The 45,517-nt window shown below is 73.2% G+C and carries 38 protein-coding genes and 1 riboswitch (1 of these 39 only partly in view); of the genes, 18 read left to right on the top strand and 20 right to left on the bottom strand.

What is annotated here, in order from left to right:
- Positions 1-399: 399 nt before the first annotated feature.
- Positions 400-897 carry a DUF3017 domain-containing protein gene (locus tag IF28_RS0118580; RefSeq protein ID WP_030221352.1) on the bottom strand — a complete coding sequence of 166 codons (498 nt, stop codon included), beginning with the start codon at positions 895-897 and terminating at the stop codon, positions 400-402.
- Positions 887-1,741, bottom strand: a complete 855-nt coding sequence (locus IF28_RS0118575) for a bifunctional methylenetetrahydrofolate dehydrogenase/methenyltetrahydrofolate cyclohydrolase (RefSeq protein WP_030221349.1) — start codon at positions 1,739-1,741, stop codon at positions 887-889. Before IF28_RS0118575 ends, IF28_RS0118580 begins: the two co-directional genes overlap by 11 nt.
- Before the next feature lie 283 nt (positions 1,742-2,024).
- Here IF28_RS0118575 and IF28_RS0118570 point away from each other — a divergent pair, with 283 nt between their 5' ends.
- Positions 2,025-2,618, top strand: coding sequence for a hypothetical protein (locus tag IF28_RS0118570; RefSeq protein WP_030221346.1), 594 nt, complete (start codon positions 2,025-2,027; stop codon positions 2,616-2,618).
- Between the two features lie 34 nt (positions 2,619-2,652).
- Here the strand turns inward: IF28_RS0118570 and IF28_RS0118565 are convergent, their stop codons facing one another.
- Positions 2,653-3,705: an ArsR family transcriptional regulator gene (locus IF28_RS0118565; RefSeq protein WP_051713786.1), complete on the bottom strand. Its 1,053-nt coding sequence runs from the start codon at positions 3,703-3,705 to the stop codon at positions 2,653-2,655.
- Between the two features lie 207 nt (positions 3,706-3,912).
- Between IF28_RS0118565 and IF28_RS0118560 the strand changes: the two genes are divergently transcribed.
- From IF28_RS0118560 to IF28_RS0118540, 5 genes are all read left to right on the top strand, one after another.
- Positions 3,913-5,385: a helix-turn-helix domain-containing protein gene (locus tag IF28_RS0118560; protein WP_030221341.1), complete on the top strand. Its 1,473-nt coding sequence runs from the start codon at positions 3,913-3,915 to the stop codon at positions 5,383-5,385.
- 177 nt (positions 5,386-5,562) lie between these two features.
- A complete protein-coding gene (locus tag IF28_RS0118555; protein WP_030221338.1) occupies positions 5,563-6,303 on the top strand; it encodes a hypothetical protein in 741 nt (246 codons plus the stop codon).
- Entirely contained in the window at positions 6,300-7,610 is a 1,311-nt protein-coding gene (locus IF28_RS0118550) for a serine/threonine-protein kinase (protein ID WP_030221335.1), read from the top strand. The genes IF28_RS0118555 and IF28_RS0118550 overlap by 4 nt, the downstream gene beginning before the upstream one ends.
- Before the next feature lie 130 nt (positions 7,611-7,740).
- On the top strand, positions 7,741-8,304 hold the full coding sequence (locus IF28_RS0118545) for a peptidoglycan-binding domain-containing protein (RefSeq protein ID WP_051713785.1): 564 nt from the start codon (positions 7,741-7,743) through the stop codon (positions 8,302-8,304).
- A gap of 264 nt (positions 8,305-8,568) precedes the next feature.
- Positions 8,569-9,357 carry an ALF repeat-containing protein gene (locus IF28_RS0118540; protein WP_030221329.1) on the top strand — a complete coding sequence of 263 codons (789 nt, stop codon included), beginning with the start codon at positions 8,569-8,571 and terminating at the stop codon, positions 9,355-9,357.
- A gap of 49 nt (positions 9,358-9,406) precedes the next feature.
- Here IF28_RS0118540 and purH read toward each other — a convergent pair whose 3' ends face one another.
- Both purH and purN read right to left on the bottom strand, forming a co-directional pair.
- Positions 9,407-10,969 (bottom strand): bifunctional phosphoribosylaminoimidazolecarboxamide formyltransferase/IMP cyclohydrolase, encoded by a 1,563-nt coding sequence (gene purH, locus IF28_RS0118535; RefSeq protein ID WP_030221327.1) that lies wholly within the window; start codon positions 10,967-10,969, stop codon positions 9,407-9,409.
- Entirely contained in the window at positions 10,966-11,604 is a 639-nt protein-coding gene (gene purN / locus IF28_RS0118530; RefSeq protein WP_030221323.1) for a phosphoribosylglycinamide formyltransferase, read from the bottom strand. Before purN ends, purH begins: the two co-directional genes overlap by 4 nt.
- Before the next feature lie 375 nt (positions 11,605-11,979).
- Here purN and IF28_RS0118525 point away from each other — a divergent pair, with 375 nt between their 5' ends.
- Positions 11,980-12,744 (top strand): hypothetical protein, encoded by a 765-nt coding sequence (locus IF28_RS0118525; protein ID WP_030221320.1) that lies wholly within the window; start codon positions 11,980-11,982, stop codon positions 12,742-12,744.
- Positions 12,745-12,754: 10 nt separating this feature from the next.
- Here the strand turns inward: IF28_RS0118525 and IF28_RS40380 are convergent, their stop codons facing one another.
- Complete coding sequence (locus IF28_RS40380) at positions 12,755-14,788, bottom strand: DUF6350 family protein (protein WP_420713781.1); 2,034 nt, start codon at positions 14,786-14,788, stop codon at positions 12,755-12,757.
- A gap of 113 nt (positions 14,789-14,901) precedes the next feature.
- On the opposite strand from IF28_RS40380, the gene IF28_RS0118515 reads away from it, so the two are divergent.
- Complete coding sequence (locus IF28_RS0118515; protein WP_030221313.1) at positions 14,902-16,038, top strand: helix-turn-helix domain-containing protein; 1,137 nt, start codon at positions 14,902-14,904, stop codon at positions 16,036-16,038.
- A 110-nt stretch (positions 16,039-16,148) separates the two neighbouring features.
- Here the strand turns inward: IF28_RS0118515 and sucD are convergent, their stop codons facing one another.
- The 6 genes from sucD to IF28_RS0118485 form a co-directional block, all read right to left on the bottom strand.
- The gene (sucD, locus tag IF28_RS0118510; RefSeq protein ID WP_030221310.1) at positions 16,149-17,033 is read right to left on the bottom strand and encodes a succinate--CoA ligase subunit alpha; all 885 of its coding nucleotides are present in this window, start codon (positions 17,031-17,033) and stop codon (positions 16,149-16,151) included.
- A 21-nt stretch (positions 17,034-17,054) separates the two neighbouring features.
- Positions 17,055-18,236 (bottom strand): ADP-forming succinate--CoA ligase subunit beta, encoded by a 1,182-nt coding sequence (gene sucC, locus IF28_RS0118505; protein ID WP_030221307.1) that lies wholly within the window; start codon positions 18,234-18,236, stop codon positions 17,055-17,057.
- A 521-nt stretch (positions 18,237-18,757) separates the two neighbouring features.
- Positions 18,758-19,666, bottom strand: coding sequence for a hypothetical protein (locus tag IF28_RS0118500; protein ID WP_158713698.1), 909 nt, complete (start codon positions 19,664-19,666; stop codon positions 18,758-18,760).
- A 165-nt stretch (positions 19,667-19,831) separates the two neighbouring features.
- A complete protein-coding gene (locus IF28_RS0118495; RefSeq protein ID WP_030221303.1) occupies positions 19,832-21,001 on the bottom strand; it encodes a VWA domain-containing protein in 1,170 nt (389 codons plus the stop codon).
- Positions 20,998-23,325, bottom strand: a complete 2,328-nt coding sequence (locus IF28_RS0118490; RefSeq protein ID WP_051713784.1) for a DUF5682 family protein — start codon at positions 23,323-23,325, stop codon at positions 20,998-21,000. Before IF28_RS0118490 ends, IF28_RS0118495 begins: the two co-directional genes overlap by 4 nt.
- Entirely contained in the window at positions 23,322-24,467 is a 1,146-nt protein-coding gene (locus IF28_RS0118485; RefSeq protein ID WP_030221300.1) for an ATP-binding protein, read from the bottom strand. Before IF28_RS0118485 ends, IF28_RS0118490 begins: the two co-directional genes overlap by 4 nt.
- A 131-nt stretch (positions 24,468-24,598) precedes the next feature.
- Between IF28_RS0118485 and IF28_RS0118480 the strand changes: the two genes are divergently transcribed.
- Together IF28_RS0118480 and IF28_RS0118470 are read left to right on the top strand one after the other, a co-directional pair.
- Positions 24,599-25,930: an SWIM zinc finger family protein gene (locus IF28_RS0118480; RefSeq protein ID WP_030221298.1), complete on the top strand. Its 1,332-nt coding sequence runs from the start codon at positions 24,599-24,601 to the stop codon at positions 25,928-25,930.
- A 121-nt stretch (positions 25,931-26,051) separates the two neighbouring features.
- Positions 26,052-27,671: a DUF5691 domain-containing protein gene (locus IF28_RS0118470; protein ID WP_030221296.1), complete on the top strand. Its 1,620-nt coding sequence runs from the start codon at positions 26,052-26,054 to the stop codon at positions 27,669-27,671.
- 320 nt (positions 27,672-27,991) lie between these two features.
- On the opposite strand, the gene IF28_RS0118465 is transcribed toward IF28_RS0118470, so the two are convergent.
- Positions 27,992-28,408 (bottom strand): cobalamin B12-binding domain-containing protein, encoded by a 417-nt coding sequence (locus IF28_RS0118465; protein WP_030221293.1) that lies wholly within the window; start codon positions 28,406-28,408, stop codon positions 27,992-27,994.
- 379 nt (positions 28,409-28,787) lie between these two features.
- Here IF28_RS0118465 and IF28_RS0118460 point away from each other — a divergent pair, with 379 nt between their 5' ends.
- Positions 28,788-29,654: an esterase/lipase family protein gene (locus IF28_RS0118460; RefSeq protein WP_030221290.1), complete on the top strand. Its 867-nt coding sequence runs from the start codon at positions 28,788-28,790 to the stop codon at positions 29,652-29,654.
- A gap of 358 nt (positions 29,655-30,012) precedes the next feature.
- Entirely contained in the window at positions 30,013-31,500 is a 1,488-nt protein-coding gene (locus tag IF28_RS0118455) for a M23 family metallopeptidase (RefSeq protein WP_030221288.1), read from the top strand.
- 42 nt (positions 31,501-31,542) lie between these two features.
- Here the strand turns inward: IF28_RS0118455 and pcrA are convergent, their stop codons facing one another.
- Positions 31,543-34,026, bottom strand: a complete 2,484-nt coding sequence (gene pcrA, locus IF28_RS0118450) for a DNA helicase PcrA (protein WP_030221285.1) — start codon at positions 34,024-34,026, stop codon at positions 31,543-31,545.
- A gap of 256 nt (positions 34,027-34,282) precedes the next feature.
- Positions 34,283-34,441: riboswitch (cyclic di-AMP (ydaO/yuaA leader) on the top strand.
- Between the two features lie 7 nt (positions 34,442-34,448).
- On the opposite strand from pcrA, the gene IF28_RS0118445 reads away from it, so the two are divergent.
- A complete protein-coding gene (locus tag IF28_RS0118445) occupies positions 34,449-35,630 on the top strand; it encodes a C40 family peptidase (RefSeq protein ID WP_030221283.1) in 1,182 nt (393 codons plus the stop codon).
- 129 nt (positions 35,631-35,759) lie between these two features.
- Entirely contained in the window at positions 35,760-36,767 is a 1,008-nt protein-coding gene (locus IF28_RS0118440) for a tellurite resistance/C4-dicarboxylate transporter family protein (RefSeq protein ID WP_030221281.1), read from the top strand.
- Here the strand turns inward: IF28_RS0118440 and IF28_RS0118435 are convergent.
- Positions 36,745-37,098: a hypothetical protein gene (locus IF28_RS0118435; protein ID WP_030221277.1), complete on the bottom strand. Its 354-nt coding sequence runs from the start codon at positions 37,096-37,098 to the stop codon at positions 36,745-36,747. The two genes, IF28_RS0118440 and IF28_RS0118435, sit on opposite strands and share 23 nt — an antisense overlap.
- A gap of 327 nt (positions 37,099-37,425) precedes the next feature.
- Between IF28_RS0118435 and IF28_RS0118430 the strand changes: the two genes are divergently transcribed.
- A complete protein-coding gene (locus IF28_RS0118430; RefSeq protein ID WP_030221272.1) occupies positions 37,426-38,454 on the top strand; it encodes a C40 family peptidase in 1,029 nt (342 codons plus the stop codon).
- Between the two features lie 11 nt (positions 38,455-38,465).
- Here the strand turns inward: IF28_RS0118430 and IF28_RS0118425 are convergent, their stop codons facing one another.
- Both IF28_RS0118425 and IF28_RS0118420 read right to left on the bottom strand, forming a co-directional pair.
- Positions 38,466-39,179, bottom strand: coding sequence for a LuxR C-terminal-related transcriptional regulator (locus tag IF28_RS0118425; protein ID WP_030221269.1), 714 nt, complete (start codon positions 39,177-39,179; stop codon positions 38,466-38,468).
- Positions 39,176-40,468: an ATP-binding protein gene (locus tag IF28_RS0118420; RefSeq protein WP_030221265.1), complete on the bottom strand. Its 1,293-nt coding sequence runs from the start codon at positions 40,466-40,468 to the stop codon at positions 39,176-39,178. Before IF28_RS0118420 ends, IF28_RS0118425 begins: the two co-directional genes overlap by 4 nt.
- A gap of 179 nt (positions 40,469-40,647) precedes the next feature.
- On the opposite strand from IF28_RS0118420, the gene IF28_RS0118415 reads away from it, so the two are divergent.
- Both IF28_RS0118415 and IF28_RS0118410 read left to right on the top strand, forming a co-directional pair.
- Complete coding sequence (locus IF28_RS0118415) at positions 40,648-42,009, top strand: PspC domain-containing protein (RefSeq protein WP_030221263.1); 1,362 nt, start codon at positions 40,648-40,650, stop codon at positions 42,007-42,009.
- On the top strand, positions 41,996-42,205 hold the full coding sequence (locus IF28_RS0118410; RefSeq protein ID WP_030221258.1) for a hypothetical protein: 210 nt from the start codon (positions 41,996-41,998) through the stop codon (positions 42,203-42,205). The genes IF28_RS0118415 and IF28_RS0118410 overlap by 14 nt, the downstream gene beginning before the upstream one ends.
- A 62-nt stretch (positions 42,206-42,267) precedes the next feature.
- Here IF28_RS0118410 and IF28_RS0118405 read toward each other — a convergent pair whose 3' ends face one another.
- Positions 42,268-42,894 carry a class I SAM-dependent methyltransferase gene (locus tag IF28_RS0118405; protein WP_030221255.1) on the bottom strand — a complete coding sequence of 209 codons (627 nt, stop codon included), beginning with the start codon at positions 42,892-42,894 and terminating at the stop codon, positions 42,268-42,270.
- A gap of 63 nt (positions 42,895-42,957) precedes the next feature.
- On the opposite strand from IF28_RS0118405, the gene IF28_RS0118400 reads away from it, so the two are divergent.
- Positions 42,958-43,620, top strand: a complete 663-nt coding sequence (locus IF28_RS0118400; protein ID WP_030221253.1) for a TetR/AcrR family transcriptional regulator — start codon at positions 42,958-42,960, stop codon at positions 43,618-43,620.
- Between the two features lie 184 nt (positions 43,621-43,804).
- Here IF28_RS0118400 and IF28_RS0118395 read toward each other — a convergent pair whose 3' ends face one another.
- Together IF28_RS0118395 and IF28_RS0118385 are read right to left on the bottom strand one after the other, a co-directional pair.
- The gene (locus IF28_RS0118395) at positions 43,805-44,317 is read right to left on the bottom strand and encodes a DoxX family protein (RefSeq protein ID WP_106982085.1); all 513 of its coding nucleotides are present in this window, start codon (positions 44,315-44,317) and stop codon (positions 43,805-43,807) included.
- Positions 44,318-44,719: 402 nt separating this feature from the next.
- Positions 44,720-45,517, bottom strand: the 3' portion of a protein-coding gene (locus IF28_RS0118385) for a hypothetical protein (RefSeq protein WP_030221243.1). The gene runs 483 nt beyond the window's last position; the window shows 798 of its 1,281 coding nt (coding positions 484-1,281); the start codon falls outside the window, past its right edge; it ends in the stop codon at positions 44,720-44,722.

Genomic DNA, 45,517 nt, shown 5'->3' with positions numbered 1-45,517 from the left:
CCGCAGACCGCAGACCGCAGACCGCAGACCGCGGGCAATCGTGCCGCAGGGCGGCACGGGTCGGCGCGACGGCACCCCGCCCCCGCACTCCGCGGGCAATCGTGCCGCAGGGCGGCACGGGTGGGCGCGACGGCACCCCGCAAGCGCCGGGCCGCGCGGACACCCCCCGGCCCAACCGACGCGCGGCACCTGACCGCCAGCCCCTGCGCCGGCCCACCCAACACATCGCAAACCCGTCCGAGGATTCCGCACCCCGTACCGGAACGGTCACTTCCGTGCCACAGCGCCCAACCCCCCGTTGAACACCCGCTCCACCGTGCAGCAACGTGTTCCCCGGCGGCGGCCCGTCCTCTCACGGGGGTGTGGACGGGCCGCCGCCACCACGAACCAGAACCCCGCTCAGCCGTCCACGGTGAAGTGCAGCGTGTCCTTCAGGAACGGAATCTCCAGCAGCGGATGCGGCTGCACCATCAACGCCAGCAGCACGATCACCGCCCCCAGCCCCCCGTACGTCACGATGTCCGTGAACCGCGACCGCACCGCGAGCATGCCGACATGCGGCATCAGCCACCGCAGCAGCGCCCCCGCCAGCAGCGCCACCCCCACCAGCAGCGTCCCGAGCCGGAACTGATCCAGCGCGGTCAGCAGCAGCCCCAGCCCCACCGTGAGCAGCACACACAGGATCGGCCACTGCCGGGCGGGCGCGGGCGCGTCACCGGGTGCCGCCCGGCCGCCGCCCTCGGGCCGCGCCGTGTCCCTGGTGAACAGCGGGAACCGCCGGGTCGTGCGACGCGGCCGCCCCTCGGCGTCGGGGGCACTGACGGGATCACGCACCGTGATCTCGTCCCCCTGCTCCGGCTCCCCGGAGACGTTCGAGGCACCCCGCTCAGCCGACACTGCGCTCCGCCGCCTCGACCACGTTGACCAGCAGCTGCGCCCGCGTCATCGGACCCACACCACCGGGGTTCGGAGCGACCCACCCGGCCACCTCCGCCACACCCGGATGGACGTCGCCCACGATCTTCCCCTCGGCACTGCGCGAGACACCGACGTCGAGAACGGCGGCCCCTGCCTTGACGTCCTCGGGCCGGATCAGATGCGCGCTGCCCGCCGCGGCCACGATGATGTCCGCGCGCCGCAGATGCGACGACAGATCACGCGTACCCGTGTGGCACTGGGTCACGGTCGCGTTCTCACTGCGCCGCGTCAGCAGCAGGGGCATCGGACGGCCGATGGTCACGCCGCGCCCGACGACCACGACCTCGGCGCCCTTGATCTCCACGCCGTGGCGGCGCAGCAGGGTGATGATGCCGTTCGGCGTGCACGGCAGCGGGGCCCGCTCGTTCAGGACGAGACGGCCGAGGTTCATCGGGTGGAGGCCGTCGGCGTCCTTGTCCGGGTCCATCAGTTCGAGGATGCGGTTCTCGTCGATGCCCTTGGGCAGCGGCAGCTGGACGATGTAGCCGGTGCAGGCGGGGTCCTCGTTCAGCTCGCGGACGACCGCCTCGATCTCCTCCTGGGTGGCGGTGGCGGGCAGTTCGCGCTGGATGGAGGCGATGCCCACCTGGGCGCAGTCGCGGTGCTTGCCGGCGACGTACTTCTGGCTGCCGGGGTCGTCCCCGACGAGGATCGTGCCGAGGCCGGGCGTGACGCCCTTCTCCTTCAGCGCCGCCACACGGGCGGTCAGATCGGACTTGATCTCGGCTGCGGTGGCCTTGCCATCGAGAATCTGGGCGGTCATGGCCCCATCCTCGCGGATGACCGGGCCCCGGTTCCAATCAGCCCGCATGACGGGCGGCCCTGACGGCCCCTGCCCTCGTATCGCCCGTTTCCGGCCAAGATCAGTGATGTTGCACTTGCACAACACATACGGCCTACGCCTGGACAAGGAAAGGAACGGTCAAGAACGATGAGGACACAGTGCCGCGGGCAGAACCGGGGGGACGGACCGCATCTGTAGAACTTCCTCCGCGCCGAGTCTCGCGTCGTCCCCGCACCTGATGCGCAACGGAGGAAGAACCGCCATGAGTTTCGGCGACCCGAACAACCCCTACGGGCAGCCGCCCCAGCAGCCCCCGGCCGGCCCCCCGGGTTACGGCTACCCGCAGCAGCCCGGCGCTCCGCAGCAGGGCTACGGCTACCCCGCCGCCCCGCCGATGTCGCAGCCGTACGGCGGCGGTCCCGTCCTCTCGCGGATGCCCGGCATCACACGTGCCGCGCAGATCATGCTCGGCGTCATCGCCCTGGCCCACGTGATCATCGCGGGGATGTACGGCTACGCGCTGTCCGAGTGGGACGAGACGATGGCCGAGGCCGGCATCACGGGCGACTCCGAGGCCGAGGCGTTCGCCGACCTGGGCAAGGGCGTCGTCGTGTTCTTCCTGGGCCTGGCCGCCGTCTTCGCGGTCCTCGGCCTGGTGCTGTTGCTGCAGTACGCCAAGGGCGGCAACGGCGTCCGCGTCTGCTCCATCGTCTACGGCTCGTTCGCGATCGTGAGCGGCATCTTCACGCTCGCCGCGTACGGTCTCGGCCTGGTCATCATGATCATCTCGATCCTGCTGATCGTCTTCTCCGCGAAGCGCGCCACCGCGGACTGGTTCAGGCGCCCGAGGTACTGAACGGGGCGAACCCCCACCGCCACAGGGCCGTGCCTCACCCCGCCGGGGGAGGCACGGCCCTGGTGCTTGTGCCCCGGCCCGTGTCCTCGCCCGCCGGCCGCAGGGCCGCCCGCAGCACGGCGGCGCCCGTGGGCGTGAGGGTGTGCAGCACGGACGGGCCGTTGCGGACCGTGGTGACGAGGCCCGCGTCGCGCAGCGCGCCGGCGTGCCTGCTGGCGGCGGAGGCGGAGACCCCGGCGGCGCGGGCGATCTCACCGGTCGTGGCCCCGGTCGACGCGGTGTGCAGGGCGATCGCGCGGGCCCGTCCGAGCAGGTTCGTCAGAGGCCGTCCGGGCTCGCCCGCGCCCGGGCGGCGGGCCTCGGGTTCGTGCAGCAGCGAGTACCAGAGCACGGGCGGCAGCCCCGGATCGGCGTAGGCGACCGGTTCGCCCCAGTTGAAGTAGGAGGGGACGAGGGTGATCCCCCGGCCCTTCAGATACAGATCACGGTCCGCCGCCTGCTTGGGATAGCTGACCTCCAGGACGGGAGGACGCCAGCGCATCATCGGCGCGAGGCCGGCGAGCATGCCCTCGACGCCTCCGTCCAGCAGCCCGTGGCGGCGCGCCGCCCGTTCACTCTCGACCCGGGCCAGCATCTGCTCCCTGTGCGGGAGGACGACGGCCTCGTAGTACGTGCGCAGCACCCGTACGAACTCCCTGCGTTCCTTCAGACCGGTCAGCCGCGCGGCCCAGGCGGGCGCTCCGACGGTCCGGTCGAGGAGGGTGATCTCCTCATGGACGCGCCGCGGCGGGGTGGCCAGCAGGGCCTCGGCCCCGGAGTCCCAGTCGCCCACGCCCTGGGCCGGCGTCAGAAAGTCCGGGAAGTACGCGGCCCTCGGGTACAGCGGGAGGAGCACGCCGCGTACGAGGCGCTCCAGCCCCTGCGCCTGCATCCGCTCCCGCGCCGTGCGGTACCACCCGGCATACGCCCAGCGCCCGCGCCGGGCCTGCAACCGGTGGAGGCTCGCCGCGGCCTCCCAGAGGGGGTCCGGAGCCGCGGCGACCTTGGTTCTGGCCAGGTCGACGTCGCTGAAATGGATGCGGAGCATCTCGTTCCTCCCCTGTGGACTGAGCTTTTGCCGTGCGGCGCAATGCCGTGGCCGGGGTTCGTCGGCTGAGCGATCGTAGGAAGCGGGGATCAACGGCCCCTATACGAGGGCTCAACGGGGTGGTCGAGGGGTTTCGGCGGCTTTCGTCGCCGCCATGGATCGACACGCGGGCGAGCGGGGAAGGAATGGGCCCGGGGGGAGAGAGCTGTGCCGACATCTCAGGTGCTCGACGAGTTGCTGCGCCGGCTGAGGCCGCGCGGCGGGCAGGACACCGCGGACGGGACACGGGCGCTGATCCACTGGCTGGGGCGGCAGATCGGCGCGGAGGTCGCCCTGATCGGCCGTACGGGCGAGGTGGAGCTGTGCACCGCCGGGTTCGCACCGGACGTTTTCGCCGCCGTCCGGCCCACGCTGGCGCGGTTGTCCCAGGGACGTCTGGCCGCCGTGGCGTCGCAGGCCGGCGCGGTCCACGTGTGGTGCGAGGCGCTGGGACGGCAGGTGCCGCGTCCGGTGCTGACCGTCGTCAGCCCCTCGCCCCTCGCACCGGAGTCGCTGGCGCTGGCGTCCCATGTCGGCACGCTGACCGAGATGGCCCAGCGTGCACGGCGGGCCGACGATCTCGTGGTCCGGCATCAGCAGGCGGCGGCACGGCTGCGCCTGGCGGTGTTCATGGCCCTGATGACCGGGGAAGCGACGCTGGCCCGCAGGATGACGGCCGGTGCCGTACCGCCGTTGCTCGTCGCGCAGCGCCTGCGCGTCCATCTGCTGCGCTGCCCGCCGCCGGACCGCGGCACGATCATCGACGCCCACCAGGACGCGTCCGGGTATCACGGCCGCGGCCTGATGGTGCGCTGCCCGGTCTACGACGACCATCTCATCTGCCTGCTGTCCACGGACGACGACGGTGACGCCACCGGCCTGGGCGCGTCCTTACGGGAGCTGGTGCGCGGCAACCCCCACTACGCGCTGGGAATCAGCGCGCCCGCGCCCTTGGCGGCCACCGCGCGGGCCTACGACCAGGCCCGCCACGCCCTGGCCGTCGCCCGTCACACACCCGAACGGGTCACCGACCAGCACGGCAGACCGCCGCTCGCCGGTCTGCTTCCCCGCCGGCAGGCCCTGGCCTGGGCCCGCGCCTTCCTGGAGCCGCTCGGGGAGGCCCCCCGGCTCACCGTCGACATCGCCGGCCTCGCCCTGCACTTTCCCCGCGCGGGTGTGGCGCGGCTGCTCGACGTCAGCCGCAACACCGTCGCCGCCCACCTCGAACAGGTCCAGGACATCCTCGGCCTCGATCTCCGCGACCCGCACAGCCGCGCCGATCTCGCCCTCGCCCTGGAGATCACCGGTCTTCCGGAGCCCTTCGGCGACACCGGGGCCGTGCCGTCACCGCCCCCTACGACGGACTGTCTGCTGTCCACCGAAGCGGCCGTCACGTGGGCCCACGCCTTCCTCGAGCCCCTGCGGCCCGGCACCGGCGGCAGCGTGCACCGGACCCTGCGCGCCTGGATCGAGGCCGGCGCGGACGCCCAGAGGACGGCCCGTGACCTCGGCATCAGCCGCACCACCGTCCGCGCCCGGCTGGGCACCGCCGAACAACTGCTGCGCCGCAGCCTGCTGACCCCGGGCCCCGGAACCCACGAACTGGCCCACGCGTTCCGCATCGCGGACCGTGCACCGTGAACAGCGGCACGTCCGCGACTGCGCACCGTGCGCGTTGGCAGCCCCGCACCACACTCCTACCGTCAGAACGGCCTGGGTCCGCCCTCTCCCGGCAGTCGTCCGACAGGACGGACCGAGCCGGAGGGGGCCGGCCACAGGCAGCGTGACCGCAGTGGATCCGACAGGGGGAACGCATCCATGTACAGCATCATCGTCGTGCCGCCCGCAGACGCGAGCTCGGCCGAACAGATCAGGATCGCCACGGGCGAGCAACTCGCCTTCGGCCGGGGCGAGAAGGCCCACGGTCTCACCATCGCGCACGAGGGGGTGCCCCGGATCGCCGGGGAGATCACCGCGCACCGGAACTTCTGGCTGCTGACCAACCGCAGCGAGGACCAGACCTACGTCGTCGAGAACCCGGAGGGCGCCGGCGAGCACATCAAGGTCGCGCCGGGACGTACGGACGCGCCGGTACCGTTCGAGTTCGCCCGTGTCGTCCTGCCCGCGGCGGGAGACCTGCTGACCTTCGACGTCTGGGCGCCGCGGCACACCTTCCGCAGCGTCACCCGGCACGACGTCCCCGGCGCGCTCACCGCTCCGGCGTTCACGCTCGACCGCACCAGGCGGTACTTCGCGGTGCTGGCCGCCCTGTGCGAACCCCGGCTGCGGGGCGAGCCCCATGCCCCGCTGCCGACCGTCGAGCAGCTCGTCGAACGCCTGGCCCCGGTCTGGCCGACGGTCAGCCGCTCCACCGTCTACTGGAACATCGACTACCTCGCGCTCAAGCTGCGGCTGCGGCCGGGCCCCGACACGGCGCAGCCCACCCAGCGTCTGAACGGCAAGAAGGAGTCCCTCGTGTCGCTGGCGCTCCGCTTCGATCTGGTCCACGAGGACGACCTCGTCGTGCTCGCCGCGGCCACGGGCAAGGCACGGGTGTGAGCAGCGGGCGGCCGCACACCGTCACCGTCCCGAGGGGGTACCGGATCGGACGCTGGGAGGTCGGCGAGCCCCTGGGCTCGGGCGCGTTCGCCACCGTCCACGCGGGACGACGCGTCGGGGAGGGACCGGCGGGGCTCCCCCGCCGGGCGGCGTTGAAGGTCCTGCCCACCGGCCCCCGCGCCCGTGGCCGACGGCATCATGTGCGTGAACTGGCGAAACGTGAGGCCGACTTCCTCAGCCGGCTCCACTCGCCGCGGCTGATCCGGATGTACGAGACCCTCACGGTCGACGATCCGGACCACCCGGACCTCGACGGTGCGACCGTGCTCGTACTGGAACGGGCCGAACGGTCACTGGACGCCGTACCGCGTCCGGTGCCGTCGCCTGGTGCCGTGCTCCGGCAGATCTGCGAGGCACTGGCGCACCTGCACCGGGCGGGGTGGGTGCACGGTGATCTGAAACCGGCCAACGTACTGCTGATGCCGGACGGTTCGGTACGGCTCGCCGATTTCCACACGGCCGCCGAACTGGAGGGCACCCATGCCTGGGCCCCGGCGTTCACCACCCCGGACTACACCCCGCCCGAGCTTCTCTGGCCCGAGACGGACGCGCGGGGCACCCGGATCCGCGCCGGCGCCGACGTCTGGGCCTTCGGCGTGCTGGCCCACGTCGTCCTCGCGGGTTCCTTCCCGATGCCGGGCGGCACCGTGGAGGCCCGCGACGACGCGTTGACGCGCTACGCCCGTGGCGCGGAGGAACTACGGCTGTCCCCCGAACTCCCGCAGGAGTGGCGGGACATCGTGAGGGACTGTCTGGTTCCCGCCCACGAGCACCGGGTCGCGGACGCGGCGGCCCTGCTGCGCCGCGTGGAGCGGGCGGCACGCACCCCGCGCCCGCGCGGATGGCTGCGCCCCGTGGCGGTGGCGGCGGTCCTGTCCGCGCTGGAGATCGCGAGCTCCGGCCTCGTGTACACCACCCTGGGGTCCGGGACCCCCGCGGCCTACTCCCCGCCCACCTGCGAACGTCCGGCGGTGTTCGAGGACGCGACGTACGGCCGTGCGTTCACGGCGGGCCAGAACGGCACCTGGGACTTCACCGTCCGGCAGGGCGACGGCGGCGGCCAGGTCCGCGAGGTCCAGTGCCTCCTCGGCCACCTCCACGGCATCTCCGGACCCGGCCACCTCCACGGCACCTTCGACCCCCCGACCCGGGACGCCGTCATCACCTTCCAGAGACGCTCCGGCCTGCCCCCGACCGGCACGGTCGACCCGGCCACCTGGCACGCCCTGCGCAGGGCGAGAGGCTAGGGCCTGTCCGGATGCACGGTTGTTCCGCCCCGCACACCTGAAACTCTGCAGGTACCTCCGATCGCCCGTTCCGCCCAGCATGGTCATGGCAAAACACAGGCACCGCCGGACCACCAGGGAAGGAACCTCCATGAACCTCCGCACGACACGCACGCGCCTGGGCGCCGCCGCCGTCGCCGCGCTCGCCGCCGGCGCTCTGGCCCTGGGCGCCTCGCCCGCCTCCGCCTCGGCCTCCAGCGGATACGTCAGCGGCGCCGACACGTACACCGACGACTTCGGCGACGAGGGTGTCCTGTCCACGTCCTCCTACAGCAGCTCGAACGCCACCTGCCTGTGGCAGATCATTCTTCTGGCGGAGGGCGCCAACGAGTCGGACGGCACCGACTTCGACCTCTCGGACGTGGACGGCCACTTCGGGCCCAACACCCAGCACGCCACCAAGCGGCTGCAGGTGACCTGGGGCCTCGCCGACTCGTTCAACGACGCGGACGGCAAGGTCGGCCCGAACACCTTCGGCTACGCCGACAGCAAGCTGCGCTACCTGTCGGGCAGCACGGCCTCGGGCGGGACCCTGGACCTCCGTTACCAGGGGGCGAAGTACTACTTCGACGTCTACCGGACAGCCGGAAAGTACCGGATCTACCACAACGACACGTGGCACACCACGAGTTACACCTCCAACACCTGCGACTGATCCGGGTGGGCGGCCTCGTGCGGCCCGGCCCGACGGCACCGAGACGTACGCGCACGGCGGGGTCCGGCATCAGCCGCTCAACTGATGCCGGGCCCCGCCGCGTTGGCCGGCGGCGGCGTCACGGTCCGAGGTGTTTCCGGCAATGACGGGACGTCAGGACTGCCTGTGTCCGGCAGTGATCTCCGGCGCGGACGGGTGAAAGGGTGTTCGAGGCGGCAGTCGCCGTCCTCCGTGAAAGCCCTTACCGAACAGGCAGGTTCACGTATGAGACTGACCCGCGGTGTTCTGGCGGTGGCCGCCACTGCGCTCACGCCGGCCCTCCTTCTCACCGGTCCGGCGTTCGCCGCGGACTCGGCACCGGCTCCCGTCGCCGTCACGGCGGCGGCCGCCACGGACGAGCCCGGTACGCCGGTGGACGAGATGTCGGAGGAGGAGCTGCGCGCCGCCATCGCCCGCATCCTTGCCGACCCCGACTCCGGCAGGGGCGTCGAGCGGGAGGCGAACGAGGCCCTCGGCGGCACCGTGGAGGACATGCGCGAGTTCCTCAAGACGGGTTACCGGCTCGCCCGGTTCGAGGACGACCGGGTCGCCATCCTCACCATCCTCGGCAAGCCGGAATCCGGCAGGGGCGTCAGAGACGGGCTACCGGCTCGCGCAGTACGAGGACGACAAGGTCGCCGTCTTCACCATCCTCGGCAAGCCCTACGCCGGAAAGCGCGTCAAGCAGGAGATGAGACGGGCTACCGGCTCGCGCAGTACGAGGACGACAAGGTCGCCGTCTTCACCATCCTCGGCAAGCCCTACGCCGGAAAGCGCGTCAAGCAGGAGATCAACGCCCTCCTCGACGCGCCCACCCCCGAGAAACTCCGCACCTGGCTGGAGACCGGCTACCGGCTCGCGCAGGCCGAGGACGACCGGGTGGCGGTCGCGCGGATGCTGGCCGATCCGGACATCAGCGCCGCCCTGCGCGCGGCCGCGCTGGAGGTCATCGACGGTACGCCGGAGGAGCTGCGGTACTTCCTGGAGACCGGGCAGTACGAGGTGGGCGCGTAGGACGCCTCCGCCCGGCCGCCCCCGCGGGCGGCCGGGCGGACGGCAGCCGTCAGTGGAAGAAGTGGCGCGTGCCCGTGAAGTACATCGTCACGCCCGCCTTCTTCGCGGCCTCGACGACCAGTTCGTCACGGACCGAACCCCCCGGCTGGACCACGGCCTTCACACCGGCCCCGGTGAGGATCTCCAGGCCGTCGGGGAACGGGAAGAACGCGTCCGAGGCGGCGTAGGAACCGGCCGCGCGCTCGGCGCCCGCCCGCTCCACGGCCAGCTTCGCGGAGTCGACGCGGTTGACCTGGCCCATGCCGACGCCGACGGAGGCGCCGTCCTTGGCGAGCAGGATCGCGTTGGACTTCACGGCCCGGCAGGCCTTCCAGGCGAAGGCGAGTTCGGCGAGTCCGGACTCGCTCAGCGCCTCGCCGGTGGCCAGCGTCCAGGTCGCCGGGTCGTCGCCCTCGGCCTGGAGCCGGTCGGTGACCTGGAGCAGCGCGCCGCCGTCGATCGGCTTGACCTCGACCGGGGCGGACGGGGCCCCGGGGGCGCGCAGGACGCGGATGTTCTTCTTCTTGGTGAGCGCTTCGAGGGCGCCCTCCTCGTAGTCCGGCGCGACGATGACCTCGGTGAAGATCTCCGCGACCTGCTCGGCCATCTCCCTGGAGACCGGGCGGTTGACCGCGATCACACCGCCGTACGCGGAGACGGGGTCGCAGGCGTGCGCCTTGCGGTGCGCCTCGGCGACGTCCGCGCCGGTCGCGATGCCGCACGGGTTGGCGTGCTTGATGATCGCGACGGCCGGTCCGGCGTGGTCGTACGCGGCACGGAGCGCGGCGTCCGTGTCCGTGTAGTTGTTGTACGACATCTCCTTGCCGTGCAGCTGCTCGGCCTCGGCGAGACCGCCCGTCCCGGAGACGTACAGGGCCGCGGGCTGATGCGGGTTCTCGCCGTAGCGCAGGGTGTTCTTGCGCTCCCAGGTGGCGCCCAGGAAGTCGGGGAACTGTGAGTCGTCGACCGGCGCGTACTCCGAGGCGAACCAGCTCGCGACGGCGACGTCGTACGCGGCCGTGTGCTGGAAGGCCTCCGCGGCGAGCCGCTTGCGCGCGGTGAGGTCGAAGCCGCCGGTCTCGACCGCGGTGAGGACGTCGCCGTAGCGGGCGGGGCTGGTGACGACGGCGACCGACGGGTGGTTCTTCGCGGCCGCGCGCACCATGGACGGGCCGCCGATGTCGATCTGCTCCACGCACTCGTCGGGCGTCGCACCCGAGGCGACGGTCTCCCGGAACGGGTAGAGGTTGACGACGACGAGGTCGAAGGGCTCCACGCCCAGCTCGGTGAGCTGGTTGCGGTGGTCCTCGAGGCGCAGGTCGGCGAGGATGCCGGCGTGGACCTTGGGGTGCAGGGTCTTGACGCGGCCGTCCAGGCACTCGGGGAAGCCGGTGAGCTCCTCGACCTTGGTGACGGGGACGCCCGCGGCGGCGATCCTCGCGGCGGTGGACCCGGTGGAGACGAGCTCCACGCCGGCGGCGTGCAGGCCGCGCGCGAGGTCCTCGAGGCCGGTCTTGTCGTAGACGGAGACGAGCGCCCGTCGGATGGCCCGCTTGTTGCTCTCGGCGGTCACTGGATAACTACCTTTCGTCCCTCAATGCGGTAGCCGTTGCGGGCGAGGAGCCCCACGACCTCGACGAGCAGCCTTCGCTCGACGTCCTTGATGCGCTCGTGCAGAGCGCTCTCGTCGTCCTCGTCCCGGACCTCCACCACGCCCTGCGCGATGATCGGACCGGTGTCGACGCCGTCGTCGACGAAGTGGACGGTGCAGCCGGTGACCTTGGCGCCGTACGCGAGCGCGTCCCGTACGCCGTGGGCTCCGGGAAAACTGGGCAGCAGGGCGGGATGCGTGTTGACGAGCCGCCCGCCGAAGCGCGCGAGGAACTCCTTCCCCACGATCTTCATGAACCCGGCGGACACCACGAGGTCGGGCTCGTGGGCGGCGACGGCCTCGGCCAGCGCCGTGTCCCACTCCTGACGGGTCGCGTGGTCCCTGACCCTGCATACGAAGGTGGGCAGTCCGGCGCGCTCGGCGCGGGCCAGCCCCTCGATGCCCTCGCGGTCGGCGCCGACGGCCACGATCTCGGCCCCGTACGCCTCGGCTCCGGTCGCGGCGATCTCGTCGAGGAGCGCCTGGAGATTGGTGCCGGATCCGGAGACCAGCACGACGAGACGCCTGGCGCGCTCGGCCACGGGCTTGGCGGCCACGGTGGGGCCCTTTCTCGGGGAGCGTCTGTACGGCCGGCGGCACAGCGCTTTGTACATTCCCACGAATGCTTCGCGTCCCCGGATACGGGGAAGCCTACGAAGCGGCCGACCGTCAGCAACGATACCGGCACACCGGGCGGCCCCCACGGGACGGGGGCGTGGCCGGAAGGTAGCGTCTGGGAAGAGCCGGTCCTGGGACGTCGGGGCGCGCGTGGGAACGCGAACCGCGCACCGGGCGTTCACAGGACGACGGGCCCGGGCCGCGAAGAGCCGACGGGAACGCGCCGGCTCACCAGCCCAGTCGTAGTCGATACGTCGTGCGAGGCGGTCACGCCGGACCACGCCGTGCTTCATTAAGGGGAAGACGCTCACTTGATGCCGGACCGCAGCCTGCGACTTCTCACGTTCCCCCAGCAGTCCGCCCACGGAGGGGACCGGGGCGCCGTGCTGCTGCGGGAGCGTCCCGCCTCGCCGCCGGACGCGCCCCGGGGCGAGGGCGGCGACGAGGGTTCCAGGGAACCCAAGGACGACAATCCGTTCGCGCCACCGCCGGAGGGCACGCCCGACCGGCCCTGGCAGCCGAGGCACCCGTCGGGCTCCGGCGGGGAGGGCGGCGGCCGCTCCCCCTGGGGGCGGAACTGGAGCGACCGGCAGCCCGGCCGCTCCCCCGGCGGCTTCGGCGAGCGCCCGCGCGGCCCCGAGGGACAGGGCGGCGGCGGGCAGCAGGGGCCCGGCACACGCTGGGACCCGAAGGACCCGGCCCAGCGCCGTGCGCGGTACGCGCTGCTGTCCGGTATGTGGGCGTTCTTCTTCGGCCTGTTCAGCTGGCCGTACGTGGCGCTGCTGCTGGGCGCGCTCGCCCTGTACTGGGGCATCAGCGCGCTGCGCGCCAAGCCCGCGGCGCAGGACCCGGACTCCCCGGCGCCCGAGCAGAAGGGCCGCCCGCAGACCACGGCCGCGGTGAGCGGACTGGTCACGGGGTCGCTGGCGCTCGCGCTCGTCGCCGCGTCCTTCGCGGCGCAGCTGGTCTACAGCGACTACTACACCTGCACCCAGGACGCCCTCACCCAGGACGCCCGCCAGGCCTGCGACGACCTCCTCCCGGAGCAGCTGCGGGGCCTGCTGGGCACGAGCGACTGACCCCCGGCGCTCACCCGTCCCCCTCGCCGGGCCGCACGTCCCGGACCCCGAAGGGCATCTCCCAGTCCCAGGCGGAGGCTTCCCGGGAGCCGTGAGGGTACGGCTCGCCGAGGTCGTCGCCCGGAAAGAGGACGTACTCCGCCGAACCCGCGCCCTCGAGGGCGCGGGGGGCGGCGGGTGCGGCACCCGGGTCCGGGGCCGGACCCCGCCCCGGGTTCCGGCCCCGTCCGGTACCGGACCCGGGGGCGCGATCACGTGCCGTACGGAATGCCGGGCGCCGCCACCACGCCGTACCGTGCCCCGGCACTCGGTCCTGTACCGAGCCCGGCCCCGGAGCATGATCCGGCACCGCTCCGGCCCCCGGGCCTCGCCCACCCGCCGAACCGGATCCCAGGCGCCGCCACCACGCCGTACCCGGTCCGGGGCTTCGGTCCGGTGACGTACCGGAGCCCGGGGTCCGATCCCGGGCCGTACCGGATGCCAGGCGCCGCCACCACGCCGTACCCGGTCCGGGGGTTCGGTCCGGTGTCGTACCGGAGCCCGGGGTCCGGTCCCGCGCCGTACCGGATCCCAGGCGCCGCCACCACGACGTACCCGGTCCGGGGCTTCGGTCCGGTGACGTACCGGAGCCCGGGGTCCGGTCCCGCGCCGTACCGGATCGGGTGGTCCGGCTCCTTGCCGTGACCGAATCCGGAGTCCCGTACGGGGCCGGACCGGAGGCCTGGGCTCCGTGCGCCGCGGCGGCTTCGCCTGGGCGGCGGCGCCAGGCTCGCACGGTCAGGGAGGTCGGCACCGCCACCAGGGTGAGCCATGTCAGGGTCGCCGCTCCGGCCTGCCACCACACCGGGCCGAACCTGGAGAGCGACCCGGTGCCCAGGGGGCCGCTCGCGAGGGCGGTGAGCAGGGACAGGGCGGCAGCACACAGGGCGGCCGCCAGGGTCGCCGCGGCGGCGGTCCGGCCGGGCGCCCAGGCAGGACCGGGCGGGGGGCCGCTTCTCGTCGCGCCCCGGCCCACGAACCAGCCCGTCACCAGCCCGGCCGTCACCGGCAGCACCCCCGCCGCCCAGTTGACGGCGGTGCCCGCCCCCGCGTCCGGTACCGCCGCGAGCAGCGGGAACGGCGGCAGCAGCGGGGCGGACTCGGAGGACAGCGGGGTGACCCGGGTGCCGGTGCCGAGGAGGAAGCCGGGGCCGAGGGCGTACGCCGCCGCCCACACCGCGGCGTTCGGCGCCAGGGTGACGCAGAGCAGCAGTACGGCCAGCCAGCCCGACCAGCCCTCCGTCAGCCGCGCGAACGCCTGCCGGGCCTCGCCGCCGTGCCGGGCCAGCGACACCGTCAGCAGCAGCGCCCCTCCCCCGGTCAGCACCAGCGCCCCGGCCGCCGCCGCGCGCGCCACCACCCCCGGGCGGCCGTCCGGTCCGAGGACCAGATGGCGCAGCCGCCGGGGCAGCACCGCGCCCAGTGGCCGTTCCAGCGGTCCGCTCGGACGGCCGTACGCCGTCCACACCCCCGCCCCGGCGGCCAGCCCGGCGACGAGCGGCACGCACAGCCCGGTCCACGGCCAGGCCGGCCGCAGCGCGTCACCGCCGGCGCAGTACAGCGCGGCGGGCGTGCCGACGGCGAGGTAGCCGGCGAGGGTGCCCGCCCACGCCGTACGGCCGGGGACGAGCGGGGCGTCGCCGCCGGCGTTCCCCGCGCCCCCTTCCGCCGCGTCGCGGGCCGCCCGGTGCAGCAGCCACACCGGCAGCGCGAGCAGCAGCAACGGGGAAACGCCCAGGGGCGCGGGGGTGCCGGAGAGGGTGTCGGCGCGGATCAGTTCGGCGCCGTGCGCGAGCAGCCACGTCGCGGCCGCGATGTGCAGGGCGCCGCCCGGTCCGCTGTCGGGGTAGGGGGAGCTGATCCACAGCAGGATCACGAGCACCGTGAGCGCGGCGAGCCCCAGCCCCGCCGCGAGGGCGCCGCCGAGGACGGCGGAGGCGAGCCCGGGCGAGCGGTCGCGCAGCCGGAGGAGCAGGGCGGCCGGTGTGGTGCGGCGGGCGGTCATCTGGGTCACGCCGCCATGCTGCCAACGACACGCGCTTTACCGGCGTAACGAGCGAAGCCCGGCTGTGTCGCTCAATATACGTTTATGTACTTTTCTGTTCGGAGGGGCGCCCAGTGACTCGGAGTCCCGCCACCCCGCTCCCCCCGCCCGAGGAGCGCCGACGGCTGCGCGAGGCAGGCTCGCTGACCCGGGCTCGGCTCGCGGAACGCGTGGGGGTCCGGCCCGGCACCGTGCGCGCGTGGGAGTCCGGACGCGGCACACCGCGCGGCCGGAACCGGGAGACGTACGCGAAACTGCTGGCCGCTCTGGCGCGGGAGGCCGTGGCCGTACGGCAGAAGGAGCACGACATGACGGTGCTGACGGTGCGTCCGGACCCCGCCTCCGCCGCGCCCCCGCCCACCGCCTTCGCGCAGGCGCCCCCGCCGTCCCCCGCCCCCCGCGCGGAGGCCGCCGCCCTGACGCCCGCTCAGGCCTTCGACGCGCTGTACGCCTACTGCGCTCCCGCCCTCGTCCGGCAGACCTATCTGCTCAGCGGGCGCCGGGACCTCGCCCGCGAGTCCGTGGAGCGCGCCTTCCAGCAGGCGTGGGACCGCTGGCCCGAGGTGGCCCGCGACCCCGACCCGGCCGGCTGGGTGCGGGCGGCGGCGTACGAGTGGGCGCTCTCCCCCTGGCACCGGTTCCTGCGCCGCCACCGCCGGCCCGAACCGCCGCCCCCCGGCACGGACGACCGCGCGCTCCTGGAGGTCCTGCTGCGTCTGCCGGCGCCGTACCGCCGCACGCTCCTGCTGTACGACGGCGTCGGCCTCGGCCTGCCCGAGACGGCGGCGGAGACGGAGGCCAGCACCCGGGCGGCGGCCCGCCGGCTGACGCTCGCGCGCGACACCGTCGCCGCCCGGCTCCCCGCGCTGTCGGACCCGCAGGAGCTGCACCGACGGCTGGCCGAGGTGGCGTCCACCGGGCGGCTGAGCGCGACGGAGCCGCCGGTGGTGCGCGGCGGCGGCGAGCGCCGGGCCAGATTCTGGACCCGGGCCGCCATCGCGTTCACCGTCGTCCTGATCGGCACCACGGCGCTCACCCTGCGCACCGCCCCGACCCGCTACGAGCCACCGGTGCCGGCCGGGGAGACGGTCCGGGGCGTTCCGCCACGGGTCGCACCCGGCCCCCTGTCGGAGAAGGAGCGCGAACTGCGCACCCGGCTGCGGGAGGAACTGCCGGGGGGACCGGAGCGGCTGACGCCGCAGGCGTGGTGATCGACGGCCGCCGAACGACCGGCGCGACCGGCGCCGCGGGCGCCTGAGGAACGACGGTGGGCCCGTCCCCCCTGCGGGGAACGGGCCCACTCGTACCGGTGCGCGGTGGCTCAGCCGGCGAGGATCGCGCGCGCCAGCTTCGCCGTCTCGGTCGGCGTCTTGCCGACCTTGACGCCGGCGGCCTCGAGGGCCTCCTTCTTCGCGGCGGCCGTGCCGGAGGAACCGGAGACGATGGCGCCGGCGTGGCCCATGGTCTTGCCCTCGGGCGCGGTGAAGCCCGCGACGTAGCCGACGACCGGCTTCGTCACGTTCTCCGCGATGTAGGCCGCGGCCCGCTCCTCGGCGTCGCCGCCGATCTCACCGATCATCACGATGAGGTCGGTGTCGGGGTCGGCCTCGAACGCGGCGAGCGCGTCGATGTGCGTGGTGCCGATGACCGGGTCGCCGCCGATGCCCACGGCGGAGGAGAAGCCGATGTCACGCAGCTCGTACATCATCTGGTACGTCAGCGTGCCCGACTTCGAGACCAGACCGATACGGCCCGGCTTGGTGATGTCGCCCGGGATGATGCCGGCGTTCGACTGACCGGGGGTGATGAGACCCGGGCAGTTGGGGCCGATGATCCGGGTCTTGTTCCCCTTCTCCACGGCGTACGCGTAGAAGGCGGCGGAGTCGTGCACCGCGATGCCCTCGGTGATGACGACCGCGAGCGGGATCGCGGCGTCGATGGCCTCGACGACGGCGGCCTTGGCGAAGGCCGGCGGCACGAAGAGGACGGACACGTTCGCGCCCGTCTTCTCGATCGCCTCGGCGACCGTGCCGAAGACCGGGATCTCGTTGCCGTCGATGTCGACGGACGTGCCGGCCTTGCGCGGGTTCACGCCGCCGACGATGTTCGTGCCGTCGGCCAGCATGAGCTTGGTGTGCTTCATGCCCGTGGCACCGGTCATGCCCTGGACGATGACCTTGCTGTCCTTGTTGAGGAAGATAGCCATGGCTGTGTAGTCCCTCGTCCCTTACTTCGCAGCAGCCGCGAGCTCGGCGGCCTTGTCGGCCGCGCCGTCCATGGTGTCCACACGCTGCACCAGCGGGTGGTTGGCGTCGGAGAGGATCTTGCGACCCAGCTCGGCGTTGTTGCCGTCGAGGCGGACGACGAGGGGCTTGGTGACGTCCTCGCCCCTGTCCGCGAGCAGCTGCAGCGCCTGCACGATGCCGTTGGCGACCTCGTCGCACGCGGTGATGCCGCCGAAGACGTTGACGAACACGGACTTGACGTCCGGGTCGCCGAGGATGATCTCCAGGCCGTTCGCCATCACGGCGGCGGAGGCGCCGCCACCGATGTCGAGGAAGTTGGCGGGCTTGACGCCGCCGTGCGCCTCACCGGCGTAGGCGACGACGTCCAGGGTGCTCATGACGAGACCCGCGCCGTTGCCGATGATGCCGACCTCGCCGTCGAGCTTGACGTAGTTGAGGTTCTTCTCCTTGGCGGCCGCCTCGAGCGGGTTGGCCGACGCCTTGTCCTGGAGGGCCTCGTGCTCCGGCTGGCGGAACTCGGCGTTCTCGTCCAGGGAGACCTTGCCGTCCAGGGCGATGACGTCACCGCCCGCGACCTTGGCCAGCGGGTTGACCTCGACGAGGAGCGCGTCCTCGGCGACGAAGGTCTTCCACAGGGTGACCAGGACGTCGGCGACCTTGTCGGCGACCTCGGCCGGGAAGTGCGCGGCCTCGACGATCTCGCGGGCCTTGGCGGGGGTCACACCCTCGTTGGCGTCGATCGGCGTCTTGGCGACGGCCTCGGGGCGGGTGGCCGCCACCTCCTCGATCTCCATGCCGCCCTCGACGGACGCGATGGAGAGGAAGGTGCGGTTGGCACGGTCCAGGAGGAAGGAGACGTAGTACTCCTCGACGATCTCCGGGGCCGTCTCGGCGATCATCACCTTGTGGACCGTGTGGCCCTTGATGTCCATGCCGAGGATGTTGGTCGCGTGCTCGACCGCCTCGTCGGCGGTGGCGGCGAGCTTGACGCCGCCGGCCTTGCCTCGCCCGCCGACCTTCACCTGGGCCTTGACGACGGACTTGCCACCGAGACGCTCAGTGGCTGCGCGGGCCGCCTCAGGCGTGTCGATGACTTCACCGGCCAGCACCGGTACATCGTGCTTGGCGAAGAGGTCCCTCGCCTGGTACTCGAACAGGTCCACGCGCTTCCGTCCCTATCAGTGATCTCGCGGTCGTTGGGTGCGTGGGCGTGCCGCGAAGGGCAACGTGACGTCCGCTGTGTCACAAGGGAGGCGCACACGGTGTCCGAGGGCGCGGCATGTCCATCTCGCAGGCTATCGCCGCATGGGTGACCTCTCTAAATCGCGGGTCACACGTGAGCGGTGATACCTGTCACATGATGCCGTCTTCACTGGCACGGCGTGCCGGAAGTGCGGGGCCTCACCGGGCTGGGGTTGACCCGGTGAGGCCCTTTCGAACAGCCCGGAGGGGTGATGAACACCCTGTTCTCCGGGATGCGGGGTGGCCGGCCCCCACCCCAATGGGGACCGGCCGCCCCTCCACGAGGTGCCGGCCGGACAGACCGACGGCTTTCGGCTGTCCGGGTCCGGATGCCCCGGGGAGTCCTTGTCACCCGTGAGTCGGACACGGGTGGTGCGGGGAGGGGGAGCGGGCGGACCGCCGCGCTCTCGCGCATGGCCCGCGGTGGGGTGAGGAGCTGTGCCTAGGCGGGTGAGACCGGAACGGCCCGGTACGGGCCCCGCTCGCCGGTCGCCCCGGCGCGCTCGACGGCGCCGGGTACGGGCCGCAGCGGCGGCCGGGGGCACGCGGCGACGGTGCGGGTGTCACCGCCGGGGCGCTCAGTGCCGTGGTCCACGGCCGCGCGGCCGCCGGTGACACCGTCCGGCCGGCCGGCGGGAGCGCCGGGGGCTCGCGGGGCGGGTTCGGCGTCCTGGGCGGGCCGGTGCGCCGGGTGGGCGTCGGTCACCGGGACGGTGTCACGGGTGGGCTCCGGGCCGTGGAGGAAGGGGCCGGTGAGCGGTCCCGGGGTCCTGGCCTGTCCGTCCGGCGCCTTCGGCCCGTCCTGGGTGTCCCGGTGGGGTGCGTGGGACGGGGCCTGCGTCGCGGTGCCCGGCCGTGGGCCGGGGGCGGCGGACTCCGGAGAGGTCCGCTCCGGTACGCCGGCCGGTCCCGGCGGTGGCGCCGGCCGCGTGAGGCCGGGCAGCGGCACGGGGTGCGCGAGGCCGGGCAGCCCGCTGTGCGTGGTCTCGTCCAGCCGGCCGGTCACCGCTTCGGCCAGTTCCGCGACCGGCCGCGCCACCCGCTCGTCCACGGTGCGTACGACGGTCCCGGTCAGCCGGCCGATGGGGCCGGCCGTGTCCGGGGACGGCACGGTGAGGGCGTCGACGAGCGACGCGGGGCTGTTCGGTCCGGGAGGCGCGTCCGCGACCGGCGCGCCGAGGCCGGTCTCCGGCACCGGACCGCCGTCCGCCGCCTGCGCCCGCTCCCCGCCGCACAGCACGCCGAGCACGAACACCGCGCCCACCAGCAGCGCCAGCCGGACCGCACGCCGCCCGGCCGCCGTGCGCATCGCGCGCAGAGCGGCACCGGGCACGGCTGCTGGCCAGGTCAAGGGGGGTGGGTCCTCACGGACGGCGGGACGGCTGGGGACACATGGCGTGTCCCTGATCGAACGGCGTCGATACTCGCACGGGAGTCCCGAGGTTGCGCAAGCCCCGTGTTACCGATGGGTACTCATGTCCGTTTCGCTCCTCCCCCTGAACAGGGCGCGCGACCCTCACTCCGCGTCCGGTATCGGCAACGGCCGCCTCTCGATCGCCGCCGCCATCACCTCCGGGAACAGCTCGGGTGTGCAGGCGAACGCCGGGGCGCCCAGCGAGGCGAGCGCCGCCGCGTGCTCCCGGTCGTAGGCGGGCGCTCCCTCGTCGGACAGCGCGAGCAGCGTCACGAACCGCACCCCGGACGCCTGCATCGCCGCGACCCGCTTCAGCATCTCGTCGCGGATCCCCCCTTCGTAGAGGTCGCTGATCAGCACGACCACCGTCTCCGCGGGCCGGGTGATCCGCGACTGGCAGTACGCGAGCGCCCGGTTGATGTCCGTACCGCCGCCGAGCCGGGTGCCGAAGAGCACGTCGACGGGGTCGTCGAGCCGGTCGGTGAGGTCGGCGACCGCCGTGTCGAAGACGACGAGCCGGGTGTCGACCGACCGCATGGAGGCGAGCACGGCCCCGAACACGGACGCGTAGACGACGGACGACGCCATGGACCCGGACTGGTCGACGCAGAGGACGACCTCCTTCCGCACCGACCGGGAGGCGCGCCCGTACCCGATGAGCCGCTCGGGCACGACCGTTCGGTGCTCCGGGAGGTAGTGCTTGAGGTTGGCGGCGACGGTGCGGTTCCAGTCGATGTCCTGGTGGCGGGGCCGGCTGACGCGGGCGCTGCGGTCGAGGGCGCCGGTGAGGGCGGCCCGGGTGCGGGGGGCGAGCCGTTTCTCCAGGTCCTCGACGACTTTGCGCACGACCGCGCGTGCCGTCTCCTTCGTCGTCTCCGGCATCGCCTGGTTGAGGGAGAGCAGGGTGCCGACGAGGTGGACGTCGGCCTCGACCGCCTCCAGCATCTCCGGTTCCAGCAGCAGTGAGGCGAGGCCGAGCCGGTCGATGGCGTCGCGCTGCATGACCTGGACGACGGAGGAGGGGAAGTAGGTCCGGATGTCCCCGAGCCAGCGGGCCACCGACGGCGCCGACGCGCCGAGCCCCGCCGTACGGTCCCGGTCCGGCTGCGGCCGGTCCCCCTTGCCGTAGAGCGCGGTGAGTGCCCCGTCCATCGCGGCGTCCCGCCCGGACAGCGCGTGTCCGGTGCCGTCGGCCCGGCCCTCGCCGAGCACGAGCCGCCAGCGCCGCAGCCGCTCCGACGCCGGGTCCGGCACTCCCTGTTCCTCCGTCATCCCGTCACCCCCGTGTGAGCACCGCGCGCTCCCTCGTCGTCCCCGTCCGGTCCCAGCAGCAGCCGGACGACCGGCAGCACGGCGTCCGCGCGGGCGGTGTCGGGTCCGGGGTCGAAACCGGGGGCGCCGGCCGCCGTGCCGCCGTGGGCCCCCGGCCCGCGCCGGACCAGTTCGCCGAGGGTGCGCCGCACACCTGTCCCGTACTCCGAGAACGTCCGCCGCAGCAGCGGCAGTACGTCCGTGAACGCCTCCGCCGGTACGCCGGTCAGCCATGCGTCGACCAGGCCGAGCAGCCGCTCGTCGTGGACCAGGAGGAGTCCGCCGCCCGAGCTGCCGCCGACGAAGCCCTCGATCCAGGCGGCCGCGTCCGCCGGCGGTGTGCCCGGCGACAGCACGAGCCCCATGAGCCGCGCCGCCGCGTCCCGCGTCAGCTCCCCGTCGTCCAGCAGCAGCCGCACGGACCGCCCGCGGATGACGCCGGGGACGGTGTCCCGGGCGGACAGGGTGCGCAGCACCGACTGCCAGCGTGCGCGCAGCCGCCCGTGGCCGGGGGCGTCGCCGAGACCGGGGGCGGGTGCGTCGCCGAGAAGGGCCACCGCGCCGTGCACCGCGTCGACATGGCCGCGCATCTCCTCGGCGGCGTCCGCGTCCAGAGCGGCGCAGGCCGGGGGCAGTCCGACGAAGATCCGTGCGGCGAGTCCCGCGGCGACCTCGGCCAGTGCGGCGGTGTCGGTACCGCGCACATCGCCGTAGCGCAGGGAGCGGACCAGGGCGGGCAGCGCCTGGGCGAGATGGCCGACGTCGGTGTCGAGGGCCGCGCGGTCGGCGAGTATCCGCATCACCGTGGGCAGCGCGTCGGGCAGTCCGGCCAGCAGGCAGTGCTCGGCGAGCCCGGTGACCTCGGCGAGGCCCCGCGCGCCGATGGCGTCCGACTCGGCCTTCGCGGTCGCGGCGGCCGGTACGGTCGTCCCCCACACGCCCGCCTCGGCGACCCGCACGGACAGCTCGGGATCCCAGCGCAGCCGCCAGGTCTCCCGGAAGGTCCCGGTGCCGACGCGTGCGGTGGCGGGTTCGCCCCAGCCGATGCCGAGCAGCCGCAGCCGGTGCAGCAGTCTGCCGCGCTCGGCGTCGGTCTCCTTGCGCAGGTCGAGCTCCAGCTCCCGCTCCCCCGCCTCGGGTCTGAGGCGCAGCCGGCGCTGGGTCCGGGCGAGGTCCCGCTGCAGCGGTACGGCGGGTGCCGCCGCCGGTACCTCCCCCAGTACGTCGCCGACGACCAGCCGGTCGTGCACCAGGGCCAGTGGCACCTCCGAGCCCTCGCACATCACCGCCCGTACGGCGTCGGTCGTCTCGCCGAGGCCGGGCAGCGGGCGTCCGCGCAGTGCCGCGAGGGTCTCCGCCAGGCGTACGGCCTCGATGACATGGGCGGGGGAGACGATCCGGTCCTCGGCCCGCAGCAGCCCGGCCACCTTGGTCAGCCAGCGCTCGACCGGCCGGTCCCGCGCGGCGAACAGATGGCCGTACCAGCCGGGGGAGTCGATGCCCGCGCCGTAGCCGCTTCTGCGGGAGAGTCTGCGGTGGGTCCAGGGCACCCAGGTCAGGTCCGTCTTCACCTTGGGCAGGCCCTTGAGGAGGGCGCGGTCGGCGGCGACGGTGGTCCCGCGCCGCAGTGCCGGCACGTGCCAGGCCCCGCAGACCACGGCCACGCCGTCCTCACACTCACGCCGCGCCTCCCGGATCCGCAGCCGCATGTGCGCCTCGCGCACGAGGTCCCGCTCGTGTCCCCCGCTGCCGTATTCCTCCCGCAGCACGGTCATGGCCTCCTCCAGCGCGGTGAACGGCGCCACCGCGTCCCCCTTTCCGGCGCCCCGGTGCTCGACGGCGTCCTCCCACCAGCGCTCGGCGTCGTCGTACCCGGCGGTCTCGGCGAGCAGTCCGAGGGGGTCGACACGCGGGCCGTCGGAGTCGGCGCCGTCGTCGTCCGCCCGGGCGAGGGTGTGCGCGGCCGACAGGTCGATGAAGCGGGCCGGGACCTTGTGCTCCAGCGCCCAGCGGATCGCGACCCACTCCGGGGAGAACTCGGCCAGGGGCCAGAACGCGGAGCGGCCCGGTTCGTCGACCGCGTGGGCGAGCAGCGCGACGGGCGGGCGCATGTCCTCCTCGGCGGCGAGCGGGATGAGCGCGTCGGCCTCGGGCGGGCCCTCGATCAGCACGGCACCGGGCCGGGCCTGCTCCAGCACCGCCCGCACGGCCCGCGCCGAACCCGGCCCGTGGTGCCGCACGCCGAGCAGCAGCGGCTCTCCGGCGTCCCCCCTCCGGCCGTTCATCCACTCACCTCCCGGCAGGCCCGGTAGAAGTCCGCCCAGCCGTCGCGTTCGCGGACCACGGTCTCCAGGTACTCCCGCCAGACGACACGGTCCGCCGCCGGGTCGCGGACCACCGCGCCGAGGATGCCGGCGGCGACGTCCCCGGCCCGCAGCACGCCGTCGCCGAAGTGAGCGGCCAGGGCGAGCCCGCCCGTGACGACGGAGATGGCCTCGGCGGTCGACAGCGTGCCGCTGGGCGACTTGAGCTTGGTGCGGCCGTCGGTGGTGATTCCGTCGCGCAGTTCACGGAAGATGGTGACGACGCGGCGGATCTCGTCGATGCCGTCGGGCACGGCCGGCAGGTCGAGGGAGCGGCCGAGCTGGCGGACCCGGCGCGTGACGATGTCGACCTCCGCCTCGGGGGTCTCCGGCAGCGGCAGCACCACCGTGTTGAAGCGGCGGCGCAGGGCGCTGGAGAGTTCGTTGACCCCGCGGTCGCGGTCGTTGGCGGTGGCGATCAGGTTGAAGCCGTGGACCGCCTGCACCTCCTGGCCCAGCTCCGGTATCGGCAGCGTCTTCTCCGACAGGATCGTGATCAGCGTGTCCTGGACGTCGGCGGGGATACGGGTCAGTTCCTCGACGCGGGCCGTCATGCCGTCCGCCATGGCCCGCATCACCGGGCTGGGCACGAGGGCGTCGCGGCTGGGGCCGTGGGCGAGCAGCCGGGCGTAGTTCCAGCCGTAGCGGACCGCCTCCTCCGGAGTGCCGGCCGTGCCCTGCACGAGCAGGGTCGAGTCGCCGCTGACCGCGGCGGCCAGATGCTCGGAGACCCAGGTCTTCGCGGTGCCGGGCACGCCGAGCAGGAGCAGGGCGCGGTCGGTGGCGAGGGTGGTCACGGCGACCTCGACGATGCGGCGGGGGCCGATGTACTTCGGCGTGATCACCGTGCCGTCCGGCAGGCTGCCGCCGAGCAGGTAGGTCGCGACGGCCCACGGCGAGAGCCGCCAGCGGGTGGGGCGGGGACGGTCGTCCTGGGCCGCCAGCGCGGCGAGTTCGGCGGCGAAGGCCTCCTCGGCGTGCGGGCGCAACACCTGTGCGGGCGTGACGGTTCCGGAGCCGTTCGGCGGCTGGTGGACGGGCGTCGGTCCAACGGACACGGTCATGGCGGAGTCCCCCTTCGGCTCGGCCGGTGCGATCTGTGACCAACCGTGCACTACGCCACTGACAATCGCTCTGACCTGCACACATGTCGTCACTGAGGCGATTGTCAGTGCCGGGATCTAGTTTCGATGGCATGACTGAGCAGGGGATGCGCTGGACCGCGGACCAGGTGCTGGCACTGGCGCCTGACGCCGCGTCACGCGCCGCGGGCGGTGGACTCGGCGCGGCCGGACGGTGGTCGGGGGCGGGCAGTTCGGGCGAGGGGGTGGTGTGGGGGCTGTGCGAGGCCGGCGGGGGCGCTCCGTACCGGACGGTCGTCGACGTCTCCGGGCCGGCGTACGGCTGCAGTTGCCCCGGTCGCGGGTCTCCGTGCGAGCACGCGCTCGGTCTGCTGCTGCTCTGGTCGGGCGGGGGCGGGGCGGTGGCGCGGGGGGAGGCGCCGGAGTGGGCCGAGCGGTGGATCAAGGATGTGCGCGCAAAGGGGCCGGGGGACGCCCCGGATTCCCCGGGTGCCGCCGATCCGGAGGCGGCGCGGCGCAGGGCGAGGCGGCGGGCCGAGCGGGTGACGGCGGGCACGGTGGAGCTGGAGCAGCGGCTCGCCGATCTGCTCCGCGGCGGCCTGGCGTCGGCCGAGCGGTCCGGGGACGGGCTGTGGGAGGAGACCGCGGCCCGCATGGTCGACGCCCAGGCGCCGGGACTGGCCGCCCGGGTCCGGGAGTTGGCGTCCCTTCCGGGCACGGGGGCGGACCGGCCGGTGCGGCTGCTGGAGGAGTGCGCGCTGCTCCACCTCCTCGGCCGGGGCTGGCGGCACCGGGAGCGGCTGCCGGAGGGGCTGGCCGCGACGGTCCGCTCCCGTATCGGCCTCACCGCGCGGGCGGACGGCCCGGCGATACGGGACCGCTGGCTGGTCCTCGCCCAGTACGACACGGCGGACAGCCGTCTGACGACCCGCCGCATATGGCTGTACGGCACCGGTACGGGCCGCACGGCGCTGCTCCTCTCCTACGGTGCGGCGGGCCGCGCGCCCGGACTCGCGCTGCCGGTCGGGCCGGCCCTCGACGCGGAGCTGTCCGCGTACCCGGGCACGGGGCAGTCGCGGGCCGCCCTGGGCGAGCGGTTCGCACCGCCCGCCCCGACGGACGTACGGCCGTCGGGGACGACGACGGCCGGGGCGGCCGCCCGCTACGGCGAGGCGCTGCGTGACGACCCCTGGCTGGACTCGGTCCCGGTCACCCTGGACCGGGTGATACCGGCGCCGGACGGTGAGGGCTGGCAGCTGGCCGACGCCGACGCGGACACCGCGCTGCCGCTCACCCCGGCCGCTCGGTCCCGACCCGGTCTGTGGCGTCTGGTCGCCCTGTCGGGGGGCGGCCCGGTCAGGGTGTTCGGCGAGTGCGGCCACCAGGGATTCACCCCATTGGCGGCATGGCCGGAGGGGGCCGGGGAGATGGTGCCGCTGTGCTGAGCGGGGCGCTCGGCCCCGTTCCCGTCCGCCCCGTCCGCCCCGGGAATCTTTCGGGCGTCACTGGACACCCGGTGCGCCCGGGTCCTCGACCGTGCCGGGACGCCCGTCCGAAAGGAAGCTGATGAGCACGACGACCACCGCCGTGGACGCGTCCCTCCCTGACTCCTGGGGGGAGCTGGTGACCACGGCCCTGCTGGGCACCGACCGGCGCACACCGCCGGGCTCCGCGCCCGGGCCGGACGCGCCGTCCGCCCTGCTGGACGCGGCGGCCGCGGCGACCGTACGGCGCCGCGCCGGGCTGCGGCCGGGACGGGCCGCGCGGCGGCCGGAGCCGGCCCCCGAGGATCCGCGCCCCGCGCTGCCGCCGGCCGCCGCGCGCCGGCTCACGATGCTGCTGGCCGACCGTCCCGGCACGCCCGGCGGCGGGCGCCGGGGCACGGCACCGGACCTCATGGAGCTGCTGCCGCAGTGGCTGGCGACGGCGAACGCCCGCGGTTACGCCGCACCCCCGGCCGTCCTGCCCGCCCTGCTGGACGCCGCGCGGGGACGGACGGACCTGCGTCCGGCGGCGCTGCGTTTCGCGGGGCCGCGCGCCCTGTGGCTGGCCCGGCTCAACCCGGACTGGCGGTTCGCCCTGCGCGCCGCGCCGGGCGGGGGCGCCTCGGTACCCGGCGCCCGGGACACCGAGGGCGTACGGCGGCTCTGGCGGGAGGGCCTCTTCGCCGAGCGGGTCGCCCTCCTCGCCGCCCTGCGCTCCCGCGAGCCCGCCTCCGCGCGCGAACTCCTCGCGACGACGTGGGCGACGGAGCGGGCGGAGGACCGGCTGATGTTCGTGGACTCGCTGCGCACGGGACTCGGCCCGGACGACGAGCCGTTCCTGGAGCAGTCCCTGGCCGACCGCAGCCGCAACGTACGGGCGACGGCGGCGGAGCTGCTGTCGGCGCTGCCCGGCTCGGCGCTGGCGGAGCGGATGGCGGTGCGGGCCGGGGCCTGTGTGGCCGTCGACCACACCCGTGACACACCGACGATCACGGTCGAGGCGCCGCACGAGTGCGACGCCGGCATGGAGCGCGACGGGGTGGTGGCGAGACCGCCCGCGGGCCGGGGCGAACGGTCCTGGTGGCTGGGCCAGCTGGTGGAAGCGGCCCCGCTCGGCGGCTGGCCGGGCCGGCTCGGCGGGCGTACGCCCCGGGAGATCGTGGCGCTGCCGGTGGCGGACGACTGGCAGGGCGAACTGCACGCGGCCTGGTGCCGGGCCGCCGTACGGCAGCGGGACGCGACATGGTCCCGGGCGCTGCTCGGCGAGCCCTCCGCGCCGGAGGCGGGCGGTCCGGGGGCGGTGTCGCTGGCCGAACGGGCGAAACTGCTCGGCACGCTGGGCGCCGCCGAACGGGCGGAGTGGGTGGCCGGGTTCATCGAGACGCACGGCCTGTCCGAGGCGTTCCAGCTGCTCGGGGTGTGTGCCGTGCCGTGGGCCGCGCCGGTCGGACGGGCGGTGGCCGACGCGCTCAACATCGCGCGCGACGCAGGGAGTTATCCATGGAGTTTCAGCGGAGTCATGGGCCTGGCCGAACGCTGCCTCGACCCGTCCGAGGCAAGCCGCCTGGAGGCGCTCCTGGCCCTGCCGGACGAACCGGAGAACGCCTCCCCCGGCGCCGGCGGCTACTGGTCGGAAGCCTTCCAACGCCTGGTGACAACCCTCCACCTGAGAGCAAGGATCCACTCCGAACTAACCCCGTAGCCACCACCCCGCCAGCCACGAACAGCCCCCCACGGGCACTCGTGCCGCAGAACCGGCACCCCCACCCCTGCACTCCCACGGACAGCCGCCTCCGCGCTCCGCGGGCAGTCGTGCCGCTGGGGCGGCACGGGTGGGCGCGACGGCACCCCGCGAGCGCCGGGCAGCGCGAACACTCCTCGGCCCACCCACACGCGAGCACGCCGCACCGCGCCGGGCAGCGCGAACACCCCCGGCCGGCACCTACGCGGCCCGCGCGGAAACCGGGCAGCCCGACCCACCCCGGGCCCGCCCCGGCACGCGAACGGCCGCCGGGCCCCGCCCTACGCCCCCGCTGGCTGACGCACGTTACTCCGCACCCAGTCCACGATCGACGCCGTGGTAGCCCCCGGAGTGAAGATCTCCGCGACCCCCTTCGACTTCAGAGGAGCGATGTCCGCCTCGGGAATGATCCCCCCGCCGAACACCAGGATGTCCGCCGCGTCCCGCTCACCCAACAGCTCGATCACCGCCGCGAACAACGTGTTGTGCGCCCCGGACAGAATGGACAACCCGATCGCGTCCGCGTCCTCCTGGATCGCCGTGTCGACGATCTGCTCGGGAGTCTGGTGAAGCCCGGTGTAGATCACCTCCATACCGGCGTCGCGCAGCGCCCGCGCGATCACCTTGGCCCCGCGATCGTGGCCGTCGAGCCCCGGCTTGGCCACCACCACGCGGATCGGACCGGCTGCCACACCCATCACTGCCTCCATGAAGCGACTACATCCATCCGTACCGACAAGTACCGCACACATCCGTCATGCCGTACACATCGCTCGGGAACCCCGGCTCCAACCGGCCGGGGAAGTGAACGAACGTTATCTCCAGCATCCCGCAACCGGCAGTTTCGCGGTGCGCAGGGAGGGGCAAATCACACGGAGGGCCACGTTCACCGCGTGCCCGTGCACCACTCGGGCAACGGTGGGACGATGCGCATAAGGGATTCGCCCCGAGGTCGCCGAGTCACCGCGCTCCCTCCACCCCTCTCACGCGCACTCCGTCGACCGCTCTCGTAGCGATTCCCCATAAGGGCACACGGGGGACAAGGCTGTCCCTCCGCGTGCCGACAGGAGGTCGGCCATGAAGGTCACTCAGGCAGCTCTCCCCTTTCTGCCGCTCTGCCGGCGTCTTCTGCCGACCCGGCTGGCGGATCTCTCCGTGACCCTGCTGAAGGCGACCGCCCTGGAGCTGGCGATCCTCGCGGGTCACCTCCTGCTCTATCCCGTCGGCATCGTCCAGGAGCGCCGGGGCGCGCGCCCGGCACTGCCCGTCCCGGACGGCACCGCGCAGCTGCCGACGGAGGCCAAGCCCCCGGTGGTGCTGCTGCACGGCTTCATCGACAACCGGTCGGTCTTCGTCCTGCTGCGCCGCAGCCTCTCCCAGCACGGCAGGCAGCAGATCGAGTCGCTCAACTACTCCCCGCTGACCTGCGACATCCGTATCGCGGCCGAACTGCTCGGCCGGCATATAGAGCAGGTGTGCGAGCGCACGGGCAGTCACCGGGTGGATGTGGTCGGGCACAGCCTCGGCGGGCTCATCGCGCGGTACTACGTGCAGCGGCTCGGCGGTGACGCCCGGGTGCGGACGCTCGTCACGCTCGGTACGCCGCACTCCGGCACGCGCGTCGCGCCGCTGGCCAACGCGCACCCCATCGTGCGCCAGATGCGTCCCGGCTCACCGGTGCTCGAGGAGCTCGCGCTGCCCTCGCCGGGCTGCCGTACGCACTTCGTCGCGTTCTGGAGCGACCTCGACCACATCATGGACCCGCTGGAGTCGGCCTGCGTCGAGCACCCCGACCTGACGGCGGTGAACGTACGGGTGAGCGGCGTCGGCCATCTCGCCCTGCCCGTGCACCCGGCCGTGGCGACCGGCATACGGCAGGCCCTGGACACGGCACACCCCGGAGAGCCGTCGACCGGCCGCCCGGAGGGGCTGACGGTGGCGTGACGGCGGCCTGACCGCCCCCGATCGACCGGCGCCCGCGCGCACGACACGCCGGGCGCCGACGTCTGCGCGCCAAGCGGAACCGTGCGCCCCCTCCGTAGAAATCCGAACAACAACGGTCCGAGAAGGCCCACTTACCGCCCTCGAACCGCGCACGATCTCGAACAGGTTTCGAACAAAGAGCCAAGACCACGCCCATCGTCCACCAAAAGACGACCGATTGCCCGTTTCCTGCGCCGGCGAAACCTGCGGAAGATTGTCGAGCCCGCGTACCGCCGGGTACAGTCGCCGCACTGCTCTGCCAGCCCCTGTTGTCGAGGCGAAAGAGAAGTTGGTGAACGACCGTCACCCGTCGGGGACCATGGCCCCGGCCCCGGCTTCCGATGCCGCCGCTGCGAGCTATGCGTCGTACGGCACACAGGAAGCCCAGTACGGCGACTTCACCACGTACGGCGGCTACGACGCCACCGGTTATGACGCCACCCATTTCGGGACCGGCGCGCACACCACCGGAAGCTTCGCCACCGACCCCCTCTTCGGCGACCTGCCGGGCGGCGGCCAGGACACGGGCGCCCATGCGACGGCCGGCCAGTGGTCCACGGGCGGCCAGGAGACCGGACAGTACGACACGTACGCGGCCGGATACCCGTCCACGTACGACACCGGCGGCTACGACGCGACCGCCTGGGCCACCGGCGGGCAGCAGACGACCGCGGTGATCCCGCCGCAGGCCGGCTCCCCGGAGACCGGTCAGTGGGATTCCGGCGAGTGGCTCCAGGCCGACCCGGCCGCGCACCCCGCCGACCAGACCCAGCAGTGGGACTGGGGCACGCAGGTCTACGACAGCGGCGCCTACGACGCCACCCAGTGGAACTCCGCCGGCGGCGAGACGGCCACCCAGGACCCCGCCCCCGACGGCTACGAGACTCCGGCCGAGTCCTACGAGGCCCGGCCCGACTCGTACGAGAGCTTCGGCCAGGAGCCCTACGAGGCCCCTGCCGCCGACGGGCCGGCCGACACCGGTGAGATGCCCGCGGTGCACCTGCTCGACGAGCAGGAGGAGATCGTCCCCGCCCCCGCCCCGGCGCCGCGCGCAGCGCGCTCCGGTTCGCGTTCCCGCCGCCGTATGCCCGCCAAGCGCTCCGCGCTGCTGACGGTGGCCGTTCCCTCGGCGTGTGTGATGGGTGTCGCCGGGATCGCGGCGGCCTCGGTCGGCGATCTCGCCGAGGACGGCGGCCAGGAGACGAAGACGACGGCCGCGGACGCCCCGCCGGTGCAGCCGTCCGCCGCCAACATCAAGCTCGACACCCAACTGGAGAGCCTCGCCGCCGGCGCCGACGACTTCGCCGACCGGGCCAGCCGCACCCAGGAGCGCATCGACCTCAAGGCGCAGCAGGAGGCCGAGCGCAGGCAGGCCGCGGAGGAGGCCGCCCGCAAGGAGCGACTGCGGCCGAAGTTCGCGCTCCCCGTCGCGCGGCACGGCCTCAGCGCCTACTACGGCCAGGCCGGCATCAACTGGATGTCCGTCCACACCGGCATCGACTTCCCCGTCTCGTACGGCACGCCCGTGATGGCGGCGACCGACGGCACGGTGCGCACGCAGTACAACTCCGCCTACGGCAACATGATGATCGTGACGGCGAAGGACGGCACGGAGACGTGGTACTGCCACCTCTCCAGCTACCAGGTCGCCTTCGGTACGACGGTGAAGGCCGGCGACCGGATCGCGTTCTCCGGGGACTCCGGCAACTCGACCGGTCCGCACCTGCACTTCGAGGTCCGCCCGGGCGGCGGCTCGGCGATCGACCCGCTCTCCTGGCTGCGCAGCCACGGCCTCGACCCGTCGTAGGACCGCCACAGGACGGTCCTCCCGACGGATCGCCGGCCGGCGCTACAGCTTCTCGACCGGCGCGTACCGCAGCAGCAGCCGCTTGGGCTTGGTGTCCCCGAAGTCGATCGTCGCCTCCGCGTTCCCGCCCGTGCCCTTGACGCCGACCACGGTGCCGAGGCCGAACTGGTCGTGCGTGACCCGGTCCCCCACCGCCAGCGACACCACGGGCTTGTCCGCGCTCCGCCGGGTGGCGAAGCCGGAACCGCCCGACGCGGACGAGCGGGAGCGGGACGACGACAGCGAGGCCGCCACCCCCGACGCCGGACCGGACGACACGGGCGCGCTCGCCCCGGTCCGCTTCCACTCCAGGTGGGCGGCCGGGATCTCCTCGAGGAACCGCGAGGGCGGGTTGTACGACGGCTGGCCCCACGCGCTGCGCAGCGTCGACCGGGTGAGGTACAGCCGCTCCCGCGCGCGGGTGATGCCGACGTACGCGAGGCGCCGCTCCTCCTCCAGCTCCTTGGTCTCGCCGAGGGCGCGCATGTGCGGGAAGACGCCGTCCTCCATGCCGGTGAGGAAGACGACCGGGAACTCCAGGCCCTTGGCCGTGTGCAGGGTCATCAGGGTGATGACGCCGGAACCGTCCTCGTCCTCGTCGGGGATCTGGTCGGAGTCGGCGACCAGGGCGACCTGCTCCAGGAAGTCGGACAGGGCGACCGACTCGCCCTCGCCGCGCTCCTGCTCGAACTCCAGCGCGACGGCGGCGAGTTCCTGAAGGTTCTCGATCCGGGTCTCGTCCTGCGGGTCGGTGGAGGCCTGCAGCTCGGCGAGGTATCCAGTGCGTTCGAGGATCGCCTCCAGGACCGTCGCCGGGCCCGCCCCGGACTCGACGACCGTACGGAGGTCCTCCATCAGCGTGTTGAACCGCTTCACGGCGTTCGACGACCGCGCGGCCATGCCGTACGCCTCGTCGACGCGCCTCAGGGCCTGCGGGAAGCTGATCTTCTCGCGCTGGGCGAGTGCGTCGATCATGGCCTCCGCGCGGTCGCCGATGCCCCGCTTGGGGACGTTGAGGATACGGCGCAGCGGCACCGAGTCCTCGGGGTTGGCGAGCACCCGCAGATAGGCCAGGACGTCCCTGACCTCCTTGCGCTCGTAGAAGCGGACACCGCCGACGACCTTGTAGGGCAGGCCGACGCGGATGAAGATCTCCTCGAAGACACGGGACTGGGCGTTGGTGCGGTAGAAGACGGCGACGTCGCCCGCCTTGGCCTTGCCCGAGTCCGTGAGGCGGTCTATCTCGTCGGCGACGAACTGCGCCTCGTCGTGCTCGGTGTCCGCGACGTACCCGGTGATCCGCGCGCCGCTGCCGGCGTTGGTCCACAGGTTCTTGGGGCGGCGGGACTCGTTGCGCTCGATGACGGCGTTGGCGGCGCTCAGGATCGTCTGGGTGGAGCGGTAGTTCTGCTCCAGCAGGATCGTCGTCGCGTCCGGGTAGTCCTCCTCGAACTGGAGGATGTTGCGGATCGTCGCGCCGCGGAAGGCGTAGATCGACTGGTCGGCGTCGCCCACCACGCACAGCTCGGCGGGCGGCACCTCGGCCTCCGGCGGCACCTCGACGGGGCGCTCGGAGGCCCCGCCGACCAGCTCACGCACGAGTGCGTACTGGGCGTGGTTGGTGTCCTGGTACTCGTCGACCATGACGTGCCGGAAGCGGCGGCGGTAGTGCTCGGCGACGTCCGGGAAGGCGCGCAGCAGATTGACCGTCGTCATGATCAGGTCGTCGAAGTCGAGCGCGTTGGCCTCGCGCAGCCGCGACTGGTACATGGCGTAGGCCTGGGCGAGGGTCTTCTCGAAACCGTCGGCCGCCTGGGCGGCGAAGTCCTCCTCGTCGATCAGCTCGTTCTTCAGGTTGCTGATCTTGGCGCTGAAGGACTTCGGCGGGAACCGCTTGGGGTCGAGGTCCAGGTCGCGGCAGACCAGGGCCATCAGCCGCTTGGAGTCGGCGGCGTCGTAGATCGAGAACGACGACGTGAAGCCGAGCTTCTTGCTCTCGCGGCGCAGGATGCGCACACACGCGCTGTGGAACGTCATCACCCACATGGCGCCCGCGCGCGGGCCGACGAGCTGCTCGACGCGCTCCTTCATCTCGCCGGCGGCCTTGTTGGTGAAGGTGATCGCGAGGATCTGGCCCGGGTGGACATGCCGCTCGGCCAGCAGGTGGGCGATGCGGTGGGTGAGCACACGCGTCTTGCCGGAGCCGGCGCCGGCCACGATGAGCAGCGGGGAGCCGGAGTGCACGACGGCGGCGCGCTGGTTGTCGTTCAGCCCCTCCAGCAGGGCCGCGGCGTCGATCACCGGGCGCGGGGCGCCGTCGCGGTAGTAGGCGTCCCTGTCCGGCGGCACGTCGAACTTCCCGTCGAACAGGTCGTCCGGGATCCGCTCCGGGGCGTGCTCGTCGTCGGGCGGTGGCGGGGGCTCGTCCGCGGGGCCCCGCTGGGCCTGGAGGTCCGCCAGGAAGCTGTCGTCAAAGAGGCTGCTCATCGCTCTCCGAGTCTAGGGCGCCCCACCGACAACCCGGGCCCGCCCCGGGAACATCCCCGGATTCCGGCCGCCCGCGCGAAAACGCGCACCCTGCACAACCATCACCTCACCCAGAGTCACACCTGTCATAAGGTCACGAAAATGTATCGGGCATATCACCCATCAACCTTCACAAGGGCCACACCAGTTGGCTACCGTGCGGGCGGGCCGTACGACCCCCACCGGCGAACCTCGCCGGGCCGCGCGGCCTCCGCCGAGTCCGTCCCTGCCGATCGCGGCAGCCGGAGCCGGGGACCCACCGAGACCCCTGGGGTGAATCGGCCCACTCCTTCGCGGAGCGGCCGTAGGGCAACCCTTCCAGGCAAGCCGCCCGAACCCGACAGCTAACCCGGTAGGCGGAGCATTGGAAGGAGTCGCCTCCCTTGGCGTCGCACCGCAAGTCGCGCACCCCCGGCACGCGCGTGGCAGGCATACGGACCCCGGCCCTGGCCACGGCCGCCCTGACCTCCGTGGCCCTGCTGTCCCAGACGGCCACCGCCGCCCCCTCCGACGACGGCAAGCCGAGCCTGGAGGAGGTCGAGAAGAAGGTCGGCGACCTCTACCGCCAGGCGGAGTCGGCGACCGAGAAGTACAACGCGGCCAAGGAGAAGACCGCGAAGCAGCGCAAGCAGGTCGACACGCTCCTGGACGACGTGGCCAAGCGCACCCAGAAGCTCAACGACGCGCGTGAGGAGCTGGGTTCCTTCGCCGCCGCCCAGTACCGGACCGGCGCGGGGCTGCCCGACACCGCGACCTTCCTGCTCGCGGACACCCCGCAGGACGTCTTCGACCAGCGCCAGGTGATGGACCGGCTGACCGGCCGCCAGAAGGACGCGGTCGACGACTACGTCACCCAGCAGTCCGAGACCATGAAGAAGCGCCAGGAGGCCACCCAGAGCCTCGAGACGCTCACCGAGTCCCAGGGCGACCTGAAGACGGCCAAGGCCACCGTCCAGAAGAAGCTCGGTGACGCGCGTGCGCTGATGTCGAAGCTGACCGCCGAGGAGAAGGCGCGGCTCGCGGCGATCGAGAAGGAGAAGCAGGACGAGGCCGCCCGCAAGGCCGCCGAGCTCGCCGAGCGGCAGGCGGCGCGGGAGAAGGCCCAGGAGGAGGCCGCGGCCCAGCAGGACAGCGGCAGCCCGGCCGGTTCCGGGGCAACCGGGTCCTCCGGTTCGACGACCTCGCCGTCCACCGGCTCCGGGTACGCCGCCAAGGCCGAGAAGGCGCTCGCCTTCGCCCGCGCGCAGATCGGCAAGCCGTACGTGTGGGGTGCCACCGGACCCGGCTCCTACGACTGCTCCGGCCTCACCCAGGCCGCCTGGAAGGCCGCCGGCGTCTCCCTCCCGCGCACCACCTACGACCAGGTGAACGCGGGCACGACGGTCCCCGTCTCCCAGGCCCAGCCCGGCGACCTGGTCTTCTTCTACGACGACGTCACACACGTGGGCATCTACATCGGCAACGGGATGATGATCCACGCCCCGAAGCCGGGCACGTACGTCCGCGAGGAGTCGGTCTACTACGACGGCGAGTCCGCGATCCACAGCGTGGTCCGCCCCGCCTGACACGTTCGGCGGCGCACGGCCGGGCGGGGTCTTCGGTCCCCGGCCGGCGGATCGGCCCGGAGGAAACGGGCGGCACCCTCGCCGTTCGCGTCTCCGGCATGATCCGCCGGACAGGCCTAGCATCGGACCATGCCCGCCCCGTCGCCGTACCCGTTCCGTGCCTGGTGGGCGCAGCGCTCTCCGGCGGCGGGCGCCGCGGTCATGGCGACCGGCATCGTGTCGGTCGCCCTGCATCTGGCGGGGTACGAGACCCTCTCCCTGATCGCGCTCGTGCCGGCCTGTGCCGCCTGGCTGGGGCTGGCGGCGGAGTTCGTGCTCCGGCTGGCACGGGAGCGCGAGCGGTGGCTGGCGGAGGCCCAGACGCCGGGCGCGCTCACCGCCGTCGCGGCGACGACCGTGCTGGGCACACGCGTGGCCTCGCTCGGAGAAAACGCCCTGGCCTGGGCACTGCTCGCGGTGGCCACGGTGTGCTGGCCGACGCTGCTCGTCCTGGTCGTACGGCGATGGCGGCCGCGCATGCCGGGAGCCGTGTTCCTGTGCTGTGTGGCCACCCAGGGGCTCGCCGTGCTGGGTGCCACGCTGGCGCGGTCCGAGTCGGCGGACTGGCTCGCGCATGTGGCGCTGACGCTGTTCTGGCTCGGTCTGGTGCTCTACGGTCTCGCCCTGTTCCGCTTCGACCCGCGCCAGGTGACCGTAGGGCCGGGCGATCAGTGGGTCGCGGGCGGCGCGGTCGCCATCTCCTCGCTCGCCGGGTCGAAACTGCTCGCCGCCGACGGCGGGGCGCTGTACCTCTGGAACGACGACGGCTCCGCCGTCCTGCGCCTCACCACCGGCGTCCTGCTGGTGCTCGACCTGGCCTGGTACGCGGTGCTGACGGCCGCCGAGATCCTGCGGCCCCGGCTGTCCTACGACACGCGGCGCTGGGCGACCGTGTTCCCGCTGGGGATGACGGCGGCGGCCGCGCTGTCCGCGTCCACCGCCGTCGGCGTCCCCTGGCTCGAGGGCCTGGGGCGAGTGCTGATGTGGGTGGCGGTCGCGGCCTGGCTGGCGGTCGCCGCCGGGGCGGTCGCCTCCGCGCGGACCGCGGTCACGTCCGACCCCGTGGAGCGGGAGATCAGGTCCACAGCACGGCGATGAAGATGTTCGCCGTGGTCAGCAGCCCCACCAGACCGAACAGGCCCTTGTCCACCTTCTCGTCGTCCCGCTTCACGTAGACCAGTCCGAGGATCACGATCAGCAGGGCCAGCTTCACGCCGATCTTGATGTTGTCGACGGAGTGGTCCTCCGCCTGGTGGAGCCCGACCAGGACCACACCGGTGACCAGCATCGTCAGCGCGCCGTGCAGCATCGCGGGGACGAACCGGGCGGTGCCCTGGCCCATCGCCTTCATCTGGGTGAGGAAGCCGCCGAGGAGCGACGCGATGCCGATGATGTGCAGACCGACGAAGAGGTGGATGAGTACGTCCATGAGGCCGGAGCCTAGCCATGGCCGCCTCGTACCACTCCGGCGCCCTCGTCCGGCGCTCCTCCGGCATATCGATCATCACCCTGAGTGAACGCGGCGTGATTTCTCTCACTTACGGTCACTCGGCGGTCCGCTCACGTCACTTCCGCACAACCCGTCACGGGGGTGGCGCGGCCGGCCCTAGCGTCCTGCCCCAGGTGACCGGCTCTCCACCGCCGCCCCGGCCAGGGGTGGCAGCCGGACACACCGCCGAGAAAGGGTCCGGCGGCGGACCGCTCCCCCTGTGCACCCCCGCCGCCGGACCGCTCGCCGGACGCGGACAGGAGTGACGTGGCAGCGCACCGCAGGACCCGGCAGCGCACGGCGGGCACAGGCCCCGCCCGTACGGCGGCCGCCATCGCCCTCGCCGGCGCGACCGCCGCGACCGGCCTCGGCGGGACGGCGCTCGCCGCGCCACGGCCGGCACCGGACACGGTCGCGGCCGATGTGAACCGGCTCTACCGGGAGGCGGAGGCCGCCACCGAGAAGTACAACGGCGCCAGGGAGAAGGCCGACTCCGCCCAGCGGCGGCTGAGCGCGCTGCAGGACGAGGCGGCCCGCAGAAGGGAACGGCTCAACTCCGCGCGGGACGCGCTGGGCACGGTCGCCGCCGCGCAGTACCGCACCGGCGGCCTGGACCCTGCCTTGCGGCTCGCCCTCTCCGAGGACCCGGACGGCTATCTGGAGGGCGCCGCACTCGTCGAACGCGCGGGCACCCGCCGGCAGGCGGAGGTGGGGCGCGTACGCGAACAGCTCCGGGAGATCGAGCAGTTGCGCGGCGCGGCACGCGTCGAGGTGAAGGAGCTGACGTCCCGCCGGGCCGAGCTGAGGCGGCACAGGAAGACGGTCAACGGCAAGCTGACCGAGGCCCGCCGGCTGCTGTCCGGGCTGACGTCCGGGCAGCGCGCGGCGTTCACCGGCGGCCCCTCCACGGACGTGGGGGAAGCCGCCACCTCCCAGACCGCTCCGAGCCCCCGCGCGGCGCAGGCCGTCTCCTACGTCCGCGGCAAGCTCGGCAGCCCCTATGTCTGGGGTGCGACCGGCCCGGACGCCTTCGACTGCTCGGGCCTCGTCCAGGCCGCGTACCGCTCCGCCGGTGTCTCCGTGCCCCGCACGACCTACGCCCAGATCGACTCCGGCCGCCGTGTCCCCCGCTCCGAACTCCTCCCCGGCGACCTCGTCTTCTTCTATCCGGGCATCACCCACGTGGGCCTCTACATCGGCGACGGCCGCATGATCCACGCCCCGAACCCCTCGGCCCCGGTCCGCGTGGCCCCCATCGACGAGATGCCGTTCGCGGGGGCGACACGCGTGGTGTGACGGCCCGCCGCTCAGACCAGCCGGCGTGCCGTCGCCCAGCGGGTCAGTTCGTGGCGGTTGGAGAGCTGGAGTTTCCGCAGGACCGCCGAGACATGGGACTCGACCGTCTTCACCGAGATGAACAGCTGCTTGGCGATCTCCTTGTAGGCGTAGCCGCGGGCGATCAGGCGCAGGACCTCCCGCTCGCGCTGGGTGAGCCGGTCGAGGTCCTCGTCGACCGGCGGGGCGTCGGTGGAGGCGAAAGCGTCCAGGACGAAGCCGGCCAGCCGCGGGGAGAAGACCGCGTCGCCCTCTTGGACCCGGAAGATCGAGTCGACCAGATCCGTGCCCGTGATCGTCTTGGTGACGTAGCCGCGCGCGCCGCCCCGGATCACCCCGATGACGTCCTCCGCCGCGTCCGACACGGACAGGGCGAGGAAACGCACCGGCTGTTCGGCGTCGGCCATCAACGGGGCGCAACGGCGCAGCACTTCCACGCCGCCGCCGCCGGGCAGGTGTACGTCGAGCAGGACCACCTCGGGCCGGGTCGCGGTGATGACCGTGACCGCCTGGTCGACGTCGGCGGCCTCCCCGACCACCTCGACGCCCGTCTGCTCGGTCTGCCCGATCTCGGCCTGGACTCCCGTACGGAACATGCGGTGGTCGTCGACGAGGACGACCCGCACATGACGCCCGGCGCCCTCCGCCGGTCCCGTCGTTCCGTTCGCCTCGGTCGGCTCACTCATGACGTCTTCTCCGCCCTCTCCATCTCCAGCTCGACCTCCGTGCCGCCGTCCGGCACCGCGCGCAGCCGCGCCGTGCCGCCGTTGCGCTCCATGCGGCCGATGATCGATTCTCTGACGCCCATGCGGTCGGCGGGTATCGAGTCCAGGTCGAAGCCGGGGCCGCGGTCCCGGACGGACACGAAGACCGTCTTCCCCTCGACTTCGGCGAAGACCTGCACCGCGCCTCCCTCGCCACCGTACTTGGCGGCGTTGACCATCGCTTCGCGTGCGGCCTGCATCTGTGCCCCGATTCTCTCGTCGAGCGGGCAGTCGCCGACGACCACGACCTCGAGGGGGACGCCGTGCTTGTCCTCCACCTCGGCCGCGTTGCGCTTCACGGCCTCGGCGAGGGTGGTGGGTTCGTCGTCCTCGTCCTTGCCGTTGCCCTCCGGTTTGTAGAGCCAGGCGCGCAGGTCGCGCTCCTGGGCGCGGGCCAGGCGGCGCACCTCGCCCGCGTTGTCCGCGTTGCGCTGGATCAGGGTCAGGGTGTGCAGCACCGAGTCGTGGACATGGGCGGCGACCTCCGCGCGCTCCTGGGCGCGGATGCGCATCAGGCGCTCCTCGGAGAGGTCCTGGGTCATGCGCACGAGGTAGGGGCCGGCGAGCAGTGTTATCCCGACGAGGACCGCGAGGGCCGCCTGGAGCACCGAGCCGAGATGGCTGCCGGAGCCGCGCAGGACGAAGATGCCGGAGGCGCCAGCCGTCACCAGCAGCACACCGGCGGCCGCCCGCACCAGGGTCATCGTGCGCCGGCGGCGGCCGACCTCCATCCAGTGGGCCCGGCGTGCGTTGTCCGCCTGCCGCCAGACCAGGGCGACGCCCGCGGCGACGAGCACGGTCGGCCAGAGGTAGACCTTCGCCCCGTTGGTCAGGTTCACATTGCCCACGAAGACCATGGCCACCACGACCATGAGCAGCAGGGCGACTATCTGGCCCTTGTCCGGGCGGCGGGTGACGAGTCTGCGCCGGCCGTCCGGCGAGGTCTCCGTGGTCACCAGCGAGGGCGGCTTCTGCGCGTCCACACCGCCGACGCCCAGCGGTACGAAGAACCAGAACGCCGCGTACAGCAGGGCGCCGAGTCCGTCCGCCGTGAACAGGCCGACGAAGGCGAGCCGCACCCAGACCACGGGCAGCCCGAGATGTCCGGCGAGGCCCCGCGCCACACCACCGAGCCAGCGTCCGTCACTGCTGCGGTAGAGCTTGCGCGGTGGCCTCGGCTCGGCGACTGGCGCTGCTGCGGCTTCCGACATGCCAATGATGGTCACACGCCGGGGTTGCGGGAGCATCAGGGTCCGCCCCGGAGACTCCCCTGATCTCGCCGGCCCGCCCCCGTCGAACTCTCCCCCGGTCCCCCTCGGGGGCCGATATCAGGGTCCGGCCAGGGTCGTACCGACTGCCGCGGCGGCGGCTCGGCCGTCACCATGGACTCATGACCGATCACCAGCACGCCGCGACGGGTCCGGAACCCGTCCCCGGCCCGGGGGGAGCGACCGCCCTGCCACCGGAGCCGGCCGACGACAGCGGGCGTTTCCGGCGGGACCGCCGGCACCAGATGCTCGGCGGGGTGTGCGCGGGGCTCGGCCGGCAGTGCGACATGGACCCGGTGATCTTCCGGATCACGCTCGCGGTCCTGTCCGCCACCGGCGGCATCGGCCTGATCTTCTACGGCTTCGCCTGGCTGTTCGTCCCGTACGAGGAGGAGGACGAGAACGAGATCCGCCGGCTGCTGACCGGCCGGGTCGACGGCCACACCCTGACGGCCGTGCTGTTCGCGCTGGTCGGCTGCGGCGTCTTCCTCACCATGCTGAGCAACGACGGCGTGCTGAGCTTCGCCGTCATACTGTCCCTGCTGCTCGCCGGCGCCGGGTACTGGTCGCGGCGGCGCGGCACCCCCAGTCCCGACCACATAGCCGCCCAGGCCGTGGCCGACGCCCCGCCGGAGCCGCAGGCACCGCCGGTGGCCTCCGCCTATCCCTCGTGGTGGCGCGACCCCATCGTCAAGGACGGTACGCACTTCGGCGGCACGGGCTATCTGTGGGGGCCGCGGGACTCCCGCGACCGGGACATCGACGCCGCCGTCAACATCGGCCTCGGCATCCCCTCCCGCGCCCGCGAGAAGGCGTACGCACCGCCGCACCGCCCCTCGCACCCGCGCGGCCCGCGGGGCGGGATCGGCGGCCGGATATTCCTGCTCGCCCTGGTCGCGGGCGGCCTCGGCACCGGTCTGACGTGGGAGTCGCATCCCCTGGGCACCAGTCTGCAGACCGGTCTCGCCTGCGCGCTCGCCGTCTTCGGTCTCGGCATCGCGGTCAGCGCCTTCATCGGCCGCACCGGGGCCGGGTCGATCGTCCTGGCCGTCCTCACGGCCGGTCTGCTCGCCGGTTCGGCCGCCCTGCCCAAGGACATCGGCACCGACTGGAAGCAGACGACCTGGGGGCCCACCTCGGTCGCGCAGGTGCGCCCGACCTACGACCTGGGCGCGGGCGACGGCGAGCTGGATCTGTCCGCGCTCCGTATCCCCGAGGGCGACACCCTCTCGACGCGGGCGGACGTGGGCCTGGGCCGTATCCACGTGATCGTGCCCCGGGACGTGACCGTGCGGCTGAGCATCGACGTGGGGGTGGGCGACATCCGGTTGCCGGGCGACAAGCAGAAGGACGTGGACGTGGCTCCGGGCAAGCACAAGGAGGTCACCCTGAAGCCGCCGGCCGGCGCCGGGGACGCGGGGACGCTCGACCTCGAACTCCAGGTCGGCGCCGGACAGGCGGAGGTGAGCCGTGCCGCATCATGAGTTCCAGCCGGGCAGGTTGCTCGCCGGTTTCTTCATCGTCCTCGCCGCGGGGATCTACGCCGGGGACGCGGGCGGGCTCTGGGACACCCCGTGGTTCGTGGTCATCCCGGTGGTCACCGGCGGGCTCTGCCTGGCCGGGGCGGTGGGATCGATGACCGGGCTGATACGGCGGCGGAAGGGCCGGACGGCTTCCTGAGCGGGCGATACCGGTCACGCCGGCCGGCTTCCTCCGCGCCGCGGTGCTGGAGCCCGCCGAGTTCACGCCGCGTCGGCGGCGCGCTGCAGCGTGAACCAGAACGTCGGTACCGGGTTCGTGCCGGGCGTCACGTCGGCCAGCCGCCAGCCGGCGAACCTGGCGCCGAGTTCGTCCGCGGTGACGCCGGACCACGAGTCGTCGAATGCCCCGGGCCCGTACCCGAACATCAGCAATCGTGCGCCGGGGGCGGCGCGCTTGGTGAGACCGGCCGCGTAGGCGTCGCGGCGGTGCGGTGGAATTCCGCAGTAGCAGCTCAGGTCGAAGAACAGGTCGTACGGGCCGGGCACGCCCACCTCGTCGAGTCGGGTGGCGTCCCCGCACAGCACCGTGCAGTCCGCTCCGGCCTCGGCGGCCTTCTCCCTCGCCTGCCGGACCGCGCGGTCGACCAGGTCGACGGCCGCCACCCGCCAGCCGTGCCGGGCCAGGTACACGGCATTGGTCCCGGTGCCGCAGCCGAGTTCGAGGACCCGGCCCGGCATCAGCGCGCCGGGCCCCTCTACCAGGGCCACGAGTTCGGGCGGCGTGACGCCGCTGTCCCACGGCGGCTTGCCGTCCCGGTAGAAGTCCTCCAGCACGCTGCGCACAGACGCCTCTTGGTCGAGCTCCGCAGCCGTCCGAGTCCCGCTCATCGCCACCACTCCAAGAAGTTAGAGTCGAACTCTAGTAAGTGACTCTAGATATAGACTCCAGGCATGGATGAGGTCAAGGGATCCGAGGGACCGAACGTCAGGCGCCCCGACAAGCGGGCCGAGCGTTCGCGGCGCACCCGCGAGAAGATCGTCGCGGCGGCGCGGGACCTGTTCGTCGCGCAGGGGTACGGAGCGACGAGCCTTCAGGAGGTTGCGGATCGTGCCGGCGTCGCCGTTCAGACCGTGTACTTCGTGTTCCGTAACAAGCGCGCGTTGTTCAAGGACGTCGTCGACATGTCCATCGCGGGCGACGCCGAACCGGTCGCCACGATGGACCGCGACTGGTTCCGCGCCGCGTGCGCCGAGCCCACCGCGGCCGGGCAGCTGCGCGCTCATGTGCGGGGCGTGCGCGACATCCTCGGCCGTGTCGCCCCGATCATGCCGCTGATCGCCGCGGCGGCGGCCACGGACCCGGAGATCGCCGCGCAGTGGCCCGCCGGCCCCGACCCGCGCTACACCGTCCAGCACGCCGCGGCGAAGGCACTGACCTCCAAGCCCGACGCCCGCCCCGACGTCGATACCGCCCGCGCCGCCGATCTGCTGTACGGGCTGCTCAGCCCAGAGCTGTACCTGATCTTCGTCCGCGACCGGGGCTGGCCCCCCGAGGTCTGGCAGGAGTGGGCCTGCGCGGCCCTCACCGCCCAGCTCTGCACCGATCGGACGTAGGCAGACCGGCCCTTCGGAGGCGGCCGCCGGGGGGGGCGAGCCACGCCATTCGCCGCTGATCGCCGCCGACGCTGTATCGCGCCCTGTCCGTCGCCGGCACTCGCCTCGGACATGCCTCCGATTCGCCGGTCGGGGGCCTTCTTCAGGCCTTCTTCAAGCCCTCTCTTTTTGGCTGGTCGAAGCGCTAGGAGCGCCCTCGGCCGCGCCGGTTCCGGATCAGGGCGTCCAGTGACCAGAGGGGCGCTCCGGCCAGCACGAGGGGTACCCAGCAGAACAGGTACGGGAGGTCGTTGCCGTAGTAGTAGGGGTCGGCGGCCCAACTCACGGTCAGCCAGAGGCTGAGGGAGATCAGGGCTCCGCCGAGGGCGGCCAGGCGGGTGAGCAGGCCGAGCAGGGCGCCGATGCCGACGGCGAGTTCACCGAACGCGATGGCGTAGCCGAAGGCGACGGGATTCTCCAGGGCCATGTCGACCATGGCGGGGATGGCGGAGGAGTCGCGGACGGCGCGCATCATGTCGCCGATCGAGCCTGCGCCGGAGTCCTTCATGAAGGCGCTGTCGGTGAGTTTGTCGATGCCGGCGTAGATGAAGGTGACGCCGAGGAAGAGTCTCAGGGGGATCAGGGCGTGGCGGGCGGCGGTGTCCCGCCAGGTTCCGTCACCGGTGGGGTGTGTGTCCGCGCGCATACTGTGAGTCATCGCCGCTTGCCGCCTCTCACTGCCGTGCCGGCCCCTCGATAGACCATACGTACGACGAATGGAAGTGGCTCAATCCTGGGGGCGGGGTTTTTCTTGGGGCGGGGGTTGTGCGGCTTGGTGCTTGCGGAGTGCTCGGCGTGCAGGTGGGCCGGGGGTGGGTAAGCGCGGCCCGGCGCTTGCGGAGTGCCCGGCGTGCAGGTGGGCCGGGGGTGGATAAGCGCGGCCCGGCGCTTGCGGGGTGCCGTCGCGCCCACCCGTGCCGCCCCAGCGGCACGACTGCCCGCGGAGGGCGGGCGGGATGTGCGGGGGCGCGGCACGACTGCCCACGGAGAGCGGGCGGGGCGGGGTGCGGCGCGGCTGCCCGCGGAGGGCGGGATGTGCGGGGGTGGCTGGTCTTTGGGGTCAGTCTGTTACGTCGATTGTGTAGCGGTTGGTTTCCGTGCCGGCTGCCGTGATGACCTGGACCTCCACTCGGCCCGGTTCGACCTCTGCCGGGACCGGGACCGTCAGGAGGGTGTCCGTGGGGTTGTCGAAGCCGCCGGTCACCGGGACCAGGGGGACGTGGACGTGGACCGGGCCCACGCGGACCACCATGCGGCAGAGGCGGTCCGCGCCCTGGGCGCCGACGGGGACGAAGCCGGCGCCCCGGATCTCGATGTCGTCCCCGGTGCGGATCGGTGCGTCCAGGTCGCCGGCCTCACGGGCCCGTACCACCGAGAGGATCACCGGACGGCCCCCCTCCGCGTACTTGCCCGCGAGGTACGTCGCCGCCGACACCAGCACGACCACCGCGAGCCCCCACGGCAGGTCCGGCAGCTGGTCCGGCCGCCGGGCCAGCCGCACCGCGGCGAACGCGAGAGCGACACCGCTGATCATGACGTACTGGATGTCGGCGAAGCTGCCCCGCCCCGAGTCGTCGGTGAGCAGGTCGGCCGCCCCGGGCCGGTGGGCGCGTACCTTCTGCAGCCGCTGCTCCTGCACGCGCAGCCCGACCACGCGGCGCACCAGTACGGCGATCCCGCACACCACGGCGAGTACGGTCACGATGCCCGCGCCCCGGGCGAGTTCGAGCCCGTCGATCAGGGCGTCCCGCTCCCGGCCGTCGGAGGCGGCCGCCAGTCGTCCCACCAGGACGAGTACCGAGAACGCGAGGAGCAGCACCCAGGACGCGGCCACGGCACGGGATGTGGAGAGCCGGTT

This window comes from Streptomyces sp. NRRL WC-3626 (genome assembly GCF_000718785.1).
Classification (GTDB): domain Bacteria; phylum Actinomycetota; class Actinomycetes; order Streptomycetales; family Streptomycetaceae; genus Streptomyces; species Streptomyces edwardsiae.
The sequence above is the reverse complement of the archived record's forward strand: the minus strand, read 5'-3'. Positions and strand labels throughout refer to the sequence as shown.

Coding starts and splice junctions, on each gene's coding strand:
- IF28_RS0118575 (WP_030221349.1), bottom strand. CDS start 1,741: ATGACCGCCCAGATTCTCGATGGCAAGGCCACCGCAGCCGAGATCAAG.
- IF28_RS0118570 (WP_030221346.1), top strand. CDS start 2,025: ATGAGTTTCGGCGACCCGAACAACCCCTACGGGCAGCCGCCCCAGCAG.
- IF28_RS0118565 (WP_051713786.1), bottom strand. CDS start 3,705: ATGCTCCGCATCCATTTCAGCGACGTCGACCTGGCCAGAACCAAGGTC.
- IF28_RS0118555 (WP_030221338.1), top strand. CDS start 5,563: ATGTACAGCATCATCGTCGTGCCGCCCGCAGACGCGAGCTCGGCCGAA.
- IF28_RS0118545 (WP_051713785.1), top strand. CDS start 7,741: ATGAACCTCCGCACGACACGCACGCGCCTGGGCGCCGCCGCCGTCGCC.
- IF28_RS0118540 (WP_030221329.1), top strand. CDS start 8,569: ATGAGACTGACCCGCGGTGTTCTGGCGGTGGCCGCCACTGCGCTCACG.
- IF28_RS0118525 (WP_030221320.1), top strand. CDS start 11,980: ATGCCGGACCGCAGCCTGCGACTTCTCACGTTCCCCCAGCAGTCCGCC.
- IF28_RS40380 (WP_420713781.1), bottom strand. CDS start 14,788: ATGACCGCCCGCCGCACCACACCGGCCGCCCTGCTCCTCCGGCTGCGC.
- sucD (WP_030221310.1), bottom strand. CDS start 17,033: ATGGCTATCTTCCTCAACAAGGACAGCAAGGTCATCGTCCAGGGCATG.
- IF28_RS0118495 (WP_030221303.1), bottom strand. CDS start 21,001: ATGACGGAGGAACAGGGAGTGCCGGACCCGGCGTCGGAGCGGCTGCGG.
- IF28_RS0118490 (WP_051713784.1), bottom strand. CDS start 23,325: ATGAACGGCCGGAGGGGGGACGCCGGAGAGCCGCTGCTGCTCGGCGTG.
- IF28_RS0118485 (WP_030221300.1), bottom strand. CDS start 24,467: ATGACCGTGTCCGTTGGACCGACGCCCGTCCACCAGCCGCCGAACGGC.
- IF28_RS0118480 (WP_030221298.1), top strand. CDS start 24,599: ATGACTGAGCAGGGGATGCGCTGGACCGCGGACCAGGTGCTGGCACTG.
- IF28_RS0118470 (WP_030221296.1), top strand. CDS start 26,052: ATGAGCACGACGACCACCGCCGTGGACGCGTCCCTCCCTGACTCCTGG.
- IF28_RS0118465 (WP_030221293.1), bottom strand. CDS start 28,408: ATGGGTGTGGCAGCCGGTCCGATCCGCGTGGTGGTGGCCAAGCCGGGG.
- IF28_RS0118460 (WP_030221290.1), top strand. CDS start 28,788: ATGAAGGTCACTCAGGCAGCTCTCCCCTTTCTGCCGCTCTGCCGGCGT.
- IF28_RS0118455 (WP_030221288.1), top strand. CDS start 30,013: ATGGCCCCGGCCCCGGCTTCCGATGCCGCCGCTGCGAGCTATGCGTCG.
- pcrA (WP_030221285.1), bottom strand. CDS start 34,026: ATGAGCAGCCTCTTTGACGACAGCTTCCTGGCGGACCTCCAGGCCCAG.
- IF28_RS0118440 (WP_030221281.1), top strand. CDS start 35,760: ATGCCCGCCCCGTCGCCGTACCCGTTCCGTGCCTGGTGGGCGCAGCGC.
- IF28_RS0118435 (WP_030221277.1), bottom strand. CDS start 37,098: ATGGACGTACTCATCCACCTCTTCGTCGGTCTGCACATCATCGGCATC.
- IF28_RS0118425 (WP_030221269.1), bottom strand. CDS start 39,179: ATGAGTGAGCCGACCGAGGCGAACGGAACGACGGGACCGGCGGAGGGC.
- IF28_RS0118420 (WP_030221265.1), bottom strand. CDS start 40,468: ATGTCGGAAGCCGCAGCAGCGCCAGTCGCCGAGCCGAGGCCACCGCGC.
- IF28_RS0118415 (WP_030221263.1), top strand. CDS start 40,648: ATGACCGATCACCAGCACGCCGCGACGGGTCCGGAACCCGTCCCCGGC.
- IF28_RS0118405 (WP_030221255.1), bottom strand. CDS start 42,894: ATGAGCGGGACTCGGACGGCTGCGGAGCTCGACCAAGAGGCGTCTGTG.
- IF28_RS0118400 (WP_030221253.1), top strand. CDS start 42,958: ATGGATGAGGTCAAGGGATCCGAGGGACCGAACGTCAGGCGCCCCGAC.
- IF28_RS0118395 (WP_106982085.1), bottom strand. CDS start 44,317: ATGACTCACAGTATGCGCGCGGACACACACCCCACCGGTGACGGAACC.